This window comes from Aureimonas sp. Leaf324 (assembly GCF_001423245.1).
In the GTDB taxonomy this organism is placed as follows: domain Bacteria; phylum Pseudomonadota; class Alphaproteobacteria; order Rhizobiales; family Rhizobiaceae; genus Aureimonas.
This window is the reverse complement of record NZ_LMOH01000023.1, coordinates 279,032-334,518: the sequence shown is the minus strand read 5'-3', so window position 1 is coordinate 334,518 and position 55,487 is coordinate 279,032. Positions and strand designations below refer to the sequence as shown.

The 55,487-nt window shown below is 69.2% G+C and carries 55 protein-coding genes (2 of these 55 running past the window's edge); 32 read left to right on the top strand and 23 right to left on the bottom strand.

Annotated features, from left to right (window positions below):
* The 3 genes from ASF65_RS13845 to ASF65_RS13835 all read left to right on the top strand — a co-directional run.
* Positions 1–165, top strand: partial view of a hypothetical protein gene (locus ASF65_RS13845; RefSeq protein WP_055890222.1) — the 3' portion only. Its footprint begins 126 nt before the window's first position; only the last 165 of its 291 coding nucleotides appear in the window; the start codon falls outside the window, past its left edge; its stop codon occupies positions 163–165.
* A gap of 74 nt (positions 166–239) precedes the next feature.
* Positions 240–521: a glycine zipper domain-containing protein gene (locus tag ASF65_RS13840; protein WP_244486666.1), complete on the top strand. Its 282-nt coding sequence runs from the start codon at positions 240–242 to the stop codon at positions 519–521.
* A gap of 80 nt (positions 522–601) precedes the next feature.
* Positions 602–883, top strand: a complete 282-nt coding sequence (locus ASF65_RS13835) for a hypothetical protein (protein ID WP_055890221.1) — start codon at positions 602–604, stop codon at positions 881–883.
* A gap of 21 nt (positions 884–904) precedes the next feature.
* Here the strand turns inward: ASF65_RS13835 and ASF65_RS13830 are convergent, their stop codons facing one another.
* On the bottom strand, positions 905–1,663 hold the full coding sequence (locus ASF65_RS13830) for a DUF2470 domain-containing protein (RefSeq protein ID WP_055890219.1): 759 nt from the start codon (positions 1,661–1,663) through the stop codon (positions 905–907).
* A gap of 92 nt (positions 1,664–1,755) precedes the next feature.
* Here ASF65_RS13830 and ASF65_RS13825 point away from each other — a divergent pair, with 92 nt between their 5' ends.
* From ASF65_RS13825 to ASF65_RS13800, 6 genes are all read left to right on the top strand, one after another.
* A complete protein-coding gene (locus ASF65_RS13825; protein ID WP_055890217.1) occupies positions 1,756–2,919 on the top strand; it encodes an Mrp/NBP35 family ATP-binding protein in 1,164 nt (387 codons plus the stop codon).
* A 103-nt stretch (positions 2,920–3,022) separates the two neighbouring features.
* Positions 3,023–4,618, top strand: a complete 1,596-nt coding sequence (locus tag ASF65_RS13820; protein WP_055890216.1) for an ABC transporter substrate-binding protein — start codon at positions 3,023–3,025, stop codon at positions 4,616–4,618.
* 136 nt (positions 4,619–4,754) lie between these two features.
* On the top strand, positions 4,755–5,762 hold the full coding sequence (locus ASF65_RS13815; protein WP_055890215.1) for an ABC transporter permease subunit: 1,008 nt from the start codon (positions 4,755–4,757) through the stop codon (positions 5,760–5,762).
* A gap of 97 nt (positions 5,763–5,859) precedes the next feature.
* Positions 5,860–6,714: an ABC transporter permease subunit gene (locus tag ASF65_RS13810; RefSeq protein WP_244486701.1), complete on the top strand. Its 855-nt coding sequence runs from the start codon at positions 5,860–5,862 to the stop codon at positions 6,712–6,714.
* Positions 6,715–6,719: 5 nt separating this feature from the next.
* On the top strand, positions 6,720–7,559 hold the full coding sequence (locus tag ASF65_RS13805) for an ABC transporter ATP-binding protein (RefSeq protein ID WP_082505576.1): 840 nt from the start codon (positions 6,720–6,722) through the stop codon (positions 7,557–7,559).
* Positions 7,556–8,374: a dipeptide ABC transporter ATP-binding protein gene (locus ASF65_RS13800; protein WP_055890214.1), complete on the top strand. Its 819-nt coding sequence runs from the start codon at positions 7,556–7,558 to the stop codon at positions 8,372–8,374. The genes ASF65_RS13805 and ASF65_RS13800 overlap by 4 nt, the downstream gene beginning before the upstream one ends.
* 73 nt (positions 8,375–8,447) lie before the next feature.
* Here ASF65_RS13800 and ASF65_RS13795 read toward each other — a convergent pair whose 3' ends face one another.
* The gene (locus ASF65_RS13795; protein WP_055890212.1) at positions 8,448–9,470 is read right to left on the bottom strand and encodes an ATP-binding cassette domain-containing protein; all 1,023 of its coding nucleotides are present in this window, start codon (positions 9,468–9,470) and stop codon (positions 8,448–8,450) included.
* 232 nt (positions 9,471–9,702) lie between these two features.
* On the opposite strand from ASF65_RS13795, the gene ASF65_RS13790 reads away from it, so the two are divergent.
* The 7 genes from ASF65_RS13790 (at position 9,703) to ASF65_RS13760 (ending at position 17,529) form a co-directional block, all read left to right on the top strand.
* A complete protein-coding gene (locus ASF65_RS13790; protein WP_055890210.1) occupies positions 9,703–9,969 on the top strand; it encodes a hypothetical protein in 267 nt (88 codons plus the stop codon).
* A 100-nt stretch (positions 9,970–10,069) separates the two neighbouring features.
* The gene (locus ASF65_RS13785) at positions 10,070–10,705 is read left to right on the top strand and encodes a glutathione S-transferase family protein (RefSeq protein ID WP_055890208.1); all 636 of its coding nucleotides are present in this window, start codon (positions 10,070–10,072) and stop codon (positions 10,703–10,705) included.
* A gap of 248 nt (positions 10,706–10,953) precedes the next feature.
* A complete protein-coding gene (locus tag ASF65_RS13780; RefSeq protein WP_055890207.1) occupies positions 10,954–13,143 on the top strand; it encodes an anthranilate synthase in 2,190 nt (729 codons plus the stop codon).
* Positions 13,144–13,163: 20 nt separating this feature from the next.
* Positions 13,164–14,066: a cation diffusion facilitator family transporter gene (locus ASF65_RS13775; protein WP_055890320.1), complete on the top strand. Its 903-nt coding sequence runs from the start codon at positions 13,164–13,166 to the stop codon at positions 14,064–14,066.
* Between the two features lie 260 nt (positions 14,067–14,326).
* Positions 14,327–14,707: a hypothetical protein gene (locus tag ASF65_RS13770; protein WP_055890205.1), complete on the top strand. Its 381-nt coding sequence runs from the start codon at positions 14,327–14,329 to the stop codon at positions 14,705–14,707.
* 404 nt (positions 14,708–15,111) lie between these two features.
* Positions 15,112–16,803, top strand: coding sequence for a 2-isopropylmalate synthase (leuA, locus tag ASF65_RS13765; protein ID WP_244486665.1), 1,692 nt, complete (start codon positions 15,112–15,114; stop codon positions 16,801–16,803).
* 111 nt (positions 16,804–16,914) lie between these two features.
* Positions 16,915–17,529 (top strand): hypothetical protein, encoded by a 615-nt coding sequence (locus ASF65_RS13760; protein ID WP_055890316.1) that lies wholly within the window; start codon positions 16,915–16,917, stop codon positions 17,527–17,529.
* A gap of 9 nt (positions 17,530–17,538) precedes the next feature.
* On the opposite strand, the gene ASF65_RS13755 is transcribed toward ASF65_RS13760, so the two are convergent.
* Positions 17,539–18,690, bottom strand: a complete 1,152-nt coding sequence (locus ASF65_RS13755; RefSeq protein ID WP_055890203.1) for a benzoate/H(+) symporter BenE family transporter — start codon at positions 18,688–18,690, stop codon at positions 17,539–17,541.
* 94 nt (positions 18,691–18,784) lie between these two features.
* Complete coding sequence (locus ASF65_RS13750; RefSeq protein WP_055890202.1) at positions 18,785–19,726, bottom strand: metallophosphoesterase; 942 nt, start codon at positions 19,724–19,726, stop codon at positions 18,785–18,787.
* 45 nt (positions 19,727–19,771) lie between these two features.
* Between ASF65_RS13750 and ASF65_RS13745 the strand changes: the two genes are divergently transcribed.
* Entirely contained in the window at positions 19,772–20,236 is a 465-nt protein-coding gene (locus tag ASF65_RS13745) for an NUDIX domain-containing protein (RefSeq protein ID WP_055890200.1), read from the top strand.
* 1 nt (position 20,237) lies between these two features.
* On the opposite strand, the gene ASF65_RS13740 is transcribed toward ASF65_RS13745, so the two are convergent.
* Positions 20,238–21,224: a glutathione S-transferase family protein gene (locus ASF65_RS13740; protein ID WP_055890314.1), complete on the bottom strand. Its 987-nt coding sequence runs from the start codon at positions 21,222–21,224 to the stop codon at positions 20,238–20,240.
* A 238-nt stretch (positions 21,225–21,462) separates the two neighbouring features.
* Here ASF65_RS13740 and ASF65_RS13735 point away from each other — a divergent pair, with 238 nt between their 5' ends.
* On the top strand, positions 21,463–21,975 hold the full coding sequence (locus tag ASF65_RS13735; protein ID WP_055890198.1) for an N-acetyltransferase: 513 nt from the start codon (positions 21,463–21,465) through the stop codon (positions 21,973–21,975).
* On the opposite strand, the gene ASF65_RS13730 is transcribed toward ASF65_RS13735, so the two are convergent.
* From ASF65_RS13730 to ASF65_RS13710, 5 genes are all read right to left on the bottom strand, one after another.
* Positions 21,972–22,988: a patatin-like phospholipase family protein gene (locus ASF65_RS13730; protein ID WP_055890196.1), complete on the bottom strand. Its 1,017-nt coding sequence runs from the start codon at positions 22,986–22,988 to the stop codon at positions 21,972–21,974. The genes ASF65_RS13735 and ASF65_RS13730 overlap by 4 nt on opposite strands.
* 150 nt (positions 22,989–23,138) lie before the next feature.
* Positions 23,139–25,214 carry a hypothetical protein gene (locus tag ASF65_RS13725; RefSeq protein ID WP_055890195.1) on the bottom strand — a complete coding sequence of 692 codons (2,076 nt, stop codon included), beginning with the start codon at positions 25,212–25,214 and terminating at the stop codon, positions 23,139–23,141.
* A 4-nt stretch (positions 25,215–25,218) separates the two neighbouring features.
* Positions 25,219–28,077: a DUF4159 domain-containing protein gene (locus ASF65_RS13720; protein ID WP_055890193.1), complete on the bottom strand. Its 2,859-nt coding sequence runs from the start codon at positions 28,075–28,077 to the stop codon at positions 25,219–25,221.
* A complete protein-coding gene (locus ASF65_RS13715) occupies positions 28,077–28,991 on the bottom strand; it encodes a DUF58 domain-containing protein (RefSeq protein WP_055890191.1) in 915 nt (304 codons plus the stop codon). The genes ASF65_RS13720 and ASF65_RS13715 overlap by 1 nt, the downstream gene beginning before the upstream one ends.
* A gap of 4 nt (positions 28,992–28,995) precedes the next feature.
* Positions 28,996–30,006 (bottom strand): MoxR family ATPase, encoded by a 1,011-nt coding sequence (locus ASF65_RS13710; RefSeq protein ID WP_055890190.1) that lies wholly within the window; start codon positions 30,004–30,006, stop codon positions 28,996–28,998.
* A gap of 183 nt (positions 30,007–30,189) precedes the next feature.
* On the opposite strand from ASF65_RS13710, the gene ASF65_RS13705 reads away from it, so the two are divergent.
* Genes ASF65_RS13705 through ASF65_RS13695 form a run of 3 tightly spaced genes read left to right on the top strand, consistent with a single transcriptional unit; the run spans position 30,190 to position 32,613 of the window.
* Complete coding sequence (locus ASF65_RS13705) at positions 30,190–30,765, top strand: DUF1285 domain-containing protein (protein WP_055890188.1); 576 nt, start codon at positions 30,190–30,192, stop codon at positions 30,763–30,765.
* Positions 30,758–31,384 (top strand): CoA pyrophosphatase, encoded by a 627-nt coding sequence (locus tag ASF65_RS13700; RefSeq protein ID WP_055890187.1) that lies wholly within the window; start codon positions 30,758–30,760, stop codon positions 31,382–31,384. Before ASF65_RS13705 ends, ASF65_RS13700 begins: the two co-directional genes overlap by 8 nt.
* Positions 31,381–32,613, top strand: coding sequence for a CCA tRNA nucleotidyltransferase (locus ASF65_RS13695; protein WP_055890185.1), 1,233 nt, complete (start codon positions 31,381–31,383; stop codon positions 32,611–32,613). Before ASF65_RS13700 ends, ASF65_RS13695 begins: the two co-directional genes overlap by 4 nt.
* A gap of 79 nt (positions 32,614–32,692) precedes the next feature.
* Here ASF65_RS13695 and ASF65_RS13690 read toward each other — a convergent pair whose 3' ends face one another.
* Complete coding sequence (locus tag ASF65_RS13690; RefSeq protein ID WP_055890183.1) at positions 32,693–32,872, bottom strand: DUF1059 domain-containing protein; 180 nt, start codon at positions 32,870–32,872, stop codon at positions 32,693–32,695.
* A 284-nt stretch (positions 32,873–33,156) separates the two neighbouring features.
* Entirely contained in the window at positions 33,157–34,068 is a 912-nt protein-coding gene (hemF, locus tag ASF65_RS13685; protein WP_055890181.1) for an oxygen-dependent coproporphyrinogen oxidase, read from the bottom strand.
* A gap of 191 nt (positions 34,069–34,259) precedes the next feature.
* Between hemF and ASF65_RS13680 the strand changes: the two genes are divergently transcribed.
* The gene (locus ASF65_RS13680) at positions 34,260–34,508 is read left to right on the top strand and encodes a hypothetical protein (RefSeq protein ID WP_055890180.1); all 249 of its coding nucleotides are present in this window, start codon (positions 34,260–34,262) and stop codon (positions 34,506–34,508) included.
* A 154-nt stretch (positions 34,509–34,662) separates the two neighbouring features.
* Here the strand turns inward: ASF65_RS13680 and ASF65_RS22100 are convergent, their stop codons facing one another.
* Positions 34,663–34,911 carry an NUDIX domain-containing protein gene (locus ASF65_RS22100; RefSeq protein ID WP_244486664.1) on the bottom strand — a complete coding sequence of 83 codons (249 nt, stop codon included), beginning with the start codon at positions 34,909–34,911 and terminating at the stop codon, positions 34,663–34,665.
* Positions 34,908–35,375 carry a tRNA (cytidine(34)-2'-O)-methyltransferase gene (locus ASF65_RS13670; RefSeq protein ID WP_055890178.1) on the bottom strand — a complete coding sequence of 156 codons (468 nt, stop codon included), beginning with the start codon at positions 35,373–35,375 and terminating at the stop codon, positions 34,908–34,910. Before ASF65_RS13670 ends, ASF65_RS22100 begins: the two co-directional genes overlap by 4 nt.
* Positions 35,376–35,517: 142 nt before the next feature.
* Between ASF65_RS13670 and ASF65_RS13665 the strand changes: the two genes are divergently transcribed.
* The 6 genes from ASF65_RS13665 (at position 35,518) to ASF65_RS13640 (ending at position 44,297) form a co-directional block, all read left to right on the top strand.
* Positions 35,518–37,410: an ABC transporter ATP-binding protein gene (locus ASF65_RS13665; protein WP_055890176.1), complete on the top strand. Its 1,893-nt coding sequence runs from the start codon at positions 35,518–35,520 to the stop codon at positions 37,408–37,410.
* On the top strand, positions 37,407–39,287 hold the full coding sequence (locus ASF65_RS13660) for an ABC transporter ATP-binding protein (protein WP_055890173.1): 1,881 nt from the start codon (positions 37,407–37,409) through the stop codon (positions 39,285–39,287). Before ASF65_RS13665 ends, ASF65_RS13660 begins: the two co-directional genes overlap by 4 nt.
* Positions 39,288–39,494: 207 nt before the next feature.
* Positions 39,495–40,055 (top strand): ubiquinol-cytochrome c reductase iron-sulfur subunit, encoded by a 561-nt coding sequence (gene petA, locus ASF65_RS13655; RefSeq protein ID WP_055890171.1) that lies wholly within the window; start codon positions 39,495–39,497, stop codon positions 40,053–40,055.
* A 19-nt stretch (positions 40,056–40,074) separates the two neighbouring features.
* Positions 40,075–41,373, top strand: a complete 1,299-nt coding sequence (locus ASF65_RS13650; protein ID WP_055890169.1) for a cytochrome b N-terminal domain-containing protein — start codon at positions 40,075–40,077, stop codon at positions 41,371–41,373.
* Between the two features lie 23 nt (positions 41,374–41,396).
* Complete coding sequence (locus tag ASF65_RS13645; RefSeq protein WP_055890313.1) at positions 41,397–42,371, top strand: cytochrome c1; 975 nt, start codon at positions 41,397–41,399, stop codon at positions 42,369–42,371.
* A gap of 141 nt (positions 42,372–42,512) precedes the next feature.
* The gene (locus ASF65_RS13640; protein WP_055890167.1) at positions 42,513–44,297 is read left to right on the top strand and encodes a GGDEF domain-containing protein; all 1,785 of its coding nucleotides are present in this window, start codon (positions 42,513–42,515) and stop codon (positions 44,295–44,297) included.
* Between the two features lie 27 nt (positions 44,298–44,324).
* Here the strand turns inward: ASF65_RS13640 and ychF are convergent, their stop codons facing one another.
* The 8 genes from ychF to lgt all read right to left on the bottom strand — a co-directional run bounded on the left by ychF (position 44,325) and on the right by lgt (position 52,213).
* Positions 44,325–45,428 (bottom strand): redox-regulated ATPase YchF, encoded by a 1,104-nt coding sequence (gene ychF / locus ASF65_RS13635; protein WP_055890165.1) that lies wholly within the window; start codon positions 45,426–45,428, stop codon positions 44,325–44,327.
* A 68-nt stretch (positions 45,429–45,496) separates the two neighbouring features.
* Positions 45,497–46,213, bottom strand: a complete 717-nt coding sequence (pth, locus tag ASF65_RS13630) for an aminoacyl-tRNA hydrolase (protein WP_055890164.1) — start codon at positions 46,211–46,213, stop codon at positions 45,497–45,499.
* A gap of 90 nt (positions 46,214–46,303) precedes the next feature.
* Positions 46,304–46,966 (bottom strand): 50S ribosomal protein L25/general stress protein Ctc, encoded by a 663-nt coding sequence (locus tag ASF65_RS13625; protein ID WP_055890161.1) that lies wholly within the window; start codon positions 46,964–46,966, stop codon positions 46,304–46,306.
* A 174-nt stretch (positions 46,967–47,140) separates the two neighbouring features.
* Positions 47,141–48,073: a ribose-phosphate pyrophosphokinase gene (locus ASF65_RS13620; RefSeq protein WP_055890158.1), complete on the bottom strand. Its 933-nt coding sequence runs from the start codon at positions 48,071–48,073 to the stop codon at positions 47,141–47,143.
* 144 nt (positions 48,074–48,217) lie between these two features.
* Positions 48,218–49,369: a Xaa-Pro peptidase family protein gene (locus ASF65_RS13615; RefSeq protein ID WP_055890156.1), complete on the bottom strand. Its 1,152-nt coding sequence runs from the start codon at positions 49,367–49,369 to the stop codon at positions 48,218–48,220.
* Positions 49,370–49,382: 13 nt separating this feature from the next.
* The gene (gene pgeF / locus ASF65_RS13610) at positions 49,383–50,189 is read right to left on the bottom strand and encodes a peptidoglycan editing factor PgeF (RefSeq protein ID WP_055890153.1); all 807 of its coding nucleotides are present in this window, start codon (positions 50,187–50,189) and stop codon (positions 49,383–49,385) included.
* 54 nt (positions 50,190–50,243) lie between these two features.
* A complete protein-coding gene (locus ASF65_RS13605) occupies positions 50,244–51,350 on the bottom strand; it encodes an SAM-dependent methyltransferase (protein ID WP_055890152.1) in 1,107 nt (368 codons plus the stop codon).
* The gene (gene lgt / locus ASF65_RS13600) at positions 51,347–52,213 is read right to left on the bottom strand and encodes a prolipoprotein diacylglyceryl transferase (protein ID WP_055890150.1); all 867 of its coding nucleotides are present in this window, start codon (positions 52,211–52,213) and stop codon (positions 51,347–51,349) included. The genes ASF65_RS13605 and lgt overlap by 4 nt, the downstream gene beginning before the upstream one ends.
* 138 nt (positions 52,214–52,351) lie before the next feature.
* Between lgt and ASF65_RS13595 the strand changes: the two genes are divergently transcribed.
* From ASF65_RS13595 to ASF65_RS13580, 4 genes are all read left to right on the top strand, one after another.
* Positions 52,352–52,624, top strand: a complete 273-nt coding sequence (locus ASF65_RS13595; protein ID WP_055890147.1) for an accessory factor UbiK family protein — start codon at positions 52,352–52,354, stop codon at positions 52,622–52,624.
* 322 nt (positions 52,625–52,946) lie between these two features.
* A complete protein-coding gene (locus tag ASF65_RS13590; protein WP_055890145.1) occupies positions 52,947–53,447 on the top strand; it encodes a YbjN domain-containing protein in 501 nt (166 codons plus the stop codon).
* On the top strand, positions 53,444–54,265 hold the full coding sequence (gene proC, locus ASF65_RS13585) for a pyrroline-5-carboxylate reductase (RefSeq protein WP_055890143.1): 822 nt from the start codon (positions 53,444–53,446) through the stop codon (positions 54,263–54,265). The genes ASF65_RS13590 and proC overlap by 4 nt, the downstream gene beginning before the upstream one ends.
* Positions 54,266–54,269: 4 nt before the next feature.
* The gene (locus tag ASF65_RS13580) at positions 54,270–54,632 is read left to right on the top strand and encodes a tRNA-binding protein (protein ID WP_055890142.1); all 363 of its coding nucleotides are present in this window, start codon (positions 54,270–54,272) and stop codon (positions 54,630–54,632) included.
* A gap of 173 nt (positions 54,633–54,805) precedes the next feature.
* Here ASF65_RS13580 and ASF65_RS13575 read toward each other — a convergent pair whose 3' ends face one another.
* Positions 54,806–55,487, bottom strand: the 3' portion of a protein-coding gene (locus ASF65_RS13575) for an ATP-binding protein (RefSeq protein ID WP_244486700.1). 569 nt of this gene lie beyond the right edge of the window; only the last 682 of its 1,251 coding nucleotides appear in the window; its start codon lies off the right edge, out of view; it ends in the stop codon at positions 54,806–54,808.

Here is a 55,487-nt window from a genome sequence, read left to right as displayed (position 1 = left end):
GAGATGCGTCTGTCGGGCACCTACGACCGCCGTGTGATGGCGACCTGTTCCGGCTTGACGCAGGCGGAAGTCGACGGATCGGCGTCCGTCGAGTGGGCGGTGAACCGGTCCGGCCATCTGACGGTGGAACTGACGGATGCGCCGCAACTCGTTGCCGCGCGATAGAACCCGGCTGGACGCTGCCGGTCCTCCCTCTATCTAGCCTGTTCGGGACACTCTGTTAGTTGGGAAAGCATCTGATGAAATCGATGATCTTGGCCGCCGTGGCGGCCAGCACGCTCGCTCTTGCCGGCTGCCAGTCGGTCGACAGCAACGTGGCCGTGCCGGCGGGCATCGGCGCTCTCGGCGGCGCCGCCATCGGTGCGGGCATCTCGGGCAACGCCCGTGGCGCCCTGATCGGTGCGGCGGTGGGCGGCGCAGGTGGCGCGCTTCTGGGTGCGGCGACCAACCGTCCGGGCCAGTGCGTCTATCGCGATGGTCGCGGCCAGCGCTACTACGCCGACTGCCCCGCCGGCTACTGAGCCAGGCGGTCTCGCATCGCCCGCCGGTTCACCGTGAACCGGCGGGCTCTTTGCACATGAAGTGGACGAGGACGGACCTGATGAGCGGCCAGCGCAACGTCTCCAGGCGAACAGTGCCCGCCATCCTGCTCGCTGTGACCTGCGCCGTCCTCTCCGGCTGTCAGTCCGATGTCTTGCCCGCCGTCTTCGGCCTCGGCTCGGGTGGCGTTTCCGCCTATGCGCCCGGCAAGCTGCCAGAGATCGTCGCCCGGCCGGGCGATCGTCTGATCGGTCGATCCGGGACGGACCGCGGTCGCTGCATCTTCGAGAATGCGGTCGGGAACCGCTTCCGGGCCGATTGCCCCGACGGCTTCACGCTCTGAGCCGGACGCCGTCCCGCCTCTTCAATCGTCGAGGGCGCGAGCCAACGCCACGAAGGCCGAGCGGAAATCCGCAGCCGACGCGACGGTTTGCTTGAATTCCACGCGTTCGACGCGGCCTCCGAGGACGAGCTCGAAACCGCGCCGATCCAGCGTCGCGATCCGCCAGCCGGCGTCCGCGCACCCGCGCCGAGCCATGATCCTGTTGAGAACGTCGGCGTGATCCTCGTTCATGTGGTCCACGACGCGCGTTTCCGCAGCCATGACGTCGGCGTCCGCCGCGTCGATGATGTCGTCCCGCCCGAGCGGATAGGCGCGGGCGAACCCGGCATTGAGGAAGGCGGAGCCGATCTCGACCCGCCAGTAGGAAAAGTCCGAGAACGTGCCGTAGAGCCGGGCCGAAGGATGATGCGCCGTGAAGCGTCGCGCGAGCCGATCGTAGCCATCCGCATCGGCTGCGATCGGACCCGCCGCCGAGCCGGCCAGCGACAGACGGGGCTGGTTCAGGGCATCGCCCTCAGTGGCGTCGCCGACGAGCAGCGAAACGCGAGGGTCGGCCTGGAGCGCACGCGTATGGGCCGAGAGTTGCGACAGGAGGAGGATCGGGCTGCCGTCGATGTCGGCGGCGAGCGCCACGCGGCTCGTCATCGGAGCGTGCGTCTCGGGATCGAGCCAGGCGAGCGCCGCATAGCGCGCGGTTCGCAAGAGGCGGCGAGCGAGCGCCAGCGCTTCGTCGTCGGGGCGAAGATAGGGGGAGGGTGCTAGGGGTGGCTTCTGCGTCATCGGACTTGGGCACTCCCATCGCTCAACCAAATCCCCTATCTGCGGGGCACATCGCGTGCAAGCCGCACGCCGCAGCCGGTACAGGAGCCCCGATGTCCGAGGACCAGAAGACCAAGATCCTTGAGGTTCTCAGCGCCCTGCCGGCTCCCGGCGGCGGCGATGTCGTCTCGCGCGGCATGGTCTCGGACATCTTCATCGCCGACGGTAAGGCGTTCTTCTCGATCAGCGTGCCGGCCGCCGAAGCCCAGCGTTTCGAAGGGCTGCGCCAGGAGGCCGAGCGCCGCGCGGCCGCCATTCCCGGCCTGTCGAGCGCGATGGTGGCCCTGACCGCCGAACGGCGCGGCGGCGGGATGGAGGCGCGCCCGCCGGCACCGCGTCCTCCTGCCAGAAGCGCGCCGCCGGCGGCGTCGAGACCCGCGCAACCACCGCAGCCGTCGCGCGCCGCCCGACAGGGCGTCGAGGGCGTCGGCCGGATCGTCGCCGTCGCCAGCGGCAAGGGCGGCGTCGGCAAGTCCACGACCGCCGTCAACCTCGCCCTCGGCTTCCGGGCGCTCGGCCTGCGTGTCGGCCTTCTCGACGCCGACATCTACGGTCCCTCCGTGCCGCGGCTTCTGGGGCTGCGGGGGCGGCCGGAACTCGAGAACGGCCGGGTGATGCGTCCGATGGATGCCTACGGTCTCAAGGCCATGTCGATGGGGTTCCTCGTCGAGGAGGAGACGCCGATGATCTGGCGCGGGCCGATGGTCATGTCGGCGCTGAACCAGATGCTGCGGGAGGTGGCCTGGGCGCCGCTCGACATTCTCGTGGTCGACATGCCGCCGGGCACGGGCGACGCGCAGCTGACCATGGCGCAGCAGGTGCCGCTGGCCGGCGCCGTGATCGTCTCGACGCCGCAGGACCTCGCGCTGATCGACGCGCGCAAGGGGCTGGCGATGTTCCGCAAGGTCGAGGTGCCGGTGCTCGGCATTGTCGAGAACATGAGCTACTTCGTGGCACCCGACACCGGGCGGCGTTACGACATCTTCGGCCACGGCGGGGCGCGGGCCGAGGCCGAGCGGCTCGGGGTCCCGTTCCTCGGGGAGGTACCGCTCGAGATGGCCATCCGCGAGGGCTCCGACGCCGGTGCCCCCGTCATGGCGGTCCAGCCCGACGGACCCCATGCGCGCGCCTATGCGGCGATCGCCGAGCGCACGCTCGCGTCAATCGAGGCATCCGGGGCGTCGGCGGGCAAGACACCCGAGATCGTTTTTGAGTGAAAAAACAAAAAAGCGGCTTGCGTGATGGCGGTCTCGTGGTCGAAATGTGCGCTTCCGGCGGCAATGCAGCCGTCCTAGGCACGTTCATGGGAGAACGCGTTTCATGGGTCTGACCAAGAAGCTTGTGGCGGCGACGGCGATCGTCCTCGCGCTCGGCTCGGCCGCTTCGGCCAAAACCTTCGTCTTCTGCTCCGAAGGCTCGCCCGAGGGCTTCGACCCCGGCCTCTACACCGCGGGCACCACGTTCGATGCCTCGGCGCACCCGGTCTACAACCGGCTCGCCGAGTTCAAGAAGGGCACGACCGAGACCGAGCCGGGTCTGGCCGAGAGCTGGGAGGTCTCGCCTGACGGTCTGCAGTACACGTTCAAGCTGCGCCCGGGCGTCAAGTTCCACTCGAACGCCAACTTCACGCCGACGCGCGACATGAACGCCGACGACGTCGTGTTCTCGTTCGACCGCCAGGGCAACGCGCAGAACCCGTGGCACCAGTACGTCTCGGGCGCGTCGTGGGAATACTACGCCTCGATGTCGATGCCCGAGACCGTGAAGTCGATCGAGAAGGTCGACGACATGACGGTGCGCTTCACGCTGAACACGCCCTACGCGCCGTTCATCGCCAACGTCGCGATGCCGTTCGCCTCGATCGTCTCGAAGGAATACGCCGACAAGCTCGCCGAGTCCGGCCAGCAGGCGCAGTTCAACCAGGCGCCGATCGGCACCGGTCCGTTCCAGTTCGTGGCCTACCAGCCCGATGCCGTGATCCGCTATCAGGCGTTCGCCGACTACTGGGGCGGCAAGCAGCCGATCGACGACCTCGTCTTCGCCATCACCAAGGAAGCCTCGGTCCGCCAGCAGCGCCTCGCCGCCGGCGAGTGCCACCTGATGGCCTACCCGAACCCGGCCGACGTGCCCTCGCTGCAGCAGAACGCCGACCTCAAGGTCGACGAGCAGGAAGGCCTCAACATCGGCTTCCTCGCCTACAACACCAAGCAGGCGCCGTTCGACAAGCCGGAGGTCCGCAAGGCCCTCAACATGGCGATCGACAAGGACGCGATCATCTCGGCCGTCTACCAGGGCGCCGGCACCAAGGCCGTCGCCCCGATCCCGCCGACCATGTGGAGCTACAACGCGCAGCTCAAGGACGACGCCTACGATCCGGAAGCCGCCAAGAAGGCCTTGGAAGCGGCCGGCGTCAAAGACCTGTCGATGAAGATCTGGGCGATGCCCGTCTCGCGCCCCTACAACCCGAACGCCGCGCGCATGGCCGAGCTGATCCAGTCGGACTTCGCCAAGGTCGGCGTGAAGGCCGAGATCGTCACCTACGAGTGGGGTGAGTATCTCGAGCGCTCGAAGGCCGAGGACCGCGACGGCGCGGTGCTGCTCGGCTGGACCGGCGACAACGGCGATCCGGACAACTTCCTCGCCGTGCTCCTCGGCTGCGACGCCGTGGGCGGTGCGAACCGCGCGCAGTGGTGCAACCAGGACTTCAACAAGCTCGTCCAGGAAGCCAAGGCCAAGCCGACGCAGGACGAGCGCGCCAAGCTCTACGAGCAGGCGCAGGTGATCTTCAAGGACCAGGCGCCCTGGGCCACGATCGCCCACTCGGTCGTCTACGTGCCGATGCGCAAGAACGTGACCGGCTTCGTCCAGAGCCCGCTCGGCGACTACACGTTCGACGGCGTCGACATCACCGAGTAAGACGTCCTCATCATCGCCGGGAAGGGGAGCGGCCATGCGCCGTTCCCCTTTTCGTTTGGCCGAACCTCTTGATTTCCGCTAGAGAAATCGGCTTCAGCCGCAGGATGCGGCTCAAGGACCTCCAAGGGCCTCACCCATGTTCCGCTTCATCGTAGCGCGCCTCGGCGTCCTCGTGCCGACCTTCGTCGGCGTGGCGATCGTCGCCTTTTCCTTCATCCGCCTCCTGCCCGGCGACCCCGTCACGCTGATGGCCGGCGAGCGCGGCATCAGCCCCGAGCGCCACGCCCAGCTCACCGCGCTGCTCGGCTACGACCAGCCGCTGCCGATCCAGTTCTGGCACTACCTCACGGGCCTCTTCGCGGGCGACTTCGGCACATCGATCGTCACGCGCCGCCCAGTCCTTACCGAGTTCATGACGCTGTTCCCGGCGACCGTCGAACTGTCGCTCTTCGCGATCCTGATCGCGGTGGCGATCGGCGTTCCGGCCGGCGTCTTCGCCGCGGTGAAACGCGGATCGTGGCTCGACCAGACCATCATGGGCACGGCCCTCGTCGGCTACTCCATGCCGATCTTCTGGTGGGGCCTCCTCCTCATCATCTTCTTTTCCGGCACGCTCGGCTGGACGCCGGTCTCGGGCCGCATCTCGCTTCTCTACTTCTTCCCGCCCGTCACCGGCTTCATGCTGATCGACAGCCTCCTGTCGGGGCAGGCCGGCGCGTTCAAGTCGGCGATTAGCCACCTGATCCTGCCGGGCGTCGTGCTCGCCACGATCCCGCTCGCTGTCATCGCGCGCCAGACGCGCTCGGCGATGCTCGAGGTTCTCAGCGAGGACTACGTGCGCACGGCGCGCGCCAAGGGCCTGAAGTCGACCCGTGTCGTCGGCATCCATGCGCTGCGCAACGCGCTGATCCCCGTCGTCACAACGATCGGCCTGCAGATCGGTGTGATGATGGCCGGCGCGATCCTCACCGAGACGATCTTCTCCTGGCCGGGGATCGGCAAGTGGATGGTCGATTCGGTCTTCCGCCGTGACTATCCGGTCGTCCAGGGCGGCCTTCTCCTCATCGCCATCGTCGTGATGGTGGTGAACCTCGTGGTCGATCTTCTCTACGGCCTCATCAACCCCCGCGTCCGGGCCCGATAGGAGAGCCACGATGTCCCATATCGAAGCCCAGGAAGCGGAAGCCGGCGTCGGCTCGCTGATCCCCGACCGCAAGCCCGAGACCGGCCAGCGCCGGCGGATGCTGTCGGAATTCTGGTACTACTTCTCGGTCAATCGCGGGGCCGTCGGCGGCCTCGTGGTGTTCGCGATCGTCGTGCTCGTGGCGTTCCTCGCGCCGTTCATCGCCCCGCACGATCCCGTGGCGCAGAACCGCGCCGCACTTCTGGTCCCGCCCGCCTTCATGCAGGGCGGGCAATGGTCCTACCTTCTCGGCACGGACGCCGTCGGCCGCGACATCCTCTCGCGCCTGATCTACGGCGCGCAGTACTCGCTGTTCATCGGCACCTTCGTCGTCATCCTCGCGGTGTCGACGGGCATCGTGATCGGCCTCATCGCCGGCTACTTCCGGGGCTGGGTCGACACGGTGATCATGCGCGTCATGGACGTGATCCTCGCCTTCCCCTCGCTGCTTCTCGCACTGGTGCTGGTCGCCATCCTCGGGCCGGGCCTCGTCAACGCGATGATCGCGATCGCGCTCGTCCTCCAGCCGCATTTCGTGCGCCTGACCCGCGCCTCGGTGATGGCTGAGAAGGAGCGCGAATACGTCACCGCCGCGCGCGTCGTCGGCGCCGGACCGATCCGGCTGATGTTCAAGACGATCCTGCCAAACTGCCTCGGGCCCCTCATCGTCCAGGCGACGCTGTCCTTCTCGAACGCCATCCTGGATGCCGCCGCGCTCGGCTTCCTCGGGCTCGGCGCCCAGCCGCCGACGCCGGAATGGGGCACGATGCTCGCCGAAGCGCGCGAGTTCGTGCTGCGCGCCTGGTGGGTCGTGACCTTCCCGGGTCTTGCGATCCTCGTCACGGTGCTCGCCATCAATCTCATCGGCGACGGTCTGCGCGATGCGCTCGACCCGAAGATGCGCCGGAGCTGACGTCCATGAGCCTTCTCGAAATCCGCAACCTGACCGTCAGCTTCGACACGGCCGCAGGGCCGTTCAAGGCGGTCGACGGCATCGACCTGCATGTCGATCAGCGCGAGGTTCTCGCGATCGTCGGCGAGTCCGGCTCGGGCAAGTCGGTCGGCATGCTGGCCACCATGGGCCTCCTGCCGAAGACCGCGACCGTCACTGCCGACCGGCTGACGTTCGAGGGCCGCGACCTCCTGACGCTCTCGTCGCGCGAGCGGCGCCAGATCGTCGGGCGCGACATCGCGATGATCTTCCAGGAGCCGATGGCGAGCCTCAACCCGTGCTTCACGGTGGGCTTCCAGCTGACCGAGACGCTGCGCTTCCATCTCGGCCTCGGCCGGGCGGAGCGCAAGCGCCGCGCGATCGAGCTTCTCCAGTCGGTCGGCATTCCCGACCCGGAAGGTCGCATGTCGAGCTTCCCGCACCAGATGTCGGGCGGCCAGTGCCAGCGCGTGATGATCGCGATGGCGATTGCCTGCAATCCGAAGCTCCTGATCGCCGACGAGCCGACGACGGCGCTCGACGTGACGATCCAGAAGCAGATCCTCGATCTCCTCGTCGGGCTGCAGCGCGAGCACGGCATGGGTCTCATCATGATCACCCACGACATGGGCGTCGTCGCCGAGACGGCGCACCGGGTCGTCGTCCAGTACAAGGGGCGCAAGATGGAGGAGGCGGGCGTGCTCGAACTCTTCGAGAACCCGAAGAATCCCTACACGCGCGCGCTCCTGTCGGCGCTGCCGGAGAACGCCACCGGCGACCGGTTGCCGACCGTCGCCGACGCCATGGCCCTGGAGGCCGCCCGATGAGTCCCGTCCTCGAAGCGCGCGGCATCAAGCGCGACTACCTCGTGCCGCAGGGCCTCTTCTCGGCGCCGAAGGCCGTCCATGCCGTGAAGGGCGTGTCCTTTTCGGTCGAGAAGGGCAAGACGCTGGCGATCGTCGGCGAATCGGGCTGCGGCAAGTCCACGCTCGCGCGCATCCTGACCCTGATCGACGAGCCGACGGCGGGCGAGCTCTTCATCGACGGCCAGCCGATGCGCATCGAGAAGGGCGTGACGCGCGAGATGCGCCGCAAGGTGCAGATGGTGTTCCAGAACCCCTACGGCTCGCTCAACCCGCGCCAGAAGGTCGGCGATGTCCTGACCGAGCCGCTGGCGCTCAACACCGACATGCCCGCGGCCGAGCGGCGCAGCCAAGCGATGGCGATGCTGGTGAAGGTCGGCCTCGGTCCGGAGCACTACAATCGCTATCCGCACATGTTCTCGGGCGGCCAGCGCCAGCGCATCGCGATCGCCCGCGCGCTGATGCTGAACCCGAGCCTCCTGGTGCTCGACGAGCCGGTGTCGGCGCTCGACCTTTCGGTGCAGGCGCAGATCCTGAACCTTCTCGCCGACCTTCAGGACGAGCTGGGGCTCACCTACGTCTTCATCAGCCACGACCTGTCGGTGGTGCGCTACATCGCCGATACGGTGATGGTGATGTACTACGGCGAGGTGGTGGAATACGGCACGCGCGACGACGTCTTCAACGCGCCGAGCCACCACTACACGCAGAAGCTTTTCGCCTCGACGCCGCGCGCCGACGTCGACAGCATCCGCCGCCGCATGGCCGAGCGCGCCTAAGGCTTTAAAACGGGTCCGGCGCGCCGTCGTGCGCCGGACGTGACGCTTCCGGAGGCGGGAGACCCGCTAAACGTCAGACGAAGAGGCTCCAGAGTCGGTGGGCGTCGATCTTGCCGAGGAGACGGCCTCGTTCGGCGACCACCACGTCGCCGCGCCGCAGCGTCGGCAGGACGTCCGCGAGCCGCGTACCGGTCTGGACGAGACCTGCAAAGCCCGCCGCCTCGTCGGCGGGCGTGATCGGCGCCATCACGTCCTCGGCCAGCAGGAAACCCACGGGGTTCAGTTCCGACAGGAGCGCGGCGACATGGTCCGTCGCCGGCTGCAACACCAGCTCGCGCGGCGGCCCCGCCTGCACCAGCCGGCCGTTGTCGAGGACCGCGATCCGGTCGCCGACGCGCATCGCCTCGGCGGGGTCGCAGGTCGTCAGGATCACCGTCTTGCCGGTGCGCTCGCGCAGGCGCCGCAGCGATGCGACGAGCGACGGGTCGCGCCAGGCGTCGGGCGTATCGATCGCGCCGTCCATGAGAAGGATCGGTTCCGCCCCGAGCGAGGCGACGAGAAGCTGGACATGCGCGCGAAGACCGGGGCCGAGGTGCGCGACCGTCGTGCCCGCCAGATCGCGCAGGCCCGCATTGGCAAGTTCGAGCACCACGCGGGGCGCGCGGTCGCGGCGCGGCGTGCCGTGGTCCGCGAGCGCCGCCTCGACGACGGCGGAGACGGTCCGGCGGTCGCCGAGGCGCACCGGCGCGCGCCAGCTGGAGACGGTCGCCTCCGCGTGGCGCTTGAGGTGGGACTTGGTCGCGGTCGCCAGCTCGAACGCCCCGTGCATGGTGAGAAACGAGGCGGACCCACGCGCGATGGGCGCCGCTCCGGCGAGCGCCGCCACGAGGCTCGACTTGCCCGAGCCCGAGCCGCCGAGCACCACGAGAATCTCGCCGGGGTAGACGTCGAGGTCGACGTCGATCAGTGCCACCGCACCATCGCCGGAGACGCGGATCGCGTGATGGCTCTCGCCGGCGTCGGCCCGGCGAAGGGCGGTGCCCGGCTGGCGGCCGTGGACGACGGCGAGGCGGCGGATGCTGATCTGCGGGGTCATGCGGCGGGCTTATGCGCCAGCGCCCGGACGCGCGCAAGCGCGAGGGTCGGACCATCGGCATCCCGCCCTCGGTTCATGAATTCGATGTCATGAACCCGTTGTAACTCGACGCCTCGGAGCCGCGGGCGCAGTCTCCTTGTCAGGCGCACCAAGCCACGGACCGCCGGGCGATCCAGCCCGACCCTCAGGCGACTTGGAATTCGATGACGCCGATCGAACCAGGAGCAAAGCCATGAAGTCCACCCTTTCCGCCGCCCTCGTCCTCCTCGGCACGCTGGGCGCTGCCTCGGCCGCGATGGCCGCGACCCCGATGCCTCGGCATCACGTCCAGCACACGCTGGCGACCCCCGCCACGCCGTCGAAGACCGCGCCGGTCAAGGTGATGAGCGAGACGCCCGTGAAGGATCCCGGTCTGTTGGGCGTCTTCCAGGCTTCGGACGGCGTCATCTATTCGGCGACGGTGAACGACCCGCGCATCCACGGCCTGCCGCAGTACTGAAGATCGCCCACGCTATCTTGGAAAAGGCCGCGCGATCCGTCGCGCGGCCTTCGCGTTTTGGGGCTAGGATCGCGGCCACCCAACCGGCGGAGGATGCCCGATGACCGACGATCTCGTTCTCTACACAAATCCCATGTCGCGCGGCCGCATCGCGCGCTGGATGCTGGAGGAGGTGGGCCAGCCCTACCGCGTCGAGGTGCTCGACTACGGGACCACGATGAAGGCGGCCGGGTATCTCGCCGTCAACCCGATGGGCAAGGTGCCGGCGTTGTCGCACCGGGGCGGCGTGGTGACCGAGGTCGCGGCGATCTGCGCCTATCTCGCCGATGCCTTTCCGCAAGCCGGGCTGGTGCCCGAGCCGGGCCCCGCGCGGGCCGCCTACTTCCGCTGGATGTTCTTCGCCGCCGGACCGCTCGAGGCGGCGGTCACCAACCGCACCCTCAAGGTCGAGGTGACGCCCGACCGCTCGGTCTTCGTCGGCTACGGCTCCTACGAGCGGGTGATGGACACGCTGGAAGCCGCCGTTTCGCGCACCGAATACGTCGCGGGCGACCGCTTCAGCGCGGCCGACGTCTATGTCGGCTCCCATATCGGCTACGGTCTTCATTTCGGGGGCATCGAGCGCCGTCCCGTCTTCGAGGCCTACCATGCCCGGCTCGCCGGGCGGCCGGCGTTCCGCCGGGCCTCCGAGGCCGACGATGCGCTTCTGGAGGCGGCCAAGGGGCAGGGCGGTTGAGGCGCGACCCGCACGTGCAAACCATTGGCAAATAGGGGCTCACGGCACTTTTTCGTTGCGACGCACCAGGGCTTCGGCTACCCATTCCGCCATGAACACCGCACGCAAGCACACGAACTGGTGGCAGACCCGCTTCTAGCGGCTTTGCGAACCCGTGCGCGTTCGATCGACAAAGGCCGCTCCGGACCCCCGGCGGCCTTTTCCTTTTGAGGGGCCTCGGGGCCGGCGCTCAAGATGGAGTGGATGGCATGACCCTCGAACCTCAGGCCGACGGTGCGCACGTCTATGTGACGGAGGGCGGTGTGACCGTCACCCGGCGGCGGCGCGACGTCGCCTATGCCGGTGCGATCGAGCCCTATGTCGATCGGCTGGACACCCGCCGCGGCGCGGTCTTCTCGTCGAACTACGAATATCCCGGCCGCTACACGCGCTGGGATACGGCGATTGTCGATCCGCCGCTAGTCGTGACGTCGTCGGGCCGCTCGGTCGTGATCGAGGCGCTGAACGCGCGGGGCCAAGTGCTGCTCGGCTTCGTCGCGGACGCGCTGGAAGGCCACGAGGACATCGCGTCCGCCGCCCGCACTGAGGGTCGGCTCGACCTGACGATCGCCCTGCCGTCGCGCGCCTTCACCGAGGAGGAGCGCTCGCGCATGCCGACCGTCTTCTCGGTGCTGCGCGCGATCGTCGCCCTGTTCAAGTCCGACGAGGATTCGGACCTCGGCCTCTACGGCGCCTTCGGCTACGACCTCGCCTTCCAGTTCGATCCGGTCGAGGAAACGCTCCAGCGCGCGCCCGACCGGCGCGATCTCGTGCTCTACCTGCCGGACGAGATCCTGATGGTGGATCACTATTCGGCGAAAGCCTATGTCGAGGAATACCAGTTCGAGAAGAGCGGCCGCTCGACCACCGGTCTTGCCGGCGGCGGGCCCGAGGCGCCCTTCGCGCGCGCCGAGAGCGTGCCGCCGCGCGGCGACCACAAGCCCGGCGAATACGCCGCGCTCGTGCGCCGCGCCAAGGAGAAGTTCATGCGCGGCGACCTCTTTGAGGTCGTGCCGGGCCAGACCTTCTACGAGCGCGTCGAGCATCGACCGTCCGAGGTGTCGCGGCGGCTGAAGGGCATCAACCCGTCGCCCTACTCGTTCTTCATCAATCTCGGGGCCAACGAGTTCCTGATCGGCGCTTCGCCGGAGATGTTCATCCGCGTCTCGGGACGGCGCGTCGAGACCTGCCCGATCTCCGGCACCATTCGGCGCGGTGAGGACGCGATTTCGGATTCGGAGCAGATCCTGAAGCTCCTCAACTCCAAGAAGGACGAGTCCGAGCTGACCATGTGCTCGGACGTCGACCGCAACGACAAGAGCCGCGTCTGCGAGCCGGGCTCGGTGCGCGTCATCGGCCGGCGCCAGATCGAGATGTATTCGCGCCTGATCCACACGGTGGACCATATCGAGGGGCGCCTGCGCGAAGGCATGGACGCGATGGACGCGTTCCTCAGCCATGCCTGGGCGGTGACGGTGACCGGCGCGCCCAAGCTCTGGGCGATGCGCTTCATCGAGAAGAACGAGAAGAGCCCGCGGGCCTGGTACGGCGGCGCCGTCGGCATGATGCACTTCAACGGCGACATGAACACCGGCCTGACGCTGCGCACCATCCGCCTCAAGGACGGCATCGCCGAAGTGCGCGCCGGCGCGACGCTCCTCTACGATTCCAATCCGGAGGAGGAGGAGGCCGAGACCGAACTCAAGGCGTCGGCGATGATCGCGGCGATCCGCGAGGCCGGGAAGCCGAACGCCGGTGAGGGGACCAGCGCCCGCGCCAAGGTCGGCGAGGGCGTGCGCATTCTCCTCGTCGATCACGAAGACAGTTTCGTTCACACGCTCGCCAACTACTTCCGCCAGACCGGCGCGGACGTGACGACCGTGCGCACTCCGGTGCCCGAGGAGATCTTCGACCGCGTCGCGCCCGATCTCGTCGTCCTGTCGCCCGGTCCCGGCAACCCGGATGATTTCGACTGCCGGGGCACGATCGCGCAGGCGCGCAAGCGCCAGATGCCGATCTTCGGCGTCTGCCTCGGGCTCCAGGCGCTGGCCGAAGCCTATGGCGGCACGCTGCGCACGCTCCATGTGCCTGTGCACGGCAAGCCGTCGCGCGTTCGCGTCTCGACGCCCGGCATCATCTTCTCCGGCCTTCCGAACGAGGTGACGGTCGGCCGCTACCACTCGATCTTTGCCGATCCGGTGCGCCTGCCGCGCGAGTTCGAGGTGACGGCCGAGACCGAGGACGGCGTCGTGATGGCCTTCGAGCACCGGCACGAGCCGGTCGCCGCCGTGCAGTTCCATCCCGAAAGCATCATGAGCCTCGGCAACGAGGCCGGAATGCGCATGATCGAAAACGTCGTGGCCAAGCTTCCGCGCCGCGCACGGGTGAAGGCCGCCTGATGACAGCATCCGCGATGACGATGGCCGACGATTCCGGCCGTCTGGTGAAGCGCACGGCGATGATGACCATCGCCGTCGCCTGCCTCGTCCTCGGCATCAAGTACGCGGCCTACGTGGTCACCGGGTCGGTGGCCCTGTTCTCGGATGCGCTGGAGTCCATCGTCAACGTCGTCGCGGGCCTCATCGCCCTGTGGGCCGTCAGCGTCAGCTACAAGCCCGCCGATACCGACCACCCCTACGGCCACACCAAGGCCGAGTATTTCTCGGCCGTGGTGGAAGGCGTCCTCATCGTCGTCGCCGCGCTTCTCATCCTGCGCGAGGCCTACGGCGCCTATCTGGAGCCCCGCGACATCGAGGCGCCGATGACCGGCATCGCGATCAACGGCGTCGCGACCGTCATCAATCTCCTGTGGGCCCTGCACCTCATCCGGCAGGGGCGCGCGCACCGGTCGCCGGCGCTCGATGCCGATGGGCGGCACATCATGGCCGACGTCGTGACCTCGGTCGGCGTGCTCGCGGGCCTTGCCGTCGCGAGCGTCACGGGCTGGTCGATCCTCGACCCGGCGCTCGCCGCCCTCGTCGCGCTGAACATCCTGCGCGAGGGCTGGAAGGTCGTCGCCTCCTCGCTGTCCGGCCTGATGGACCAGGCGCTCGACCCGGCGGACGACACGCGGGCACGCGAGATCATCTCGAACTCGGCGCAGGGCGCGATCGAGGTCCACGACGTGCGCACGCGCATCGCCGGCCGCGCAGTGTTCATCGAGTTCCACATGGTGGTGCCCAGCGAGATGCGCGTCGTCGACGCCCATGCGATCTGCGACCGCATCGAGGACGCGTTGCAGGACGCCTTCTCCGGTGCGCGCGTCCTGATCCATGTCGAGCCCGAAGGCGAGGCGAAGCAGGTGGGCGTCCCGGTTCTCTAAGTCATCGCGCCATCGCCGGACCGGTCATCGAGCGCCGGCCCACTCAGCGGAGTGGGTCGGCGTTTTCGCGTTAACGCCTCGGGCGGCTAAAAGGCAGGTTGGCTTACGTTAGGAACGGACTGTTCAACAATCGCTACTCGATAAGCCGACAGCCACCGCCTAAATCAAGCGCATCGGACGACGCAAGCTCATCTCCCCGGCTTCCTCCCAAGCCGCCGAATGTCTCGAGCGCCTCCCGCGTTTCAACAAGGACAAGAACAATGAAGACCTCCATCTTTGCCTCGGCTGTTGTGATCTCCCTCGCCGCCCTGACCGGCGTCGCCTCCGCCAACGGGATCGTCCCGGGCTCCGACACCTATGTGCGCGCCGCCGATGGCGCTGCCGTCAACTCGGTGATCCGTGGCGAGACCGCCGCCGCCCCGCGCACGACCGTCGTCGAGAGCCGCTCGTTCGGCTACCCCGTCACCGAGGGCGCTGCGGTGAACGTCGTCCCCGGCTCGCGCTACGAGAACCGCGCCTACGACTCGAACGCCGTCAACTCGGTGATCCGTGGCGACTACCGCGGCACCGCTGTGGCCTCGCCGGTCGAGCAGGTCCGCGTCGTCCCGGGTTCGGACTCGTTCGGCATCGACGCCCGCTGAACCAACGCACGGGCGGCTTCGGCCGCCCCCGCCTCAAAGGCTCGATCCGCGAGGATCGGGCCTTTTTCGCGTCTCGACGCCGCCGTGTGGGCTTGCCATCGGCGACAGGTGAGGGCATCCTCCCGGCCATGACGAAGTCGGACGCCTTCTTCGGCCCCTTGGCCCCGGTCGCCGCGCGCACGCGCAGCGCCTCTACGCGTCCGCTTCTCGGCCTCCTTCGTCTCGTCCTTATCGGCGATCGTCGGGCCCATTGATCGAAGGGGCGCCCGGCGGTCGAGCCGGCGCGCGAAACCCTCGCGAGGCCTCCAGTCTCTTCGGCTTTACAACCCCGGTCAAATCCTGAAAGACGCGCGTCAGCCGGCCGTCGTGCCGCTCCGTCTTCGCCGAACGAGCAAGGTATTCCCATGTCCGCATCCGTCCCGGTGATGCCCAAGGCTTCCCAGAAGTATCAGCCCTATCCGGCCGTCGATCTGCCCGATCGCCAGTGGCCCTCGCGCCGCATCGAGACGGCGCCGATCTGGTGCTCCGTCGATCTTCGCGACGGCAACCAGGCGCTGGTCGACCCGATGGGCCAGGAGCGCAAGTCGCGCATGTTCGCGCTCCTGAAGCACATGCGCTTCAAGGAGGTCGAGATCGGCTTCCCCTCCGCCTCGCAGACCGACTTCGACTTCACCCGCTGGTGCATCGAGGAGGGCGGCGTGCCCGACGACATGTCGCTGCAGGTGCTGGTCCAGTGCCGACCCGAGCTGATCACGCGCACCTTCGAGAGCCTGGAGGGCGCGAAGAACCCGATCGTCCACTTCTACAACTCGACCAGCGAGTTGCAGCGCCGCGTCGTGTTCGGCAAGGACCGCGCCGGCATCCGCCAGATCGCTGTCGAGGCCGCCGAGATGATCGCCGAGATGGCCGACAAGGCCGGCGGCGGGTTCCGCTTCGAGTATTCGCCCGAAAGCTTCACCGGCACCGAGCTCGATTTCGCGCTCGAGATCTGTAACGCTGTCGCGGAGGTCATCCGTCCGACGCCGGAGAACCGTCTGATCCTCAACCTGCCGGCGACCGTCGAGATGTCGACGCCCAACATCCACGCCGACCAGATCGAGTGGATGAGCCGCAACCTCGACAACCGCGAGACGATCATCCTGTCGCTGCACCCGCATAACGACCGGGGCACCGCGATCGCGGCGACCGAGCTCGGCCTGATGGCGGGCGCCGACCGGGTCGAGGGCACGCTGTTCGGCAACGGCGAGCGCACCGGCAACGTCGATCTCGTGACGCTGGCGCTCAACATGTACACGCAAGGGGTCGATCCCGAACTCGACGTCTCCGACATCAACCGGATGAAGGAGGTCTACGAGCACTGCAACCAGCTCGCGATCCCGGAGCGCCACCCCTACGTCGGCGAACTGGTCTACACGGCCTTCTCCGGCTCGCACCAGGACGCGATCAACAAGGGCATGAAGGCGGCGAAGGTCGCCAACAAGCCCCTGTGGGAGGTGCCGTATCTCCCGATCGATCCGCAGGATGTCGGCCGCTCCTACGAGGCGATCATCCGCATCAACTCGCAGTCGGGCAAGGGCGGCATCGCCTACGTACTGCAGGCCGACCACGGCCTGAACCTGCCGCGCAACCTGCAGGTGGATTTTCGCGAGGACATCCAGCGGATCACCGACGAGGAAGGCCGCGAACTGCCGGTCAAGCGCATCTACGAGCGCTTCCTCGAACGCTACGTCGAGCAGCCGGGCGCGCGCTTCGCCTATGTCGAGCACGTGACGCGGCCCGAACAGGGACCGTCCCGCCGCACGGTGACGGCGACGATCCGCGACGGCGACCGGACGATCGAGATCGAGGGGCGCGGCACCGGCGCGATCGACGGCTTCATCGACGGCCTGTCGCGGCACATGGGGATCGAGCTGTCGGTCGCCGACTACTCCGAGCACTCGCTCCAGCGCGGCTCCAACGCCTCGGCGATCGCCTACATGGAGATCGAGCACCCCGGCGGACGGGCCTTCGGTGCCGGCATCGACCAGAACGCCACCACGGCCTCGCTGCGCGCGATCGTTGCGGCGGCCAACCGGATCGTGGATAATCAGGGTTAACGAAACCTTTCCGCTTGCGTGCCGTTCCGGTTTCACGAAAGCCAGCGGCGGTACGCATGACAACCGTACGGCGGGCCATGACGGCCCGCCGCGCGAGGTCGAGGTGGCATGATGATGGAGTCCCGAGGCGCCCTGTCGGTGACGAGCGGAACCAAGCGTTTGGCCGAAGCCGTGCGCGCGGCCAAGATCGCCTCCTCGCAGCGGACCGACATCGTGGTCGACATTCGCGAGGCGGACCGCGCTCGCCTCGAGATCTTCGCCGAAGAACTGCAGCCGATCATCGACGCCGTCCCGGCCGACGACGACCTTTTCGACTTCACGCTCTCCGGCGGCCCGCAGCCCCGCTACTGGGTCGACGGCACGGCGCAGGTCCTGATGGCGCGCGACCGGCGCACCTACCGCTTCGTGCGCGACACGCGCCTCGGCCGCATCACGCTCGCCGAATCAGGCGAGAGCCGCGTCATCGTCGACAAGGTGACCGAATACGTCGCCGAGCGGATGGTGGAGCGCGACCGTGCGCTTGCCGCATCCGACGGCATCGGCCTTCGGCCCGCCGAGCGACCGGCCACGCTGGCGGCCGTCTCCTCGCTCGAGCCGATTCGCCTCGCCCCACGTCCGCGCTCGACCGATTTCGTGATCGCCCTGTCCTGGCTGATGATCGGCATCGTCGTCGGCGCCGGTATCCTGATGGCGATTGCCGCCTACCGCGGCGCGCCGATCGTCTGACGGAACGCGTCAGCCCCGCCGCCGGACGGCCACAAGCACGACGCCTCCGACCACGAGGCCCCAGAACGGGGCGCTGATCCCGAGGAACGGCACGCCCGACGCCGTCACGACGAAGCACAGGATCGCCGCCTCGCGGTCCCGCGTCTCGCCGACCATCCCCCCGAGCGCGCCGGTAAAGGCGCCGATCAGGGCGACGCCGGCGACCGTCTGGACCAGCGCCGGAGACTGCGCGGCGAACGCCGTGGCCCAGCCGGCGGTGAGGCCGAAGGCGATGTAGGCGAGCCCTGAGACGATCCCCGCCCACCACCGACGAGCCCGGTCCGGTCCGGCCTCGTCGCCCGCGCAGATCGCCGCGGTGATTGCGGCAAGGTTCACCGCATGGCCGCCGAACGGGGCGCAGAGGAGGCTCGCGATGCCCGTCGCCGTGAAGAGCGGCGCGGGCTCGGCGGCAAAGCCGTTGACCCGCAGGATCGCGAGACCCGGAATGTTCTGCGAGGCCATGGTGATCAGGAAGAGGGGCAGGCCGAGCCCGACCAGCGCGGCCGGCGACCAGTCCGGCAGGACGAGCACGGGAGAGGGGATCACCGCCGCCGCGCCCTCCGGGCTGCTGTGGGCAAGGAAGATCAGGAAAAAGGTCGCAACCGCCGCCGCCGGCACCGCGAGGACCCGGCTCCAGCGCCCGACGAGAAACCAGATCGCGATGACCGCGAGCGCTTCGAGCGGGATGGATGCCACCGCCTTGACCGGCGCGAGGCACAAGGGGAGCAGGATGCCCGCCAGCATCGCGTTGGCGAGCGACAGCGGGATGCTGGAGATCGCCCGGCCGACGGGCTTCACGAGGCCTGCCAGCACCACCAGTGCTCCCGCCAGCAAAAAGGCGGCGACCGCCGCCCCGAAGCCCGCGGCGGGAACGCCGGCTCCTGCGAGAAGCGCGGCGCCCGGCGTCGACCAGGCGACCGAGATCGGCATCTTCATCCGCCATGAGACGAGGATGCCGCAGACGCCCATCGCGACCGACAGGGCCATGATGCCGGACGCGGCCTCCTCCGGCGAGGCGCCGACCCCCACCAGCCCCTGCAGCACCACGGAAAAGGAACTGGCGAAGCCGACGAAGGCCGCAAGCAGCCCCGCCGAGAGGGCGGGCAACGGGGGAGGGCGCATCGGGCGGGCCTCGATCGGCGAACGGCGATCCGAGCGCCTTACGCGGCAGTGTCCATCCCTGGCAAGCGGTTCCTCGGCTGCATCCGCCCGCAGATCAGGCGGCGACGCCGGGCTCGGCGTCGGTCGTGGTGCCATCGATGAGGAGGCGGCGCTCGCGGATCCAGTCGATGCCGCCGCCATCGGCCCGGAAACCGCGCTCGCGCTGGACGAGCGACCAGTCGCCCGGTCCGCCGTCGATCTCGAAGAGGCTGTAGCGCGCCGCCGGCTTCGATCCGCCGGCGCTCTGGCTCGCCGAAGGGATGCCGGCGACGGGCACGCGCTCGCCGCCGGGGCCCGTCAGCCAGTAGAGCGTGTCGAGGTGCGTATGGCCGTGGAGCACCAGTTCGGCGCCGACGTCGTGGATCACCTTGGAGAAATACTGCTTGCCGATCAAGCGCTTCGACCAGGCGGCTGCGCCGGCGATCGGCGGGTGGTGGATCATCACCACGCGGAACAGGCCGCGGGCCTTGGCCTCGTCGAGAAGGCGGGCGGTGGCGAGCGCCTGCCCCCGCTTGAAGGTGCCGGTGGCGAAGAACGGCGCCGTGGCCTCGGCGCTCGACGTGCCGATGATCGCGACCTGGCCGCGCACGCGCATGTAGGGGTAGCGCCGGTGGTGGGGCGTCTTGCCGCCGTCGCCGACGAGATAGGGGTGCCAGGCCTCGTAGACCCGCTTCAGCGCGCCCGGCACGTAGGCATCGTGATTGCCCGGCACGACCGAGACCCAGGCGGGGTCTCCGAGGTCCTCCAGCCACACCCGCGCGCCGGCGATCTCGGTCCGCGTGGCGAGGTTGACGAGGTCGCCGGTCACCGCCACGTGGCTCGGCGAGTGGGCCTTGAGGTCGGCGACGAGCTTCAGGAGCGTGTCGCCGAACATCGCGCGCTTCCGGTTGCGCTGCCAGTTGATGTAGCCGGTGATGCGCTTGGACGCGAGCTCGCGATAGGACAGTTCCGGCAGCGGGCCGAGGTGGATGTCGGACAGATGAGCGAGACGAAACATGGGCGATGAACTAGCCGGACCGGACGCGATGGGAAGGGGGCGGCGATGACGCCTTGGATTTCCCGCCCGCTCGGCCGCCTGCTGCACGTCTGGGGACTGCTGACGCGCTCGATGACGCTGGGCGCGCGCATCGTCGCGCTGGACGGCGAGGGCCGCGTCTTTCTCGTGCGCCACGGCTACCGCGAGGGCTGGTACATGCCGGGCGGGGCGGTGGACCCCGGCGAGACGGCGCTCGAGGCCGTGGTGCGGGAGGCGCTCGAGGAGGGCAACCTCGTTTGCGAGGAGACCCCGAAGCTGGTCTCCATCCACTACAACCGCCGCGCGGGGCGGGACCATGTCCTCGTCTACCGCTGCGACCGCGTCCGGCAGACCGAGCCGCGCCGGCGCGACTGGGAGATCGCCGAGAGCGGCTTCTTCGCGCTCGACGCCCTGCCCGACGGCACGACGCCGGCAACGCGCCGGCGCCTTGCCGAAGTCCTCGACGGCGTTCCGCCGACGCAGGACTGGTAGGTCACGCCGCCGGCAGCCGCTCGCGCCCGTGCGGCCGGTCGAGGTCGAGGTCGGGGCCGAGCGGCACGATCCGCGTCGGGTTCACCATGTCGTGGCTCTCGTAGTAGTGATGCTTGATGTGGTGGAAGTCGACGGTCTCGCGCACGCCTGGGTGCTGATAGAGCTCCAGCAGGTAGCCCTGCAGGTTGGGATAGTCGGCGATCCGGCGCAGGTTGCACTTGAAGTGCCCGACATAGACGGGATCGAAGCGGATGAGCGTGGTGAACAGGCGCCAGTCGGCTTCGGTGATCCGGTCGCCCGTCAGGTAGCGCTGACGCGACAGGCGGTTCTCCAGCCGGTCGAGCGTCTCGAAGAGGGCGTGGAACGGCGTCTCGTAGGCCTCCTGCGTCGTCGCGAAGCCGCATTTGTAGACGCCGTTGTTGACCGCCTCGTAGACCTCCTCGTTGGTCGCGTCGATCGCGTCCCGAAGATCGTCCGGGCAGACATCGACCGACGCGTCGCCGAACGCGTCGAAGGAAGCGTTGAATATGCGCAGGATCTCGGCGGATTCGTTGTTGACGATGGTGCCGTCCTTCTTGTCCCACAGGACGGGCACGGTAACGCGCCCGGAGAAGTTCGGGTCCGCCTTCAGATAGACCTCGTAGAGGCGCTGGGCGCCGTTGACCGTGTCGGGAATGCAGCCTTGCCGGTCGGAGAAGGTCCAGCCCTCCGTCCCCATGAACCAGTCGACCACCGAGAGCGAGACGACGTCCTCCAGCTTCTTCAGCTTGCGCAGGATCAGCGTCCGATGCGCCCAGGGGCAGGCGAGCGAGACGTAGAGGTGATAGCGCCCGGCCTCGGCCGGCACGGCGTCCTGCCCGTCGGGGCCCGGCTCGCCGTTCGGCGTCACCCAGCGTCGGAACGAGGTTCTCGTCCGCTGGAAGCTGCCACCCGACGCCTTGGTGTCGTACCACTTGTCCTGCCACTTGCCGTCGACCAGAAGGCCCATCTGCATCACCCATCCTGAAAGCCGCGCTCGGCGAGAGGCATGACCCTCGACGCGGCACCGATGCGGTGATATGGAGCGTGCCGGCCGATCGACAGGCCTGACTTCCGCGGGTTTTCCATGCAGCGACGACGACGCCAGGAGGCGGCACGAGCCGCCACGTACCACGCCGCCGGCGCCTGACCCGATCGTGCGGTCGGGCGGGGCGGAGCGACTGCGTCTCCCTCGTCAGGACCCGACCATGCTGTCTCTCGTCCAGGATCTCGACCTGCGCTTTGGCGCGGAACTCGCCGAACACGCCGATGCCATCGAGGACATCGCCGCCGAAGCGTTCGGCCCCGGCCGCTTCACGCGGGCCGCCGAGCGCGTGCGCGAACGCTCGCCCCACGACCCCGCCCTGTCGCTGGTCGCCGTTCTCGGGTCGGAGATCGTCGGATCGGTGCGGCAAACGCGCGTGGCCGTGGGCGGCGTGCCGGTCCTGATGCTTGGGCCGCTGGCCGTGCGGCCGCGCTTCAAGAAACGCGGCATCGGCCGCACGCTGCTGGCTCTCGCGGCGGACACGGCGCGTCTTGCCGGCGAGCGCGCGATCTTCCTGGTCGGCGACCGCGCCTACTACACGCCGCTCGGCTACCGGCCGCTGCCCATCGGTTCCATCGTCATGCCGGGACCCGTCGACGAGGCGCGGATCCTCGGTCTCGATCTCGTCCCCGGGGCCTGGCAGGGGGTTGCCGGTCTGGTCGAGCCGCGCCGCTAGACCAGCGCCTCGACCTTCGTCGGCAGCGACGTCCGGCGGCCGAGATCGTCGCGGTGCCGCTCCAGCCAGAGATCGGTGGCCTTGCGGCCGAGATCGCGCAGATGCACGAGTTCCGACCAGCGCGTGTCGAGCTTGCCCACGGCCCCGCGCCGCGTCAGTTCCTCGCCGGCGGAAATCATGTGGAGCCGCAGCGCCGCGATCTGGCGCAGCACCGGGTTCTCCAGATCCTCGTCGCGCACGAGGCGTTTCACCTCGGTGAGCATGCGCAGGTCGCGCATCAGCGACGTGTTGAAGGTGATTTCGTTGACGCGGGCGATGATCTCGTCGGCCGTATCGGGCACGCCCGGCCGCACGAAGGGCGTCACCTGCACGATCAGGAGGTCCGACGTGCCGTGATCCTGCGTGAAGAGCGGCGTCAGCATCGGGTTGCCGAGATAGCCGCCGTCCCAGTAGTGCCGCCCGTCGATCTCGACGGCGCGAAAGACGTCCGGCAGGCAGGCCGAGGCGAGGAGGGCGTCGGCGGTCAGTTCCCCGCCGGTGAAGACGCGCACGCTGCCGGCTTCCACGTCGGTCGCCGATACGAAGGTCGGAATGTCCGTCTGCCGTTGCAGGAGATCGAGGTCGATCGCGTCCTCGACGACCCGACGCAGCGGATTGCCGCCCGGCCGCGGGGTGCTGTAGGGCGAGGCGAACTGCGAGAGCGAGCGCATCTGTTCGATCGCCCGGTGCACCATCGAGCGCGGAAACGGGAAGAAGGGAAAGCTGTTCTCCACAACCCCGAGCGGCGAGCGCGCCGCGACGGTCTCCCAAAGTCGGTGTAGCGCGTCGCGCGCGCCCTTGCGGCCGCCTCCGGCGATCCCGGCCGAAAGGCTCGCCGCGTTCAGCGCGCCGGCGCTGGTCCCACTGACGGCCGCGATCTCGATCGTGTCGTCGTCGAGGAGGCGGTCGAGCACGCCCCAGGTGAAAGCGCCGTGCGCGCCGCCGCCCTGCAGTGCGAGAGAGATGCGGGCCATGGTCCTACGCCTTCCATCCACTCCTCCCGTTGATCACTGCCGCACGAGGGGACGCGGTGTCCAGCCTCATGCTGCAGCTGCGAAATAGGGAGCCGATGCGCAGATCGTAACCCCTCGACGGCGGGAAACCGTCCGCCGGCGTCGCTGACGTCAGCGACCTTCGCGATACCACGTGGCGGAAAGCGCCAGCAGGAGCACGGCAAGACCGAGGAAGCCCGCAAACAGCGGCGTCCGGTCGACACCGCGCAGGACGCTTTCCTCCGTGGTCTTCAGCCCGATCCAGTCGCGCCCGTCCGCGTCCGCCCGGCCAGACACCGGCACGATGCGCGGCACCGACACGCCGCCGGTGGCTTCCGCGAGACGCCGCGTCGAGCCGCGCGTCGCATCGGCGATCGGCTGCAGCTTCTGCGTGGTCGAGATCGCCTCGCGATATTCACGCGGGTTCACCGGCCCGACATTGGCGAGCGCCCGGAGATCGCCGTTGGCCACCTGATAGAGGCCGAGTTCGTCGGCGTTCAGCGTCCCCCGCCACTCGCCGGCTGCGCCTTGCGTCAACGGCAGCTGCAACGCCCGCCCGGATGGCGTGACGACCGTCGCCGGCCCCGGATCGTCGCCGATCGTGTGGCGCGTCACCGTCAGGTCGGTGCCGAGCGCCTCGGCGTCGAGCGCCTCCTCCTCGAGCTGCGGCTCCTTCATCAGCCAATGGGCGAGGCGGCGGAACAGCGGCACATGCGGGCCGCCGCCCTCGAAGCCGCGCGACCATAGCCAGCCCTGATCGGACAGGAGGAGCGCGACGCGGCCCTCGCCGGCGCGGTCAAGGACAAGGAGCGGCTTGCCGTCCGGGCCGGTCATCACGGTCTCGCCGCGCGTCTCACCGACGTCGATTGAACGGAACCACGGGCTCCAGTCGGGGGGCGTCGCGCCGGCGCCCGGCAGGTCGCGCGTGACCGGGTGCTTGCGCCCCAGTTCCGAGAGGGTCGGCCGGAAGGCGCGCTGGTCGACCTCGCCGGTCGGCAGCGCCGGCAGGATCGCGCTCAGCGGCGAGTTGGCGACGGAATCGGGCCCCGCATATTCCGGGCCGGAGGCGATGAGCATGGCGCCGCCGTTCTGCACGTACTGGGCGATGTAGTCGTAGTAGAGCGTTGGCAGCACGCCGCGCCGCTGGTAGCGGTCGAAGATGATGAGGTCGAAGTCCTCGATCTTCTCGACGAAGAGTTCGCGCGTCGGAAAGGCGATCAGCGACAACTCGTTGATCGGCGTACCGTCCTGCTTCTCCGGCGGGCGGAGGATGGTGAAGTGGACAAGGTCGACCGCCGCGTCCGACTTCAGGAGATTGCGCCACGTCCGCTCGCCGGCGTGCGGCTCGCCCGAGACGAGAAGCACGCGCAGGTTCTCGCGGATCCCGTCGATCACCGCGATGGCGCGGTTGTTGACCGGCGTGATCTCGCGGGTCTCTCGCGCCGCCGACAGCTCCACGATGTTCTTGCCGGCGCGCGGCAGGGTGATCTGGACGTTCGTGTCCTGCCCCGGCACGGCGTTGCGCCGCTCGACGAGGTCGCCATTCAGGAAGACCTGCACCTCGACTGGGTTGGTCGAAGCCCCTTCGCCCTCCTCGACGACGCGGAACGTCAGCGTCTGCGGCTGGTCTACGAGCGCGAAGCGGGGCGCGGTCACGAGGTCGAGCCGCCGGTCGAACTCGTTCGGGCGGCCGGTGACGAGGGCGTGCACGGGCGCGTCGAAGCCGAGCGCGCCGGCGTTCTCGGGAATGTCGTGGACCTGCCCGTCGGTCACCATGATCGCGCCTCCGACGCGGGCGGGCGACACGTCGCGAAGGCCGTCGCGCAGCGCCCCGAAGAGCGCCGTCGTCGCATCGCCCTCGCCGCCCGAGCGCGCATCGATCGTGCGCACCTCGAACTGCGGGAAGGCGGCAAGGTTGCGGCGGATTTCTTCCACCGCGGCATCGGTCTGTGCCGTGCGCTCGCCGATCGTCTGGCTCTGGCTGCGATCGACGACGACGGCGACGACGCTCTTCAGCGGGTCGCGCTCCTCGCGAAGGATCACGGGATTGAGGAGCGCCAGCACCAGGGCGGCGAGCGCGAGGCTGCGCACCACGGCGCCGCGCATCCGAGCGGCGAGCAGCGCCAGCGCGAGAAGCACCGCCGGCACGGCGAGGATCGCGATGACGGTCCAGGGGAAGAAGGGCGAGACGTCGATCGACCAGGTCATGGCGTCACTGCCCCAAGCGTTCGAGAAGCGCGGGCACGTGCACCTGGTCGGCCTTGTAGTTGCCGGTCAGCACGTACATCACGATGTTGACCCCCGCCCGGTAGGCGTATTCGCGCTGCGACGGATCGGCGTTGTCGGTCGGGAAGACGAAGAGCCCGTTGCCGTCCACCGCCCAGGCGCTGGCGAAATCGTTCGACGTGATCATGATCGAGGACACGCCGTCGCCCGCGTTGGCCGGCCGCGCCTCGGCATCGGCCGAGCGCACGAGGGACTCGACCCAGAGGTCCGATCCCGTGTGCCGTCCGGGGAAGCTGTCCATGATGTAGAAGGCCTTGGTCAGCACGTGGTCGGCCGGCACCGGCTCGAGGGGCGGGATGTCGAGGTCGGCCAGGATGTCGCGCAGCCGGCGCTGCCCGGCCGAGACCGTCGTCCCCGAGAGGTCGCGCATCGCGTCGCCCTCGACGTCGAAGAGCACCGTTCCGCCCTGCTTCATGTAGGCGTCGACACGACTGATCGCCTGCTGGCTCGGCATCGGCACGCTCGCGTGGATCGGCCAGTAGAGGATCGGGTAGAAGGACAACTCGTCCGTCGCGATGTCGACCGGCATCGGCTTGCCCGGCTCGAGCGCGGTCTTCGAGGCGATGTATTGCGACAGGCCGTCGAGCCCCTGCCGCGAGATTTCGTCCGTCGCGGCGTCCCCGGTCTCGACATAGGCGAGGTGCGTCGTTTCCGTCGCCTCGATCGCTCGCGCGGCGTCGATGCCCTCCAGCCCCTGCGTCGCCGTGGCAGCGGGGGAGGGCGTGTCCTGCGCCAGCGCATGGCCCGGATGTCCGCCCGCGACGGCGGCGAGGCCGAGCGCCACGGCCAGCGCGGCGGGCGCCGCGCGGCGGCCGACACTGCGCCGCAGGCGCGCGAAGCCGCCGTGCAGCCAGAGGAGCGCCAGCGCGTCGAGCGCGAAGAGCGCCACGGCGCCGGCAAAGAGCCAGGGCGTCAGGTCGGTCGCGCCCGCCGTGCCGTAGGCGCGGGCGGCGATGGGCGCGCCGAGATCGAGCGCGGGAAGGGGGCGGAGCACGGCGTCGGTTCCCAGGAGATTGAGCGCGCGATAGCCCTCGGCCGTGCCGTAGAGACCCGGCAGGTTCTGAAGGCTCGGCACGGTCGGCGTGCCGGCCGCCAGGACGAGCGGCCGGATTTCCGGGCCGGGCTGGACGAGACGGGCGGTGCCGTCCATGACGCGGTAGGGGGGCAGGCTGGTCTCGGCCGTGCCACCGTCGGTGCCGACCGCCCCACGCGACAGCGACACGATCCGCCGGAGCATGTCGACGAAGGCGCCGGAGATCGGCAGGTTCGACCAGGTGGCTTCCGCGGTCGTGTGGAACAGGACGATCGTCCCCGCGCCGCGCGGCGCGGCGGTCACGATGGGCGTTCCGTCGGCCAGACTCGCCCAGGTGCGGTCGTTGAGGTCCGCCGCCGGCTCGGCGAGGATCTGCCGCGACACGGTGACGTCGGCGGGCACGGTGATGCCGGCGAACGGGCTGCCCTCGGCGATCGGCGCGACGCGCTGCGGCTCGGACCACGAGAGGGCGCCGCCCAGCTGGCGCTCGCCCCCGCGCAGCCGCACCGGCACCAGCGTGTCCTCGGCGGTCGAGGCGGCCAGCCGCGGGCCGGCGAAGCGAACCAGCGTGCCGCCTTTCTCCAGGAAGCCGTTCAGCGCCTCAGTCGCCGCCTCCGGCAGGACGCCGATGTCGGCGAGCACGATCACGGAGGGGCGCTGCTCGACGAGCGCGGGAATGGCGGTGCCGAGATCGGCGCTGCCGGCCCGCACGAGATCGGCGAAGGGCTCGAGGGCTCTCGTGATGTAGTAGAGCGGCGAGAGGAGCGGCTGCGCGAGGTCGGCCGCCTCGCCGGAGACCAGCGCCACGCGGCGGCGCTGGAAGCTGTCGTCGACGAGGCGCACGGTGGCCGCGTCGTTGAGGCCTTCGCGCTCGATGCGCGCGACGTCGTTGCGCAGCTCGACCGGGATGGCGAAGCGCGCCTCGGCCGTCGTCGCGCCGGCGGCGAAGGCGAGCGGCGCGCGGCCGATCTCGCGCTCCTGCGCGTCGAGCGCGCGAAGCTGGTAGGTCGCCGGTCCCGCCTCGCCCTCGGGGCGGACGGCCTCGACCACGAGCGCGTCCGTCGCGTTCTCGGCGCGAGTGAGCCCCGCGAGCGTGCCGACCGGCGGGGCGTAGAGGATTGCCTGCGAGGGGGAGAGGGCGCGGAGCGTCTCGGCCGCCGCCTCCATGCCGCCGCCGTCGAGCCCGTCGCTGAGATAGGCGAGGCTGGCGCCGCCCTGGCCGCCGAGCACGGCGGAGAGGCGCGTCGCGGCTGCCGCACGGTCGGGCGCGATCGGACGCGGCTCGGCGGCCSCCAGCCGCTCCAGCGCCGTTGCCGCTTCCACCGGCGCCGGGTCGTTGCCCGCGTCCTCCGCGGTGAGGACCAGCGACACCGGCCGTCCGGCCTCACCCGCCTCGCGGATCAGGTCTTCCGCCGCGTCTCGCCGATCGTCCCAGTCGCGCGCGCTCGCCCAGCCGTTGTCGAGCATCACGACCACCGGGCCGTTGCCCGACAGGGCGCTTTCGCGCGGGTTGAGGATCGGCGCGGCCAGCGCGAGGATGACAAGCGCCGCCAGCAGCAGCCGCAGGAGCGTCAGCCACCAGGGGCTGCGCGCCGGCGTTTCCTCGCGGCGCAGGACGCGCTCGAGAATGCGCAGCGGCGGAAAGGTCTCTGTCTGCGGACGCGGCGGGGTGAGGCGCAGCAGCCACCAGATCGCCGGCAGAGCGAGAAGCCCGGCGAGCACCAGCGGCGCGCCGAAGGACAAGGCTCCCATCAGGCGCGCGCCTTCATGCTTTGCGGCTGGCCGCTGAGATGGCCGTGCACCGCGACGAGCGGTTCGGACGCCAGGCGGTCGGTCGCGTGGAAGACGTGGCTCCAGCCAAGCCGCCGGCAATGCTCGCCGAGAACCTGCCGCCGTGCCTCGAACGCGTCGCGATAGAGGTCGCGCAAGGTTTCGGCGCGCCCGGCCGTGAGCTTGGCGCCGGTCTCGGGGTCGTGGAATTCGGTGCGGCCGGAATAGGGAAAGGCGACTTCGGCGGGATCGGCGACCTGCACCATGTGGCCACGCACGCCCTGCTTGGCGAGACGATCGATCCGCTCGACGAGGTCTTCGATCGGGTCGAGGAAATCGCCGACGAGGACGATCTCGGAAAAGCGCTTCAGCCGATCCGTCGCGGGAAAGCCGCCGGCCGGACGATTGGTCTGGAGGGCGGCCGCGATGCGCTCGGCGGCGTTGCGGGCCGAGACCGGCGCCATCACGCCGGTATAGCCGATCCGCTCGCCCGAGCGCGCCAGGAGTTCGGCGAGCGCCAGAACGAGGACGAGCGCGCGGCTCTCCTTGGACACGAGGCCGGTGCCGCTTTGGTAGAGCATCGACGGGGAGGGATCGGCCCAGAGCCAGACGGTCTGCGCCGCCTCCCACTCGCGGTCGCGAAGATAGACGTTGTCGTCGCGCGCGGAGCGGCGCCAGTCGATGCGCGACACTTGCTCGCCGTCGACGAAGGGGCGGAACTGCCAGAAGTTCTCGCCCGTGCCGCGCCGCCGCCGGCCGTGCCAGCCGGTCGCGACGGAGGCCGAGACGCGGCGCGCCTCGACGAGGAGGTCCGGCAGGAGCGCCGCGCGCTGGCGGGCGCGGTGCAGCGCCTCGCCACCGGCAACAGCGTCGGTGATGCGCCCGATGGCCGCCATCCGGTCAGCCGGCCTGCCGGGCCAGACGGGCGATCACCTCGCGCACGCCGATGCCTTCGGCTCGCGCGGCGAAGTTCAGCGCCATGCGGTGCTGGAGGATCGGCTCCGCGAGCGCTCGAACGTCGTCGATCGACGGGGCAAGCCGCCTCTCATAGAGCGCGCGGGCGCGAACGCAGGTCATCATCGCCTGGCTGGCGCGCGGGCCGGGACCCCAGGCGACATGCGTGTCGGCCTCCGACGACCCCTGGCCGGGACGCGCCGAGCGCACGAGCGACAGAATCGCCTCGACGACGCTCTCGGGCACCGGCATGCGGCGCACCAGCATCTGGATCTCGCGCAGGCGCTCGGCCGTCATCACGGCGACGGCCTTGTCCTCGGCAACGCCTGTGGTCGCGAGGAGGATGCGGCGCTCGGCCTCGATCGAGGGGTAGTGCACGTCGACCTGGCAAAGGAAGCGGTCGAGCTGGGCTTCGGGCAAGGGATAGGTGCCCTCCTGCTCCAGCGGGTTCTGGGTCGCCAGCACGTGGAAGGGCGCGGGCAGGTCGTGCCGCTCGCCGGCCACCGTCACGTGGTACTCCTGCATCGACTGCAGAAGCGCGGACTGCGTGCGCGGGCTGGCGCGGTTGATCTCGTCGGCCATCAGGAGCTGTGCGAAAACCGGGCCGCGCACGAAGCGGAAGGAGCGGCGGCCGCCCTCGTCCTGGTCCATGACCTCGGTGCCGACGATGTCGGAGGGCATCAGATCGGGCGTGAACTGGACGCGGCGCGCGTTCAGGCCGAGCACGGTCCCGAGCGTTTCCACGAGCTTGGTCTTGGCAAGGCCCGGCACGCCGACGAGCAGCGCGTGGCCGCCGGCGAGGATCGCCACCAGCGTCTGCTCGACGACGCTTTCCTGGCCGAAGATCACGCGGGCGACGGATTCGCGCGCCCTCGCGATGTCGGCCAGCGCGCGTTCGGCCTCGGCCACCATGGCATGCGCGTCGAGGGTCGGCTCCGTGTTGGCGCGTATCGTCATCCTGCGGGGCCCTTCGATGAGTCGTGTCGGAACGGCCGACGACGGGGAGAAGCCGCATAGAATCGAGGCGGCGGTCGTCTGGCAAGCGCTGGGATGCGCGACTATTTGGTGACGGCCAAGCCCGGCCAAAATAAGACGGGGAGCCGCCCACCGCGGAGCGGCAGCCCGTGAGGACGTTGCATCATGCCTCAGTCAGAGGACACAAGTTCGGCACCGGTCTCGCTGGAGGCGCTGGTGTCGCGCGCCGAGCGCGCCGGCCGCTCCGCTCCGCCGGTCGAGGCGTGGAATCCGCCCCATTGCGGCACGATCGACATGGCGATCGACGAGAACGGCGGCTGGTCCTACCAAGGCTCCCCGATTGACCGCCCGGCGCTCGCCCGGCTCTTCTCCAGCGTCCTGCGGCGCGAGGCGGACGGCTCGTTCGTTCTGGTGACGCCGGCCGAGAAGCTGACGATCCGCGTGGCCGACGCGCCGTTCGTGGCGGTCGAGATGAGCGACGAGGCGGGCCGCTTACGTTTCCGTACCAACATGGGCGACGTCGTCGAGGCCGACGATGCGCACCCCTTGCGCTTCGAGGATGCGGCGGACGACGCGTTCCGACCGTATCTGCGCGTGCGCGGTGGGCTGGAAGCGCGGCTGACGCGCGCGCTGGCCTTCGACCTCGCCCAGCGGATCGAAGAGCGCGGCGGCGAGGCCGGCATCGCGTCCGGCTCCAGCTGGTTTCCCGTCCCGCTCGCGCCCTCGGCCCTCGATGCTTGAGACGCGCTTCGACGCCGCCGACCTTCGGGCGCGCCTGTCGGCCCGCGGCCTGGAGGCCCTGGAGCACGATACCGGCGACCACGTTCTCAACCCGGACTGGGAGCAGCTGTCCGACGGCGTGAACGCCCGCGAGGCGGCGGTGCTGGTGCCCGTGGTCGACCGGCTGGGCGCAGCGGGCGTGATCCTGACGACGCGCGCCGCGCATTTGCGCAAGCATTCCGGCCAGATCGCCTTTCCCGGCGGCTCGGTGGACCCTGCCGACGCTTCGATCGAGGCGGCGGCGCTGCGCGAGGCGGACGAGGAGATCGGGCTTGACCCCGGACTGGTCGAGGTGATCGGCCGCCTGCCACGCTACCGCACGACGACGGGGTTCCGCATCACGCCGGTGGTCGGGATCGTCGATCCCGGCTTCGTGCCCCGGCCGGATCCTTCGGAGGTCGCCGACGCGTTCGAGGTGCCGCTCGGCTTCCTGATGGATGCGGCGAACCACGCCAAGGGTAGTCGGGTCTGGCAGGGCAAGCCGCGATACTTCTACACGATGCCGTTCGGGGATCGGTATATCTGGGGCGTGACGGCGGGCATCCTGCGCACGCTGTATGAAAGGCTCTACGCATCATGACGCGCATCGAGGCGGATTGGCTCCGCGACCCCGCCCTCCAGACCATCCTCGCCTGCCTGTCGGCGGGCGGCGATGAGGCGCGGGTGGTGGGCGGGGCGATCCGCAACACGCTGATGGGCCGCCCGATCAGCGACGTCGACGTCGCCACGACGACGCTGCCGGCCGAGACCATCGCCCGCGTCGAGGCGGCAGGTCTCAAGGCGGTGCCGACCGGCGTCGAGCACGGCACGGTGACGGTGGTGGCGCAAGGGCGGCCCTTCGAGGTGACGACGCTGCGCCGCGACGTCGAGACCGACGGGCGACACGCCAAGGTCCTGTTTGGGCGCGACTGGGCCGAGGATGCCGCCCGGCGCGACTTTTCGATCAACGCCCTCTACTGCGACGCCGACGGCGAGATCTACGATTTCGTCGGCGGCTTGGCCGACATCGAGAGCGGCACGCTCCGGTTCATCGGCGAGGCCAGCCAGCGGATCGAGGAGGATTATCTCCGCATCCTGCGCTTCTTCCGCTTCTTCGCCTGGTACGGACGGGGTCGGCCGGACGGCGACGGCCTGCGCGCCTCTTCTCGTCTGAAAGAGGGGCTCGATCGCCTGTCGTCCGAGCGCGTCTGGGGCGAATTGCGAAAGCTCCTGGCCGCGCCCGATCCGGCTCGTGCGCTTCTGTGGATGCGGCAGGCCGGCGTCCTCAGCCGCGTGCTGCCGGAATCGGAAAAGTGGGGCATCGACGCGATCCACGGCCTCGTCGAGACCGAGGCGCTCTACGGCTGGGCGCCCGACCCTATCCGCCGCCTCGAGGCGATCGTGCCGCCTGACGCGGCGCGGCTGCGCGACATGGCTGTCCGGCTGCGACTGTCCAACGCCGATCGCGACCGGCTCGTCGCCTGGGCGATGAGCGAGGCGCCGCCCGCCGAGAGCGATGCCGCCTTCCGCGCCCGCCTTTATCTCGGCGATCGCGGGGCGCTCGCCGATCGGCTGGCGCTGGCGCTCAGCTCCGAGCGCATGGCCGCGGCGAACGATCCCGACCGGCTGGCCGGCGTGGCGCATCTGGCGGCGCGGTACGAGGCCGCCACGTCGTTCGAGCCGCCGGCCTTTCCGCTGACGGGGCATGATCTTGCGGCCGCGGGCGTCGTATCCGGTCCCGAGATCGGGCGCGCGCTCGACCGCCTGAAGCGCGCCTTTGCGGAAAGCGGCTTCGTGCTGGGGCGCGACGCCCTGTTGAAGCTGGTCTGACCTTCTAAAAAAGCGCGGCTCCATCCAACGATGAAGCCGCGCCCGGACTGCTCCCGTCAGCGCCTTTCGGTCGGTCGCGTCAGTGCTTGACGCTCTCGTGCATGCCGTCGCGAATCGCGTCCATCAAACGCTGGGTGATCGTGTCGACGCCCAGCTGCTTGGCCTGCATCACGGCGCGACGCATCACCTCCGCCTGCGAATCGGCGCGGATGACGCGCTCGCAGCCGGGAATGACGCCGTGGCAATTGAGTTCATACATTACAGTCCTCCCTGGTCGATCCTTCGGCCGCGCGGATGCGCGTGCCGCCTGCCCTTCGAAACCATGCGGTCGGAATGCACGTCTGTTCGCGGATGTCCTCGGTCCTGCGAGCACCCGGCCGTCGCTTGTGACGGGCGGGGTACACGGACCATATCAGGCGCGATCGCGTTGTGAACAGGACGTTGTTGGCAAGTTAACCAATTCTTGTCCGCACTCGGGAACTAGCGCGAAAAACACTGTCGGCGAGGGATGCAAAGCCCGAAATTCATCGCCGGTCCGCTCGATCAGGGCCACTTCACGAGCGGGGGCAGGGAGGACAGGATCGAGGCGACGTTGCCGCCCGTCTTCAGCCCGAACAGCGTGCCGCGGTCGTAGAGAAGGTTGTACTCGACATAGCGTCCGCGCCGCACGAGCTGCTCCTCGCGCTGCTCTTCCGTCCACGGCGTGCCGGCGTTCTGGCGCACGAGATGCGGGTAGACGACGAGGAACGCCTTGCCGACGTCGCGCGTGAAGGCGAAGTCGGCGTCCCAGCCTCCGGCCTCGTCCGGCGAATGCAGCCAGTCGTAGAAGATGCCGCCGACGCCGCGGGGCTCCTTGCGATGCGGCAGATAGAAGTACTCGTCGCACCACGTCTTGTAGCGCTCGTAGCTCGCGACGCCCGCGTGCCGGTCGCAGACGAACTGCAGCGCCTTGTGGAAGGCGCGCGTGTCGGGATCCTCGGCGGTGCGGCGCGCGTCCAGCATCGGGGTGAGGTCGGCGCCGCCGCCGAACCATTGCCCGGTGGTGACCACCATGCGCGTGTTCATGTGCACGGCCGGCACGTTCGGGTTGCGCGTGTGGGCGATCAGCGAGATGCCCGAGGCCCAGAAGCTGCGGTCGCTGCCAGCGCCCGGGATCTGCGCGGCGAAGTCCTCCGACAGCTCGCCATAGACGGTCGAGGTGTGGATGCCGGCCTTCTCGAAGACGCGCCCGTTCTGCAGCATCGACATGGTGCCGCCGCCGCCGTTCTCGCCGCGCGTCCAGGGCGTGCGCTCGAAGCGCCCGGCCGGCAGCGTCTCGTCGGAGCCGAACTCGTCCTCCAGTGCCTCGAAGGCCTGGCAGAGCCGGTCGCGCAACGCCTCGAACCAGGCCTTCGCCTCGTCCTTCTTGGCGTCGAGGTTCTCCGGCAGGCCCTGCGGCAGTTCGGGACGTTCCATGGCGCGCGACGATCCTTCCGACCCGGCCGGAATCGATGAGGCCGGGCTTGCCTGCCTTGGCTAGCAGTTGCGCAAGCGTTTCGGAAGCGATCCGTTCGGGGGCGGCGCGCCGATCCGACTCGAATTCGCGTGGCCGGAGGCCTATATTCGATCGGGACAGGAGCCCGCCGAAACAGGAGCGCGACGGTTCGATGGCCCCGCTTCCCCCACCCCCGCTCGATGGCCTGCGCCGGCAGTTGCGCGCACGGCGGCAAGAGGCTCCGCGCGACAGCTTCGTGCGCGAGACCTTCACGCTGCCGCGCCCGGAGGCCCGCTCCAAGGCGCGCGAGTGGTTCGTGCGCTATCCCAAGGCCGCCTACTGGACGCAGGTCGAAAGCTGGCGCCTCCTGCCGGGCGACGAGGTCGAGTTCACGATGCGCCGTCTTCCGAGCGCCGACTGATCCGCGCTCTGAGGTGGGGCAGGGCGCCCCGCGTCGGCGCGGTCAGCGGCTCGGGCAGGGCGTCGAGCGCGAACCAGCCGAGCCCGTCGTGCTTCTCCGGCTCCTGGATCGACGGCTCGCCCGCCGCATCCTCCACGACATAGACCGGCGCGAATCAGTGATGACCGGCGTCGCGGTCGATCTGGTCGACGACGCAGAGGAGGTCGTCGGCCGCGATCCGCAGCCCGGTTTCCTCGAGGACCTCGCGCGCGGCGGCATCGGCCGCGGTCTCGAACAGATCCACCTTGCCGCCCGGCAGGCCCCAGGCGCCGGCCTCCGGGGCACCCCGGCGCCGGATGAGAAGAAGCCGGTCGTTGCGAAGGATCGCGGCGCCCGTGCCGACCCGTGGTTCGTCGAAGATCATGGCGTTCCCTGCCAACGCAACTGCCGCAAGGCTTCGCCGGCGACCATCGCCGCGCTGACGGCGAGGTTGAGGGAGCGCGCCCCCGCCTCCATTGGGATCGTCGCGCGGATGTCGGCGAGATCGTGGACCGCGTCGGGGACGCCGGCGCTCTCGCGGCCGAAGAGGAGCACGTCGTCCGGCCGGAAGGCGACGTCGCAATAGGCCGTGTCCGCCTTCGTCGTCAGGAGGACGATCCGGCGGCCCGCCGCGCGCCGGGCCGCATCGAAGGCCGCAAAATCGACGTGGCGGGTGAGCCGGGCCATCGCGAGATAGTCCATGCCCGCCCGCTTCAACGCCCGGTCCGACAGGTCGAACCCGGCCGGCTCCACGATCTCGACATCGAGGCCGAGGCAGGCGCCGAGGCGCAGGATCGTCCCGGCATTGCCGGCGATGTCGGGCTGGTAGAGGGCGATGGACAACTGCATCGCCTCCAGATAGCCAAGCCGCGCGCCGCTGGAAACGCTCCGTTTCGTGAAATTGCAGTGAACCTGCCTATATGCTGGCGACACTTGAGACGAACCGGGCGTTGTGCGTGTCGCTGGCCCGATGCGCCGGACGGAAATGCCCATGTTCGCCACCTTCGAAAAGCTCGTCGACCCGTTTCCCGCGGGCCCGGCCAAGAGCCCGCCCGCCACGTTCTGGCCGTTCGTCTGGCACTATGCGAGGCCGGTGCGCTGGCTGCTCGTCGGCATGGCCGTCCTGTCGGGCGCGATCGCGGTGATCGAGGTCTCGCTCTTCGGCTTCCTCGGCTCGATCGTCGACTGGCTCTCGGCCGCCAATCCCGACACGTTCCTCGCCGACGAGGGCTGGCGTCTTGCCGCGATGGCGGCGGTGATCCTCGTCGTCCTGCCGGGGCTGGCGCTCTTCGAATCGCTAATCTCGTTCCAGGCGCTCTTCGGCAACCTGCCGATGCGCTTCCGCTGGACGGCGCACAACTGGCTCCTCGACCAGTCGCTCGGCTTCTTCCAGGACGAGTTCGCCGGCCGAGTCTCGACCAAGCTGATGCAGACCGCGCTCGCCGTGCGCGAGACGATCATGAAATCCATCGACGTGTTTCTCTACGTCGCGGTCTACTTCACCGGCATCATCGTGCTGCTTGCCGCCGCCGACTGGCGGCTGATGCTGCCCTTCGTCGGCTGGCTCGTGCTCTACGTCGTGATGCTGCGCCACTTCATTCCGCGCCTAGGAGCCGTCGCCGAGCGGCAGGCCGATGCGCGCGCCGAGATGACCGGCCGCATCGTCGACGCCTATGCCAATATCGGCACCGTGAAGCTCTTCGCGCACACCCCGCGCGAGGTGACCTACGCCAAGGACGCGATGCGGCTGTTCCTGAAACCCGTCTACGGGCAGGGGCGCCTCATCACCCAGTTCTTCGTCTGCCTCCTGTTCCTGAACTCGCTGCTTCTGTTCGGCGTCGGCGCGATGGGCATCGGCCTCTGGGTCAATGGGCTCGTCTCCGTCGGGTCGGTCGCGGTCGGCATCGGTCTCGTGCTGCGCCTGCACGGCATGGCGCAGTGGATCATGTGGGAGGTCTCGGCCCTCTTCGAGAACGTCGGCACCATCCGCGACGGCATCGCGACCTTCACGCAGCCCATCGCCCTGACGGATGCGCCGGGTGCCGGAGCGCTGGCGGTGACCGAGGGCGAGGTGCGCTTCGACAAGGTGTCCTTCGCCTACGCCTCGGCCAAGCCCCATCGCGCGGCCGGTCCCGTGGTCGGGGACTTCGACCTCACCATCCGCCCCGGCGAGAAGATCGGGCTCGTCGGGCGCTCGGGCGCCGGCAAGTCGACGCTCCTCAACCTTCTCCTGCGGTTCTACGACGTCCAGTCCGGCCGCATCCTGATCGACGGTCAGGACATCGCGGGCGTCACCCAGAACTCGCTGCGCGCCGAGATCGGCATGGTGACGCAGGACACCTCGCTGCTTCATCGCACGATCCGCGAGAACATCCTCTACGGCCGCCCCGATGCCACCGACGAGGACGTCCGCCATGCGCTGCGGCGCGCCGAGGCCCTGGACTTCGTGGAGGCGCTGGCCGATCGCGAGGGCCGCCGCGGTCTCGACGCCGAGGTCGGCGAGCGCGGCGTCAAGCTATCGGGCGGCCAACGCCAGCGCATCGCGATCGCCCGCGTGATGCTGAAGGACGCGCCGATCCTGCTTCTCGACGAGGCGACCTCGGCGCTCGATTCCGAGGTCGAGGCGGCGATCGCGGAGAACCTCTATCGCCTGATGGAGGGCAAGACGGTGATCGCGGTCGCCCATCGCCTGTCCACCATCGCCGCCCTCGACCGCCTCGTGGTGCTGGACAAGGGGCGCATTCTCGAAGAGGGCAGCCACGCCGAACTCATCGAGCGGGGCGGGCTCTACGCCGATCTCTGGCGTCGGCAGGTCGGCGGCTTCCTCGATGCCGGCGACGACCAGCCCCGGCCGGCCGCCGCCGGCGTGCGCGCGGCCGAATGATCGGCGGGCTCCTGCGCCGCTTCGAGCGCGTCATCGATCCCTATGGCGACATCGAGCCGGAGGGCGCGGAGCCCCGCCGCGTCGGCGCGCTGCCGCCGCTGCCACGAGAGACCAACCGGTTCATCTGGCATTTCGCGCGCGAGGCACGCGGACCGTTTCTGGCGCTTCTCGTCACCGGTGGGCTGACCGGCGGCGTCGACGCTTTCCTCTATGCGGCGGTCGGCTGGGTCGTCGATGCGCTCGGCTCGTCGTCGCCGGCGACGCTTCTCGCCGACCATTTCTGGCTCCTCGTGACCCTCGCCGTCACGACGCTTCTCCTGCGCACGTTCGTCCTCTTCGCCGCCTCGCTCCTCGAGCAGCAGGTCATCGTCCCCTCGCTCTACAACCGCATCCGCTGGCAGTCCTACCGGCGGCTGATGGACCAGTCCTACACTTTCTTCCAGAACGACTTCGCGGGGCGCGTCGCCCAGAAGGTGCAGCAGGTCGGCGAGGCGACGGGCGACTTCATCGTCACGACGCTCCAGACCTTCTGGAGCTTCGTCACCTTCACGCTGCTTGCCGTCGCCATCCTCGGCGCGATGGACCCGTGGATGGGCCTCGTCCTCTTCCTGTGGGCGATCGGCTACGGCTGGATCGTGCGGGACCTCCTGCCGCGCATCCGTCGTGCCGGCCGCGAAAGCGCCGAGGCGCGCTCGATGATGTCGGGCCGCATCGTCGACAGCTTCACCAACATCCTCGCGGTCAAGCTCTTCGATCCCGGCCGGCGGCAGGACGCCTTCGTGCTCGACGGCTTTCGGCGCTTCGTCGAGGCCATCCGCGCGCTGACGCGGGCGATCACCGCGGTGCGCACCGCAGTCGCCGTCCTCAACGGCCTGATGATGACCGCGATCGGCGCGCTGGTGCTGCACTCCTGGATGCAGAACACCGCCTCGACCGGCGACGTTGCGACCGCGCTCGGCCTCATCCTCCGGCTCAACCAGATGAGCGGTTGGATGATGTTCAACATCAATGGCCTCGTCCGCAACTACGGCACGGTGCAGGACGCGGTCGCCACCGTCTCGGCCGCTCCGGCGCTGGTCGACCGCGCGGACGCGCCGGCGCTCCGGGCCGCGGGGGGCGCAGTCGAGTTCCGCGACGTGACCTTCCACTACGGCAAGGGGGCGGGCGTCATCGAGAACTTCTCGCTCGCCATCCGGCCGGGTGAGAAGGTCGGCCTCGTCGGGCGCTCGGGCGCCGGCAAGACGACCCTCGTCAACCTCCTCCTGCGCCTCTACGACGTCGAGCGCGGCACGATCCTTCTCGACGGGCAGGACATCGCCGGCGTGACGCAGACCTCGCTGCGCCGCGAGATCGGCGTCGTCACACAGGACACCTCACTCTTCCACCGCTCGATCCGCGACAACATCGCCTACGGCCGCCCCGACGCCACCGAGGAGGAGATTCTCTCCGCCGCGCGGCGCGCCGATGCGCTCGGCTTCATCCGGACCGTGCGGGACCCGAACGGGCGCGAGGGGCTCGATGCGTTCGTCGGCGAGCGCGGCGTCAAGCTGTCGGGCGGCCAGCGCCAGCGGATCGCCATCGCCCGCGTCTTCCTGAAGAACGCGCCGGTCCTCGTCCTCGACGAGGCGACGTCGGCGCTCGACTCGGAGGTCGAGGCGGCGATCCAAGACAATCTCGCCGGCATGATGGAGGGCAAGACCGTGATCGCGATCGCGCATCGGCTGTCGACCATCGCCCGCCTCGACCGCCTCGTGGTGATCGATGCCGGCCGCATCGTGGAGGAGGGGACCCATGCCGAGCTCGTCCGGCGCGGCGGCCTCTACGCCTCGCTCTGGGCCCGGCAGTCCGGCGGCTTCCTGCCGGCGGCGGCGGAATAGTCGGGTGCGTGTTCTCCGAGCGACATAACCGCCCGAAGCGTCGCCACAGTCTGGACAAGTTCCAAGTGGGCGCTTAGAAATCGCGGCCGAAACGGCTCTAGGGGAGGGCGCGGTCGCTCCGGCGCTCGGTGTGCTCCGCGAGGTCGTGTTGGGACTGAGGCAGGCGCGCCGCAACGGTGCGCCGGCCCTGAAGGAGCGCATTTCTCCGTGAGCGTCGATCACAGCAGCGAACCCACTCGCCGGGACTTTCTCTACATCGCGACGGGGGCGGCCGGCGTCGTCGGTGCCGCCGCGGCGGTCTGGCCCTTCATCGACCAGATGAACCCGGATGCCGCGACGCTGGCGTTGGCGCAGGTGGACGTCGACATCAGCCAGATCGCGGCCGGCCAGTCGATCACCGCTAAATGGCGCGGCAAGCCGATCTTCATCCGGCAGCGCACCCCGACCGAGATCGAGGAAGGCAAGGGCGTCTCGCTGTCCGATCTCAAGGATCCGATCGCGCGCAACGCCAACCTGCCGGCCGATGCGCCGGCGACCGACGTCAATCGCGCCGCCGAGGGTCAGGAGCAGTGGCTCGTGATGGTCGGCGTGTGCACCCATCTCGGCTGCGTCCCGCTCGGACAGTCCGGCGACTACGACGGCTGGTACTGCCCCTGCCACGGCTCGCACTACGACACGGCCGGCCGTGTCCGTAAGGGCCCGGCGCCCGAGAACATGGCGGTGCCGCTGTTCTCCTTCCCCAATCCCACCACCATCCGCATCGGCTGAGGCGAGAGGCACAAAGAACATGAGTGGTCCTTCCTCCTACGTGCCGAACAACGGCGTCATGCGCTGGCTCGACGCCCGCCTGCCGCTGCCCCGGCTCCTCTACGATTCGTTCGTGGCCTTCCCGGTCCCGCGCAACCTGAGCTACGCCTATACGTTCGGCGGCATCCTGGCGCTGTTCCTCGGCATCCAGATCCTGACCGGCGTCGTCCTGGCCATGCACTACGCGGCCAATTCGGGCATCGCGTTCCAGTCCGTCGAGAGCATCGTGCGCGACGTCAACTGGGGCTGGCTGCTGCGCTACATGCACGCCAACGGCGCCTCGTTCTTCTTCATCGCCGTCTACATCCACATCTTCCGCGGCCTCTACTACGGCTCCTACAAGGCGCCGCGCGAGATCATGTGGATCCTCGGCGTCATCATCTTCCTCCTGATGATGGCCACCGCCTTCATGGGCTACGTCCTGCCCTGGGGTCAGATGTCCTTCTGGGGCGCCACGGTCATCACCGGCTTCTTCACCGCCTTCCCCGGCATCGGCGGCCCGATCCAGACGCTGCTTCTCGGCGGCTTCGCCGTCGACAACGCGACGCTGAACCGCTTCTTCGCCCTGCACTACCTCCTGCCGTTCATGATCGCGGGTGTCGTGATCCTGCACATCTGGGCGCTGCATGTCGTGGGTCAGACCAACCCGACCGGCGTCGAGATCAAGTCCCCGAAGGACACCGTGCCGTTCACGCCGCACGCGACCATCAAGGACGGGTTCGCGATGGTCGTGTTCCTCGCGTTCTTCTCCTACTTCGTCTTCTACATGCCGAACTATCTCGGCCATCCCGACAACTACATTCCCGCCAACCCGCTGCAGACGCCGGCCCACATCGTTCCGGAATGGTACTTCCTGCCTTTCTACGCGATGCTGCGCGCCATCACGTTCAACATCGGCCCGATCGATTCCAAGCTCGGCGGCGTCCTGGTGATGTTCGGCTCGATCATCGTCCTGTTCTTCCTGCCCTGGCTCGACACCAGCCGCGTGCGCTCCACCGCCTACCGTCCGATCTACAAGATCTTCTTCTGGATCTTCGCGGTGAACGCGGTGCTGCTCGGCTGGCTCGGCTCGCGCCCGGCGGAAGGCATCTACCCGACGCTCTCGCTGATCGGCACGATCTACTACTTCGCGCACTTCCTCATCGTCCTGCCGGTCCTCGGCTTGGTGGAGACCCCGAAGAAGCTGCCGAATTCGATCACGGAGGCGGTGCTGGCCAAGCGCGGCGCCGCACGCGGGGTGCCGGCCGGCGCCACCGCGTCTCCCGAAACCAAAGGCTGACGAAGCGACCCATGGACCTTGCAATGAGAAAGCTTCTTCCAGCCCTTCTGGTCGCGGGCGTCGTCATGAGCCCGGCTCTCGGCCGGGCACAGGAGCCGGCCGCCCCCGCCGGTCAGATCGTCGGGGACGCGCCGGGTGAGGCGCCCGACGCCACGCGCGGCACCGAGCAGGCGGTCAACGGCGAGCACGGCGGCAGCGCCGGCGCCACCGCCGGCGGCGAGCACGCCACGCCGCACTACCCGCTCAAGAAGCCGGCCGAGCTCTCCTGGACCTTCGCCGGGCCGTTCGGGCACTGGGACCTCGGGCAGCTTCAGCGCGGCCTGAAGGTCTACAAGGAAGTCTGCTCGAACTGCCATTCGATGAACCTCGTGTCGTTCCGCAACTTCTCGGCGCTGGGCTACAGCGACGAGCAGGTCCGGGCGCTCGCGGCCGAGTACCAGATCACCGATCCGGCGCCGAACGCGCAGGGCGAGATGTTCCAGCGTGCGGGCATTCCGTCCGATCGCCTGCCCGCGCCCTATCCGAACCCGGAAGCGGCCGCGGCAGCGCTCGGCGGCGCCCATCCGCCGGATCTGTCGCTGATCGCCAAGGCCCGTTCGGTCGAGCGCGGCTTCCCGCGGTTCCTTCTCGATATCTTCCCGTGGAGCCAGTACGCCGAAGGCGGACCGGACTACATCCACTCGCTGCTGACGGGCTACGAGCAGGCGCCCGCCAACGTCACGATCCAGCCGGGCACATACTACAACCCGCACTTCATCGCGGGCCCCGCGCTCGCGATGGCGCCGCCGCTCAGCGACGGGCAGGTGACCTACGACGACGGCGCCCCGGCGACGCTGGAGCAGTATTCCCGCGACGTGTCGGCCTTCCTGATGTGGACGGCCGAGCCGCACCTCGTCGAGCGCAAGGCGACGGGCTTCGTGGTGATGATCTTCCTGATTGGCTTTGCGATCATGCTCTACCTCGTGAAGCGTCGCGTCTGGGCCGATACGCCTCACTGACGGCTCGACGTCTCCGTGAACGCATTCAAGGGGCCTTCGGGCCCCTTGTCTTTTGGGGATTGCGTTCCACGATGATGACCTCCGGTTGAGGGAACCTTCATCTTTCCCAAGCTAGGCTTTGCAGGTCTCAAGGGGATCGCGATGTTCCGGCTTCCGTCATTCGATCTCATCCGCATCAGCTCCATCATCGCCCTGTCCTCGAGCATGATCATCGGCTCGATCGCGCTCCGGGGCGTTCTGGACCAGAACCAGCGGGCAGGGGCCTCGCTGATCGAGCTGCAGCTGTTCGAACTCGCGACCGCCGCCGCCACCGCCATCACCAAGGAGCGCCGCCCGCTGGAGCTCGCCCTCGGTGAGGAGCCGGGCGAGGCCGACGCGGTGGCCAACGAACTGCGGGCGGCACGCGGCGACACCGACCGCGCCATCGATCGCTTCCGCATCGGGGCCGAGGCGACGACGCTGCGCGACAGCGTCAACTTCAAGTTCCTGACGGCGCTTTTGCGCGACGAGCGCCGCGGCGCCGACGCGCTTCTCGCGCTGCCCGTGAAGGACCGCCAGATCAGCCTTCAGCTGCGCGTGGCGCGCGGCATGTCGTCCATCTCGGAAACCTTCGTCCCCTTCGTCGACAAGACGGCGCAACGCGTCATCCAGGCCGACGAGAATCTGGCCGGCCGCGTCAACGTCGCACGCCTGCTCGGGGCGCTCTACGAGTCCGCGACCCGCCTTCCGTCCGAGGTGATGCCCGCGCTGAAATGGTCGGAGGTGATCCCGCCGGAGGCGGTGATGACCAGCCTGCGCGTCCAGCAGCGCATTCTCGCCCTCTGGGACGTCGGCGTTTCGCAGCTGGAGTTCGGCCCGGATTCGCCGCGCCTGCGGCAGGCGCACGAGGAGATCCACTCGGCCTATTTCGGCAAGGGCTTCCCGTTCCTCATCCGCGCGATCGAGACCTATTCGCGCCGCCCGCTGAACTCCACCGAACACGCCAAGCGCATCTCCGAGGTCTACGCGCCGACGACGCTGCCGATCCTTCGCATGCGCAATCTCTACGTCGACGCGATGATGGACGAGGCGGTCGAAATCCAGAAGTCGACCCTGATCCAGATGAAGCTCGTCGTGTCGCTGGCCGTCCTGATTCTGGTGATGACCGCGACGGCGGCTTGGGTCCTCTACCGCCAGATGCTGCGGCCGCTCTTCGGCGTGCGCGACCAGATCCTGGCGCTCTGCGAGCGCCGTCCGATCCGCCGCGATCGCTACGAGGGCTCGGTGCTGGCGGTGAAAAGCCTCTACAATGCGCTCGAGACCCTGGAAGCGCGCGACCGCCAGCGCATGGTGCTGGAGGAGGAACGCGCCGTCCTCGCCGAGAAATTGCGCACGCTGTCGGAAACCGACGAACTGACCGCACTGCCCAACCGGCGGGGCCTCTTCGTGCGTCTGGAGACATTCGGCGGCGGGGGGCGAAACTTCACCGCGATCCTCGGCGACATCGACCACTTCAAGGTCGTCAACGACACCCACGGCCATGGGGCCGGGGACGAGGTCTTGGCCGCGTTCTCGGGCCTCTTGCGACAAAGGGCGAACGCGGACGTCATCGCCGCCCGCTACGGCGGCGAGGAGTTCGCGATCGTCCTGCGATCCGAGCGGGCCGAGGATGCGCTGGCCTTTGCGGAGGCGCTGCGGGCCGAGATCGAGGGACTGGTGGTCGAGACCGGCGCCGGGCCGATCCGCATCACCGCAAGCTTCGGCCTTGCGAACGAGGCCGGCCCCGTCGCCTCGTGGCAGACGCTGTTCAGCGTTGCCGACAAGGCGCTCTACGAGGCCAAGGCCGCCGGCCGGAACCGGGTGCGCCTCAGCAACGCGACGATCGCGGCGCTCGCCAAGCCCGCTGTGGAGCCGAAGCCGGCGAAGAACCGGATCGCCGCGGCCTGAGACCGCGGCACGCCCGGGCGTCCAGCCTCAGACGTTGAACTTGAACAGCATGATGTCGCCGTCCTGGACGACGTATTCCTTGCCTTCGTCGCGCGCCTTGCCGGCTTCCTTGGCCGCGACTTCGCCGCCGAGGCCGACGAAATCGTCGTAGGCGATCGTCTGGGCCCGGATGAACCCCTTCTCGAAATCGGTGTGGATGACGCCGGCCGCCTGCGGCGCTCTGGCACCGCGCTTGACGGTCCAGGCACGCGTCTCCTTCGGGCCCACCGTGAAGTAGGTGATGAGGTCGAGAAGCGCGTAGCCCTCGCGGATCAGGCGGTCGAGGCCGGGCTCGTCGAGGCCCATGGCACCCATGTACTCACCGACCTCGTCTTCGCCGAGCTGTGCGATCTCCGCCTCGATCGCGGCCGAAATCACGACGCTGCGCGCGCCCTGGCGCTTGGCCATCTCGGCGACCGCGTCCGAATACCGGTTGCCGGTCGCCGCATCCGCTTCCGCCACGTTGCAGACGTAGAGGACGGGCTTGGAGGTCAGGAGGTTGAGGTTGCGCAGCTGCTGCCGGTCGTCGGCGTCGAGCGTCGACAGGAGCGTTCGCGCGGGCTCGCCGTTCTGCAGCTTGGCGAGCGCGGCTTCCATCACCGGCACCTGCGCCAGCGCTTCCTTGTCCTTCCCTTGAGCCTTCTTGCGCGCGGCGACGATGCGGCGCTCGAGGCTCTCGAGGTCGGACAGCATCAGCTCGGTCTCAACCGTCTCGGCGTCAGCGACCGGGTCGATGCGCCCCTCGACATGCGTGATGTCGTCGTCCTCGAAGCAGCGCAGGACGTGGACGATCGCATCGACCTCGCGGATGTTGGCGAGGAACTGGTTGCCGAGCCCTTCGCCCTTCGAGGCGCCGCGCACAAGGCCGGCGATGTCGACGAAGGTGATGCGGGTCGGAATGATCTGGGCCGACTTGCCGATCTTGGCGATGGGCGCCATCCGCTTGTCGGGCACGCCGACGTCGCCGGTGTTCGGCTCGATGGTGCAGAACGGATAGTTCGCCGCCTGCGCGGCGGCGGTCTTGGTCAGCGCGTTGAAGAGCGTGGACTTGCCGACATTGGGAAGTCCGACGATGCCGCAGCGAAAGCCCATGGTGGTTCTGCCTCAGGTCTGAAGGGGAGGGCGGGCCGCCGGACGGCGGGCCAGCCAGAAGAAAGGGATCAGTTCGGGTCGCCGCCGCCGAGCAGGCGTCGCAGCATGCCCGCCATCGGCCCGGTGGCCGCGCGGGTCTCGGTGGGGCGGGCCTGGCGCACGTGGCTTTCGCCCTTGGCCTTGCCGGCGCCGCCCTTGGCGCCCGCGGGCTCCTCCGAGCCGCCGGTGGCCAGCGTCACCTTGTTCATGAAGACGGCGTCCTCACCCGCGACCAGCGACGGCGCATTGCGCGCGACGGTCTCCAGCATCGGCTCCAGCCATTCGCGGTCGACCTTGGCGAAGTCGCCGAGGACATGCGGATTGACGCGCTCCTTCGAGCCGGGGTGCCCGATGCCGAGGCGGACGCGCCGGTACTCCTTGCCGAGATGCGCATCGATCGAGCGCAACCCGTTGTGCCCGCCGTGTCCGCCGCCGGTCTTCACGCGCACCTTGCCGGGCGGCAGGTCGAGTTCGTCGTGGAAGACCACGATGTCGGCGGGAGGGATCTTGTAGAAGGCGGCCGCTGCCTGCACCGAGCGACCGCTTTCGTTCATGAAGGTCAGCGGCTTCAGGAGGATCACCTTGCGGCCCGCGATCGAGCCCTCGGCGATCTCACCGTGAAACTTCTTCGACCAGGGGGAGAAGCCGCCCGCGCGGGCGATCTCGTCGACCGCCATGAAGCCGATATTGTGCCGGTTTCCGGCATATTGCGCGCCGGGATTGCCGAGGCCCACCATGATGAGCATGTGCCCGTCCTCCAGCGGTCCGGGGTCGAGAGAACCCGAACCCGCCCATCAGGGTGCGGCGGACGAAAGGCTCCGTCCGCCGCTTGTCGATCAGTTGCCGGTCTTCGGCTCGTCCTCGGCGGTCGCGTCGGTCTGCTCGATGACTTCCGTCTCCGGCGTCTCGGCGTCGAGCTCGTCGACTTCCTCGGCCATCGGCGGGACGATCGTGGCGATCACGAACTCTTCGTCCGTGGTCAGGCGCACGCCCTTCGGCAGCTTGAGGGCCGACGAGGAGACCGCGTCGCCGATCTCGAGACCGGTGAGGTCGACCGTGAAGCCCTCCGGGATCGCCTGCGCGGCGCAGACGACTTCGATGTCGTGGTGCACGACGTTGAGCGCGCCGTCCTGGGCCTTGATGCCCGGCGCGGCGTCTTCGTTCTCGAAATGCACGGGGATGCGGACCGTGACTTCCGTGCGGTCGGAGACGCGCAGGTAGTCGATGTGGGTCAGCGTGTCCCTGACGACGTCGAGCTGGTAGTCCTTCGGCAGGACCTTGATCTTTTGACCGCCGACGTCGATCGTGATGACCGTCGTCAGGAAGCCGCCGCCGTGCAGCTTGAGGAAGGTCTCCTTGTAGGGGACCGCGATCGGCAGGGGCTCCTGCTTGTCGCCGTAGATGACGGCGGGCACCATGCCGTTGCGGCGGATATGTCTGGCGGCCCCCTTGCCGACCTTCTCGCGCGCCTCGGCCTTGACCGTGTAGCTCTCGCTCATGGTTTCCATCCTTGTTTTGGTTCAGAGGTTGCCGCCCCGGCGCCGTGACGCCCGGAACGACGAAAAGCGGCCGTGAGGCCGCTTCACGCCCGCGCTGCCTCCAAGGGTGTCCGCGCGGGCGGGTTGGCTATAGCGGCGATCGGCTCGAGGTGCAAGGCGAGCGCCGGGCCCGGCTCAGTCGAAGAGCGAGGAGACCGACTGCTCGGTGGTGGTGCGCGAGATCGCCTCGCCGAGCAGCGTCGCGGTGTTGATCACGCGGATGTTGCGCGCCTCGCGGATCGCCTTGGTCGGCTCGATCGAATCGGTGATCACCAGCTCCTCGATCGAGGAGGCGGCGATGCGCGAGACCGCGCCGCCGGACAGGACGCCGTGGGTGATGTAGGCGCGCACGCCCTTGGCGCCCGCCGCCATCAGCGCGTCGGCCGCGTTGCACAAGGTGCCGCCGGAATCGATGATGTCGTCGATCAGGATGCAGTGCCGGTCCTTCACGTCGCCGATGATGTTCATCACCTCGGACTCGCCCGGCTTCTCGCGGCGCTTGTCGACGATGGCGAGCGGCGCATCGAGGCGCTTGGCGAGCGAGCGGGCGCGCACCACGCCGCCCACATCCGGCGAGACGACCATCACGCGGTCGGTCTCGAGGTGCTCCTTGATGTCGCGCGCCAGCAGCGGCACCGCGAAGAGGTTGTCGGTCGGGATGTCGAAGAAGCCCTGGATCTGCCCGGCATGGAGATCCATCGTCATCACGCGGTCGGCGCCGGCATGGGTGATGAGGTTGGCGACGAGCTTGGCCGAGATCGGCGTGCGGCCGCCGGCCTTCCGGTCCTGGCGGGCGTATCCGAAATAGGGGAGGACCGCGGTGATACGGCGGGCGGAAGCCCGGCGCAGCGCGTCCATGATGATCAGGAGCTCCATCAGGTGGTCGTTCGCCGGGTAGGACGTCGACTGGATGACGAAGCAGTCCTCGCCGCGCACGTTTTCCTGGATCTCGACGAAGATTTCCTGGTCGGCGAAGCGGCGCACGGAGGCGGCGCCGAGCGGCAGTTCCAGGTAGCGCCCGATCCCTTCGGCCAGAGTGCGGTTGGAGTTGCCGACAAAGAGTTTCATCGCTGACCGCTTTATCCGTCTACAGGGCTCGCCGGACCTCGGAAGGGAGGGGCCGGTCGCATGGGCGGGCTCTTAGCAAGCTGGTGGAAAGATTCAAGGTTGCACCGCGGGAAAGACCGCGGCGCGGTTAAGTCCTTGCCGCGATCAGCCGGTCGCCTTCAGCTCGATCGGCAGGCGCGACAGGCATTCCGGGGCGCCCTCGGTGGTGAGGTAGGTCTGCCCGAGGCACATCGCGGCGCCGCTGTCGGAATCCATGATGATCATGTGCGCGAACAGCGTCATGTTCGGCCGGATCGGTTCGGCATTGCCCGAGACGAACATCTGCGGGTCCATCCAGGACGGGGCGAAGCGCGCGCCGACCGAGTAGCCGCAGGCGGCGAGGCGATGGCGGGCGAGGTCGTGGGCCTCCATCACGCGGGCATGCGCGTCGAACACGTCGCCGAAGGTCTGGCCGGGGCGCATGGCCTCCTCGACGGCCTTCAACGCCTCGGCGCCGGCCGCGAACAGTTCCTCGTGCCGCATCAGCGGGCGGCCGACGATCACGGTGCGCATCAGCGGGGCGTGGTATTGCGCCTTGACGCCGGACCACTCGATCGTCAGCTGGTCCTGCGCCGACAGGGTGCGGCGGCCGGACTTGTAGCGGCAGAGGAGGGCGTCCTCGCCGGAGCCGAGGATGAACGGGTTGGCGGGGTAGTCGCCGCCCTTCAGGAGGATGTCACCCTGCAGCGCGTGGAGGAGCGCGCCCTCGTCGGCCCCCTCGCGCACCAGCGGCCACATCGCCTCGAACGCCTCGTCGCCGAGCCGCGCCGCCTCCCGCGCATAGGCGATCTCGGCTTCGCTCTTGATGACGCGCAGCGCGGGCACGAGGTCGGACGCGTCGGTGAGCGCGGCGAAGGATCCGAGCTTCTCCTCGACGAGCTTGCCGTTCGCCGCCGTCAGACCGTGCGTCGACCATTCGACGCCGACGCGGGCGCCGAGCAGCCCCATGTCGTCCATCATGTCGCGCAGTTCGATCGCCGGGTTGGCGCCGCCGCGATCGCGCCAGACGACGACCGTCTCGATGTTCGAGGTCGCGCGCGCCTGGCGCAGGTCCGCCGAGCGCGTGAGGAGGCGCATCTCGCCGTCCGCCTTCACCACGAGGCACTGGAAGAAGCAGAAGCCGAACGTATCGTAGCCCGTCAGCCAGAACATCGAGTCCTGCGCAAACAGCATCACGGCGTCGAGCTTGCGCTCCGCCATCTCGGCGGACAGGCGCGCGCGGCGGCGCTCGAATTCGTCGGGCGTGAAATGGAGCATGAAGCGCTTTCGTTCAGGCGAGGGCGATGGCGGAAAGCTGCCGACCGTAGTCGGTCTCCCCGCGATGGGTGGTCCGCCGGAAGGAGAAGAACGCATCCTCCTCGGCATAGGTGCAGCGTCCGACGAAACGGGCCGCGACGCCGATGCGCTCGAGGCGGGCGAGGATGAAGGCGGGCAGGTCGAACTGGCGCTTCTCCGGCGTCGCACCGGCCGCGAAGAAGCGCTCGTTGGCGGCATCCTCGCGCAGGAAGGTCTCGGCCATGTCGGCGCCGACCTCGTAGTTGGGCTGCGTGATGCAGGGGCCGAGCACCGCCTCGATCCGGTCGCGCCGCGCGCCGAGGCCCTCCATCGTCTCGACCGTGCGCTCGAGAACGCCGCCGACGGCCCCGCGCCAGCCGGCATGGGCCGCCGCGACGACGCCGCCGCGCGCGTCGGCAAAGAGGATCGGTCCGCAGTCGGCCGTCACAACGCCGACGGCAAGACCCCGCGTCGCCGTCACCACCGCATCCGCTTTCGGGCGCTCACCGCCGAACGGCTCGGTCGCGACCACCGCATCGGGCGAATGCGTCTGCCAGGGCGTCGCCAACTGCGTGCCTTCGAGCCCGAGAAAATGCACGGCGCGCCGCCGGTTCTCGTGCACCGCCTCGGCCTCGTCGTGCGAGCCGATCCCGGCGTTGAGGCCGCGATAGACCCCGGTCGAGACGCCGCCGGCCCGCGTGAAGAAGGCGTGGGCGAGCCGAGCGTCGGAGCCGAAGCGCGGGTCCTGGACGGTGTCGCGCGCGCGAAGGTGCGAGGCGGCGGAAAGGCGGTGATCGAGCATGGGATGCGGCTGTCCGTTATGGACCCTCATTCGTGGGGGAGGGGGTGGTCGAAGTCAATCGACGCGCGGTTGCACGAAGGGCGGCAGCGGCAGCGGGGCGGAGGCCGCGCCGAACACCTTGAACAGTGCACCCATCTCGCCTTGGCCCCTGCCGGCGAGGCGATGGACCGCCGCCGTGATCGCCGCACGGCCGGCCTCGTCGGCATGGGCGCCGAGCCGTCCCGCCCGCTCGGGCAGCCCCAGCGACAGGAGAAAGTCGCCCTGCGCCGCAAGGCCGAAGCGGAGCGTCGGCGCCGTGCCCGCCATGGCGCGGGCGACCTGCTCGAAGTCGACATGGCTGGTGATGTCGGCCGAGCCCGGCGCATCGAGCACCGCGGTCTTTTGGTGCCGGCGAAGCGCCTGCAGCGTGTCGCCGAACCCGGTTCGGGCGTGGCCGTAGTCGATCAAGAGCGCCGCGCCGCCCTCTTGCGCGAGCCGGCCGGCCAAGGCGGCGCACAGGGCGTCGCGCTCAGGCGAGACTTCGAACACCGCTCCCGCGGCGGGTTGGGGCAGGCGGGCGAGGGCCGCGGGCACGAGTGTCGTCGCAGGACCGTCGGCGAAGGCGAACCCGTCGCCGGCGGCGTCCACTAGCCGCTCGTGCCACGCGCCGCCGCGGAACACGAACTGGCGGATGGCGAGCGCATCGAGAAGCTCGTTGGCGACGAGGAGAAGCGGCCCGTCACCGTCCAGCTCCTCGATCTGCCGGACGCGCCGGACCGGCAGGTCGAAGCGCGCGAGCCGCTCGGCCTGGACGCCGGCCAGCCGATCGCTGACCTCGACCAGCCGGATACGCGCCGCTTTCAGAAAGGCCGGGTCGAACTGGCGCAGGGTGCGCAGCATGTCGGCCATCAAGGTGCCGCGCCCGGGGCCGGCTTCCGCGAAGGTGAAAGCGGCGGGACGGCCGAGACCGTCCCAGGCGGCAAAGGTCCAGGCGGCCAGAAGCTCGCCGAACATCTGGCTGATCTCGGGCGCGGTGGTGAAGTCCCCGGCCGTCCCGATCGGGTCGCGGCTGGTGTAGTAGCCCTCAGCGGGATCGAAGAGGCAGAGGTTCCAGAACCGGTCGAGCCGCATCGGGCCCGCCGCCTCGATCTCGGCGCGGATGCGCGCGGCGAGATCGCTCACGCCGCCGTGGTCTCGGCGACGCGGGGCTCGTAGGCACGGGGCTTGGCGGTCGTGATCGCCCAGAGCCCAACGAGCAGCATCGGCAGCGACAGCACCATGCCCATGGTCAGCCAGCCGGTGCCGAGGAGGTAGCCGAGCTGCACGTCGGGCATGCGGAAGAACTCGACGAAGATGCGCGCGCAGCCATAAAGCAGGATGAAGACTCCGCCGACGAGGCGCGGACGCCCGAGCGCACCGAAGCGGTGTGTCAGGACGCGCAGGATCAGGAAGAGGACGATGCCTTCCAGCGCCGCCTCGTAGAGCTGGCTCGGATGGCGCGGCTCGGGGCCCGCATGCGGGAACACCATCGCCCAGGGCACGGAGGTCGGCGCGCCCCAGAGCTCGCCGTTGATGAAGTTGGCGATGCGGCCGAAGAACAGCCCGAAGGGCACCGAGGCGGCCACGACGTCGATCAGACTGAACAGCGGCACCTTGTGCGAGCGGCAGAACAGGATCATCGCGATCGTCACGCCGATCAGGCCGCCATGGAACGACATGCCGCCCTCCCAGACGCGGAAGGCCGAGAGCGGGTCGGCGGCGACGCGGTCGAAGTCGTAGAACAGGATCGAGCCGATGCGCCCGCCCGCCACGATGCCGATCGTGATCCAGACGATGAAGTCGTCGATGTCGGTCTTGGTGATCGGCGAGACGCCGTTCGGCCAGAGCCGCGGCGTGCCGACGAGGTGGCGCCCGTAGAGCCAGCCGCACAGGATGCCGGCGACGTAGGCGAGCCCATACCAGCGCAGCGCGATGGGGCCGATCTGCAGGAAGACCGGGTCGATCTGGGGATAGGCGAGGACGCCGAGAACGGCGGAGGCTGTCATGGCGGGGGCTCCTCGGGGCTCGGCACGTCGGGCGGGGATGTGCGCCGGGCAGGCGGCGGGGTCAAGCCGCTCCATTGCCAAGGCGGAGCCGAGCGCCTACCTCCGAGGGCGCGCTAGCCGCTTTCAAGGAGCGAACCGATGAACGACCGAGGCCCCAACCGCATGCTCGACGAGTTCGCCCGCATGATGACCGACGCGGCCGGCGCGGCGCAGGGCGTGCGCCGCGAGATGGAGACGGTGTTCCGCTCCCAGGGCGAGCGCTTCATCAACTCGATGGACCTCGTGCAGCGCGAGGAGTTCGAGGCCGTGCGCGAGATGGCGACCCGGGCACGCGTCGAGAACGAAGCTCTGAAAAAGCGCGTCGCCGACCTCGAGGCCCGTTTGTCCGGGGCTTCCACGACGACGCCGTAAGGCTTTTCCACAGGCCGTGCACAGGTTTGTCACGGGTCTGCCGTGACCGTGCGGAATCGGAAAAGCGTGAGCGCTGAATCGCTTAACGCCCGGGGTGCAGGCCGCGGGTTCCGACCCGCTCCCGACGAACCTTAAAATACCGTTTCCGCCTCTGGAATCGCGAGTCCGCGTCGATACACTGAAATCAACGGTGATTCGCCACGGCGGCGGCTTTCCGGGAGGCGCGGAAGCCAGGGTCTTACGAGGAATTCGACCCTTGACGACGGGGTGCGTGCGGCGCCCCGGCGGTCCCGCGTCCGATGCGGCACGGGGATCAAACGACATGCAACTCGGCGAACTCGACGTCAGGCGACTCTCGCATCCGGTGGATGTGATCGAGACCGTCGCCTCGCGTCATGACTGGTCCTTCGAACGCCCCTGCGACGACGAGATCGCGGTCTCGGTGCAGGGCGCCTGGACCGACTATTCAGTCTCGTTCTCCTGGATGGAGGCCTCCGAGGCGCTGCATCTCGGCTGCGCGTTCACCCTCAAGGTTCCGGCCCGGCGGCAGGTCGAGGTGCTGCGGCTCCTGTCGCGTATCAACGAGGGGATGCTGGTCGGCCACTTCGATCTCTGGGCGTCCGAGGGCGCGGTGATGTTCCGCCACGCGATCCTCCTGTCGGGCGGCGTACAGCCGACGAGCCAGCAGGCCGAGCGCCTCCTGTCGGCGGCGCTGGAGGCGTGCGAGCGCTATTATCAGGCCTTCCAGTTCGTGGTCTGGGCGGAGAAAACCGCCGACGAGGCGCTGGCCTGCGCCGTGTTCGACACGGTCGGCAACGCATGAGCGCGGGCATCGCGCCGGTCGGCCGGCTTCTGCTGCTCGGCGGCGGCAACATGGGCGGCGCGATGCTGCGCGGCTGGATCGCGGGCGGGCTCGACCCGGCCTCGGTCACCATCCTCGACCCCCATCCGTCGCCGGCGCTCAATGCGCTGTTCGACCAGGGCGTGCGCCATGCTGCCACCGCCCCGGACGAGCCGCAGGACGTTGTGATCCTCGCGGTCAAGCCACAGGTGCTGGCCGAAGCGGTCGCGCCGCTGCGCGCGAGCCTGAAGGACGAAACGCTGGTGATCTCGGTCGCGGCCGGGCGCACCATCGCCTTCATCGAGGAGAAGCTCGGCACGCGGCCGGTGGTGCGCGCGATGCCCAACACGCCCGCCCTGATCGGCCGCGGCATCACGGGCGCCTACGCCAACGAGCGCGTGACGCCGGGCCTGAGGGTGACGGCGACCGACCTCCTCCAGGCATGCGGTCCGGTGGAGTGGGTTCGAAGCGAGGACGACATCGACCGCGTGACGGCCGTGTCCGGCAGCGGCCCGGCCTATGTCTTCCTCCTGGCCGAGGCGCTGGCGGAAGCGGGCGTGAAGGCCGGCCTCGATCCCGAACTCGCGATGCGTCTTGCGCGCCATACCGTGGCGGGCGCGGGCGAGCTGATGATCCGGTCCGACGATCCGCCGTCGCAACTGCGCCGCAACGTCACCTCGCCAAAGGGCACGACGGAGGCGGCGCTCGGCGTCCTGATGGCGGAGGACGGTCTTAAGCCTCTGATGACCAAGGCCGTTGCCGCCGCGCGCGACCGCGCGATCGAACTGTCCAAGGGCTGAACGAATGAGTGCCGAGACCGCGGGCGTCGCGCCGCAGATCACCTTCGACGACTTCATGAAGGTCGATATCCGGGTCGGGACGATCGTCTCGGCCGAGCCGTTCCCGGAAGCGCGCAAGCCCGCCTTCCGCCTCGTCATCGATTTCGGGCCGGAGATCGGCCAGAAGAAGTCGTCGGCGCAGATCACCGTGCGCCACTCGCTGGACGAGCTGGTCGGGCGGCAGGTGATGGCGGTGGTCAACTTCCCGCCGCGCCAGATCGGCCCGATGCGTTCGGAGGTGCTGACGCTCGGCTTCCCCGACGAGGCCGGCAACGTGGTGCTCGCGGCGCTGAGCCACGCGGTGCCGAACGGCGGGCGCCTCTACTAGAGCGCTTTCCAGCCGGATCGAACGGTCGTGATCGTCCTTCGGACACCCGCTGTTCGGCAGGGCGCTTTCGCCCCGTGCCAGCGTTGCTCGTCGGTCACGATGCGACGGCTTCGCTCCTCGCCACGAAGCGAAATCACCTCCGTGACGACCATCCCGTCCGGTCGGAACACGCTCTAGGCCGGAATTCGGACCAGCGCCTTCAGCCCGCCGAGCGAGGATTCCGACAGGAGGATGTCGCCGCCATGGCTGCGGGCGACGTCGCGCGCGATGGCAAGCCCGAGGCCCGTGCCGCCCGCGTCGATGTTGCGGGCCTCGTCCAGCCGGACGAACGGCTTGAAGACGTCCTCGCGCTGCGTCGGCTCGATGCCGGGACCATCGTCTTCCACGGAGACCGACAGCCAGCGGTCGTCGTGACGGGCGCTGAGGCGCACGGCGTTGCCGTGGCGCAGCGCGTTGGCGACGAGATTTCCGAGGCAGCGCACGAAGGCATCGGGCCGCACCGAGATGCGCGGATCGCCGACGAGATCGGTCTCGAGGCTCCGCCCTTTCAGCGACGCCTCGCTCTCGAAACGGGCGAAGACGCGCTCGAGGTCGAGCTCGCCGACCTCCTCCCCGCCCTCGCCCTTGGCGAAGGCGAGATAGCCTTCCAGCATCCGGCCCATCTCGTCGACGTCCTGCTCGAGCTCCTGTCGGTCCTCGTTCTCCTCCAGGAGAGCCAGCTGCAGGCGGAAGCGGGTGAGGACCGTGCGCAGGTCGTGGCTGACGCCGTTCAGCATCTGCGTGCGCTGCTCGATCTGGCGCTCGATGCGGTCGCGCATCTGGATGAAGGCGAGCGAGGCGCGCCGCACCTCCGAT

Coding starts and splice junctions, on each gene's coding strand:
- ASF65_RS13840 (WP_244486666.1), top strand. CDS start 240: ATGAAATCGATGATCTTGGCCGCCGTGGCGGCCAGCACGCTCGCTCTT.
- ASF65_RS13835 (WP_055890221.1), top strand. CDS start 602: ATGAGCGGCCAGCGCAACGTCTCCAGGCGAACAGTGCCCGCCATCCTG.
- ASF65_RS13830 (WP_055890219.1), bottom strand. CDS start 1,663: ATGACGCAGAAGCCACCCCTAGCACCCTCCCCCTATCTTCGCCCCGAC.
- ASF65_RS13825 (WP_055890217.1), top strand. CDS start 1,756: ATGTCCGAGGACCAGAAGACCAAGATCCTTGAGGTTCTCAGCGCCCTG.
- ASF65_RS13820 (WP_055890216.1), top strand. CDS start 3,023: ATGGGTCTGACCAAGAAGCTTGTGGCGGCGACGGCGATCGTCCTCGCG.
- ASF65_RS13815 (WP_055890215.1), top strand. CDS start 4,755: ATGTTCCGCTTCATCGTAGCGCGCCTCGGCGTCCTCGTGCCGACCTTC.
- ASF65_RS13810 (WP_244486701.1), top strand. CDS start 5,860: ATGCTGTCGGAATTCTGGTACTACTTCTCGGTCAATCGCGGGGCCGTC.
- ASF65_RS13805 (WP_082505576.1), top strand. CDS start 6,720: ATGAGCCTTCTCGAAATCCGCAACCTGACCGTCAGCTTCGACACGGCC.
- ASF65_RS13800 (WP_055890214.1), top strand. CDS start 7,556: ATGAGTCCCGTCCTCGAAGCGCGCGGCATCAAGCGCGACTACCTCGTG.
- ASF65_RS13795 (WP_055890212.1), bottom strand. CDS start 9,470: ATGACCCCGCAGATCAGCATCCGCCGCCTCGCCGTCGTCCACGGCCGC.
- ASF65_RS13790 (WP_055890210.1), top strand. CDS start 9,703: ATGAAGTCCACCCTTTCCGCCGCCCTCGTCCTCCTCGGCACGCTGGGC.
- ASF65_RS13785 (WP_055890208.1), top strand. CDS start 10,070: ATGACCGACGATCTCGTTCTCTACACAAATCCCATGTCGCGCGGCCGC.
- ASF65_RS13780 (WP_055890207.1), top strand. CDS start 10,954: ATGACCCTCGAACCTCAGGCCGACGGTGCGCACGTCTATGTGACGGAG.
- ASF65_RS13775 (WP_055890320.1), top strand. CDS start 13,164: ATGGCCGACGATTCCGGCCGTCTGGTGAAGCGCACGGCGATGATGACC.
- ASF65_RS13770 (WP_055890205.1), top strand. CDS start 14,327: ATGAAGACCTCCATCTTTGCCTCGGCTGTTGTGATCTCCCTCGCCGCC.
- leuA (WP_244486665.1), top strand. CDS start 15,112: ATGTCCGCATCCGTCCCGGTGATGCCCAAGGCTTCCCAGAAGTATCAG.
- ASF65_RS13760 (WP_055890316.1), top strand. CDS start 16,915: ATGATGGAGTCCCGAGGCGCCCTGTCGGTGACGAGCGGAACCAAGCGT.
- ASF65_RS13755 (WP_055890203.1), bottom strand. CDS start 18,690: ATGCGCCCTCCCCCGTTGCCCGCCCTCTCGGCGGGGCTGCTTGCGGCC.
- ASF65_RS13750 (WP_055890202.1), bottom strand. CDS start 19,726: ATGTTTCGTCTCGCTCATCTGTCCGACATCCACCTCGGCCCGCTGCCG.
- ASF65_RS13745 (WP_055890200.1), top strand. CDS start 19,772: ATGACGCCTTGGATTTCCCGCCCGCTCGGCCGCCTGCTGCACGTCTGG.
- ASF65_RS13740 (WP_055890314.1), bottom strand. CDS start 21,224: ATGGGCCTTCTGGTCGACGGCAAGTGGCAGGACAAGTGGTACGACACC.
- ASF65_RS13735 (WP_055890198.1), top strand. CDS start 21,463: ATGCTGTCTCTCGTCCAGGATCTCGACCTGCGCTTTGGCGCGGAACTC.
- ASF65_RS13730 (WP_055890196.1), bottom strand. CDS start 22,988: ATGGCCCGCATCTCTCTCGCACTGCAGGGCGGCGGCGCGCACGGCGCT.
- ASF65_RS13725 (WP_055890195.1), bottom strand. CDS start 25,214: ATGACCTGGTCGATCGACGTCTCGCCCTTCTTCCCCTGGACCGTCATC.
- ASF65_RS13715 (WP_055890191.1), bottom strand. CDS start 28,991: ATGGCGGCCATCGGGCGCATCACCGACGCTGTTGCCGGTGGCGAGGCG.
- ASF65_RS13710 (WP_055890190.1), bottom strand. CDS start 30,006: ATGACGATACGCGCCAACACGGAGCCGACCCTCGACGCGCATGCCATG.
- ASF65_RS13705 (WP_055890188.1), top strand. CDS start 30,190: ATGCCTCAGTCAGAGGACACAAGTTCGGCACCGGTCTCGCTGGAGGCG.
- ASF65_RS13700 (WP_055890187.1), top strand. CDS start 30,758: ATGCTTGAGACGCGCTTCGACGCCGCCGACCTTCGGGCGCGCCTGTCG.
- ASF65_RS13695 (WP_055890185.1), top strand. CDS start 31,381: ATGACGCGCATCGAGGCGGATTGGCTCCGCGACCCCGCCCTCCAGACC.
- ASF65_RS13690 (WP_055890183.1), bottom strand. CDS start 32,872: ATGTATGAACTCAATTGCCACGGCGTCATTCCCGGCTGCGAGCGCGTC.
- hemF (WP_055890181.1), bottom strand. CDS start 34,068: ATGGAACGTCCCGAACTGCCGCAGGGCCTGCCGGAGAACCTCGACGCC.
- ASF65_RS13680 (WP_055890180.1), top strand. CDS start 34,260: ATGGCCCCGCTTCCCCCACCCCCGCTCGATGGCCTGCGCCGGCAGTTG.
- ASF65_RS22100 (WP_244486664.1), bottom strand. CDS start 34,911: ATGATCTTCGACGAACCACGGGTCGGCACGGGCGCCGCGATCCTTCGC.
- ASF65_RS13670 (WP_055890178.1), bottom strand. CDS start 35,375: ATGCAGTTGTCCATCGCCCTCTACCAGCCCGACATCGCCGGCAATGCC.
- ASF65_RS13665 (WP_055890176.1), top strand. CDS start 35,518: ATGTTCGCCACCTTCGAAAAGCTCGTCGACCCGTTTCCCGCGGGCCCG.
- ASF65_RS13660 (WP_055890173.1), top strand. CDS start 37,407: ATGATCGGCGGGCTCCTGCGCCGCTTCGAGCGCGTCATCGATCCCTAT.
- ASF65_RS13650 (WP_055890169.1), top strand. CDS start 40,075: ATGAGTGGTCCTTCCTCCTACGTGCCGAACAACGGCGTCATGCGCTGG.
- ASF65_RS13645 (WP_055890313.1), top strand. CDS start 41,397: ATGAGAAAGCTTCTTCCAGCCCTTCTGGTCGCGGGCGTCGTCATGAGC.
- ASF65_RS13640 (WP_055890167.1), top strand. CDS start 42,513: ATGTTCCGGCTTCCGTCATTCGATCTCATCCGCATCAGCTCCATCATC.
- ychF (WP_055890165.1), bottom strand. CDS start 45,428: ATGGGCTTTCGCTGCGGCATCGTCGGACTTCCCAATGTCGGCAAGTCC.
- pth (WP_055890164.1), bottom strand. CDS start 46,213: ATGCTCATCATGGTGGGCCTCGGCAATCCCGGCGCGCAATATGCCGGA.
- ASF65_RS13625 (WP_055890161.1), bottom strand. CDS start 46,966: ATGAGCGAGAGCTACACGGTCAAGGCCGAGGCGCGCGAGAAGGTCGGC.
- ASF65_RS13620 (WP_055890158.1), bottom strand. CDS start 48,073: ATGAAACTCTTTGTCGGCAACTCCAACCGCACTCTGGCCGAAGGGATC.
- ASF65_RS13615 (WP_055890156.1), bottom strand. CDS start 49,369: ATGCTCCATTTCACGCCCGACGAATTCGAGCGCCGCCGCGCGCGCCTG.
- pgeF (WP_055890153.1), bottom strand. CDS start 50,189: ATGCTCGATCACCGCCTTTCCGCCGCCTCGCACCTTCGCGCGCGCGAC.
- lgt (WP_055890150.1), bottom strand. CDS start 52,213: ATGACAGCCTCCGCCGTTCTCGGCGTCCTCGCCTATCCCCAGATCGAC.
- ASF65_RS13595 (WP_055890147.1), top strand. CDS start 52,352: ATGAACGACCGAGGCCCCAACCGCATGCTCGACGAGTTCGCCCGCATG.
- ASF65_RS13590 (WP_055890145.1), top strand. CDS start 52,947: ATGCAACTCGGCGAACTCGACGTCAGGCGACTCTCGCATCCGGTGGAT.
- proC (WP_055890143.1), top strand. CDS start 53,444: ATGAGCGCGGGCATCGCGCCGGTCGGCCGGCTTCTGCTGCTCGGCGGC.
- ASF65_RS13580 (WP_055890142.1), top strand. CDS start 54,270: ATGAGTGCCGAGACCGCGGGCGTCGCGCCGCAGATCACCTTCGACGAC.